The sequence below is a fragment of the Enterobacter sp. FUJ80071 genome, assembly GCF_038739915.1.
GTDB classification, from domain to species: Bacteria; Pseudomonadota; Gammaproteobacteria; order Enterobacterales; family Enterobacteriaceae; genus Enterobacter; species Enterobacter kobei.
In genome coordinates, this window is record NZ_JBBXKH010000001.1 from 1,088,120 (window position 1) to 1,145,546 (window position 57,427).

Here is a 57,427-nt window from a genome sequence, read left to right on the forward strand (position 1 = left end):
CTCCGGCGGTGTTCTTCACCACCTTCGGGCCAAGCACGCTGGATCATGAACTGCGTTTATACGTGCGTGAACTGCGTGACCGTAGCTACACGGTAGATGAGCTTAACCGGTCTATCGATCGCCTGTGCCGTGAAAACGATATTAATATCGCCTTCAACCAGCTTGAAGTTCACCTGCGTAACGAAAAAGGTGATGAGCATACGGAAGTGAAGCGCGACATTAAAGGTGACGATCCCACTCCGGCTTAATCTATTTTCCCTCTCCCTGTGGGAGAGGGTTAGGGTGAGGGCTACTGGCCTTCACCTTTCCTTCGAAATCCCGCTGCACAATCTCCAGCGCTTTCAGCACCGTTTCGGCGGGAATATCATGATTCTCCAGCAGCATAATTAAATCGACGGCCAGCTTGACCTCATCGGGTGCATTTTCCAGTGACATGGGTGTGGCTCCTGTTAGCGGGTCAAACGTTCAATGACGCGTTCAATCTCATCCAGCGCCTGACGGCAGCGCACAATGCGGCCTTCCAGGGCGCTAATCTCGCGCATCAATAATTGTTGTTCTTCCAGCGTTTCGCTGTTATTCAGCCGCACTTCGCGCTCACGTTTCATCTCAAACAGTCGGCGTTCAAACTCCTGATTCTCCAGCCGCTTGCGCTGCCATTTGCCGAGTCCGGGCGAGCCGCTGTCCCAGGCGCGTAGCGGCCAGGCGGCAATTTCGCGATGCAGGGCGGTGATTTGCTCAGTGAGATGCTCTGCAAGCCACGCCACCTGTTCCTGCTGTTCACTTTCAACCGCATGGCAAAGCTCGTCAAGGTGGGTCTGCGCCTCAGCCAGGTAATCCTGAATGACCGTACTGCGGGTACGAAAAAGCTGCCGATCAAAGCGCGGCTTCAGCGTGGCGTGCCCCAGCAGAGGGGTGGCCTCTGCTCGCAGGGTGGTCAACTGTTTTTGCAGCGTCTCCAGAAGCAAGGCTGTTTTCAAAACGCTCTCCAGTGGTAAAGTAGCCGTTCAGTTTGATAACGATTCGCATTATGCAGCGTACTATTTTAATCATCATTGGCTGGCTCGCGGTAGTGCTGGGTACACTGGGTGTGGTTTTACCCTTACTGCCCACCACGCCGTTTATCCTGCTGGCAGCCTGGTGCTTCGCCCGCTCGTCGCCGCGTTTTCACCACTGGCTGCTTTATCGCTCATGGTTTGGTGGCTACCTGCGCCACTGGCAAAAACACCGTGCCATGCCGCCCGGCGCGAAGCCGCGCTCGATTGCGGTGATCCTCATTACCTTTGCTATTTCATTATGGCTGGTGAAAATGATGTGGGTGCGGATCCTGCTGCTGATCATTCTGACCTGCCTGCTTATCTTCATGTGGCGGATCCCCGTGGTTGATGAAAAGCAACAAAAGCACTGAAGCCTCATAATGGCTGTTGCAATTATTGCGTACAGCCAGTAAATTCGACCGTTTTCGAGCACAGGCGCGCCTGGTTAAAGGTTAAACGATTGTTACCTTTACCCACTCCGTTGCGCGTCGTGAGTAACACTGTTTCATTTAGGCACAAACCGATGACCGCAACTGCACAGCAGCTTGAATATCTGAAAAACAGCATCAAAAGCATCCAGGACTATCCAAAACCTGGCATTCTTTTCCGTGATGTCACCAGCTTGCTGGAAGACCCGAAAGCGTACGCGCTCAGCATTGAACTGCTGGTCGAGCGTTATAAAAACGCCGGGATCACCAAAGTAGTAGGTACCGAAGCCCGTGGCTTCCTGTTTGGCGCACCGGTTGCGCTGGCAATGGGCGTGGGTTTTGTGCCGGTGCGTAAACCGCGCAAACTGCCGCGTGAAACCATCGCAGAGAGCTACGAGCTGGAATACGGCACCGATCAGCTGGAAATCCACGTTGATGCGATCAAGCCTGGCGACAAAGTGCTGGTGGTGGACGATCTGCTGGCGACCGGCGGCACCATCGAAGCGACCGTGAAGCTGATCCGTCGTCTGGGTGGCGAAGTGACCGACGCGGCGTTCATCATTAACCTGTTCGATCTCGGCGGCGAACAGCGCCTGGAAAAACAGGGCATTACCAGCTACAGCCTGGTGCCATTCCCGGGTCATTAATCCCGGTTTTCACAACCTCGCTCAATGGGTGAGGTTGTGATAGCATTCCCCTCCATAAATTCACCTTCCAGCGTTGCAGAGCCTGCCCATGAGTTATCAGGTGTTAGCCCGTAAATGGCGACCACAAACCTTTGCTGACGTTGTCGGTCAGGAGCATGTGCTGACGGCCCTGGCGAACGGCTTGTCGCTAGGTCGCATCCATCACGCCTATCTTTTCTCCGGCACCCGCGGCGTCGGTAAGACCTCAATTGCCCGTTTGCTGGCGAAAGGTCTCAACTGCGAAACCGGGATCACCGCCACGCCGTGCGGCGTGTGTGATAACTGCCGGGAGATCGAGCAGGGGCGTTTTGTCGATCTGATCGAGATCGACGCCGCCTCGCGCACGAAAGTCGAAGATACCCGCGATCTGCTGGACAACGTACAGTACGCCCCGGCGCGCGGTCGCTTCAAGGTCTACCTGATCGATGAAGTGCACATGCTGTCGCGCCACAGCTTTAACGCCCTGCTGAAAACGCTGGAAGAGCCGCCCGCGCACGTGAAATTCCTGCTGGCGACGACCGATCCGCAAAAGCTGCCGGTCACCATTCTGTCCCGCTGCCTGCAGTTCCACCTGAAGGCCCTGGACGTAGAACAGATCCGCGCCCAGCTCGAACACATTCTCGATGAAGAGAAGATCGTCCACGAGCCGCGCGCCCTGCAACTGCTGGCACGTGCAGCGGACGGCAGCCTGCGTGATGCGTTAAGCCTGACCGACCAGGCAATTGCCAGCGGTGACGGTAAGCTCTCTACCGAAGCAGTCAGCACCATGCTCGGTACGCTGGATGACGATCAGGCGCTTTCACTCATCGAAGCGATGATTGCCGCCAACGGTGAGCGCGTCATGACGCTGGTCAATGCTGCTGCTGGCCGGGGGATTGAATGGGAAGCGCTGCTGGTTGAGATGCTCAGCCTGCTGCACCGCGTGGCGATGCTGCAGCTTTCTCCGTCGGCAATTGGCGCAGATATGGCCGCCATTGAACAGCGGATGCGTGAACTTGCCCGCACCGTGCCGCCTGCCGATGTACAGCTTTATTACCAAACCCTGCTGATTGGCCGTAAAGAGCTACCGTACGCGCCGGATCCCCGGATGGGCGTAGAAATGACGCTGCTGCGCGCGCTGGCGTTCCACCCGCGCATGCCGCTGCCGGAGCCGGAAGCGCCGCGGCAGTCTTTTGCCCCGGTCGCCCCAACGGCGGTGATGTCACCTCAGCAGGTGCCACCGCAGCCGACACCGCCGCCGCAAAACGTGCCGCTGTCGGATGCCACCAGTTCGGTGCTTGCCGCTCGCAGTCAGTTGCAGCGTGCGCAGGGAGTAACCAAACCAAAAAAGAGTGAACCGGCAGCGCCAGGAAGAGCGCGGCCGGTGAACAACGCCGCGCTTGAACGACTGGCCTCGGTAACGGAGCGCGTACAGTCGCGCCCGGCACCGTCCGCGCTCGAGCAGAAAGCCCCGGCGAAAGAAGAGGCATACCGCTGGAAGGCGACCACCGTTGTCGAAACGGTAAAGGAAGAGGTCGCTACGCCGAAAGCGCTGAAAAAGGCGCTGGAGCATGAGAAAACGCCGGAGCTTTCCGCGAAGCTCGCAGAAGAATCTATTGCCCGCGATGCCTGGGCCGCTGAGGTCAGCAAACTCCAGCTGCCGAAGCTGGTCGAGCAGGTTGCGCTGAACGCCTGGAAAGAGCAGGACGGTAATCAGGTGCGTTTACACCTGCGTCCTGGTCAGCGACACCTGAATTCGCCAGGCGCGCAAAAGGCGCTGGCCGAGGCGCTCGCCACATTACAGGGTGCGCCGGTTGAATTGACTATCATTGAAGATGATAATCCGGCAGTGAAAACGCCGCTTGAGTGGCGCCAGGCCATTTATGAAGAGAAACTCGCGCAGGCGCGCGAGGCGATTATTGCGGATAACAACATTCAGACCCTGCGCCGGTTCTTCGACGCCGATCTGGATGAAGAGAGTATTCGCCCCATTTGATCGTGAGTCTGACTTACGGTTGTAATCCTTAAACGTGAAAGAAGAGAGAAGCCTATGTTTGGTGGAAAAGGCGGTCTGGGTGGCCTGATGAAGCAGGCTCAGCAGATGCAGGAAAAAATGCAGAAGATGCAGGAAGAGATCGCTCAGATGGAAGTCACGGGTGAATCCGGTGCCGGTCTGGTCAAGGTGACCATCAACGGTGCGCATAACTGCCGTCGCGTTGAAATCGACCCAAGCCTGCTCGAAGACGACAAAGAGATGCTGGAAGATCTGGTTGCTGCCGCGTTTAACGATGCTGCGCGCCGTATCGACGAAACCCAGAAAGAGAAAATGGCCTCTGTTTCCAGCGGTATGCAGCTGCCGCCGGGCTTTAAGATGCCATTCTGATGCAAACCAGTCCGCTGCTCACGCAGTTAATGGAAGCTCTGCGCTGCCTGCCGGGCGTTGGCCCGAAGTCGGCGCAGCGCATGGCGTTCACGCTTTTGCAGCGCGATCGCAGCGGCGGGATGCGCCTGGCGCAGGCTCTGACCCGCGCGATGTCAGAAATTGGTCACTGTGCGGATTGCCGCACCTTTACCGAGCAGGATGTGTGTAACATCTGCTCGAATCCGCGTCGTCAGGAGAACGGTCAGATTTGCGTGGTGGAGAGTCCGGCGGACATCTATGCCATCGAACAAACCGGGCAGTTTTCCGGCCGCTATTTCGTGCTGATGGGGCATCTCTCCCCGCTGGACGGTATCGGCCCGGACGATATCGGTCTTGACCGCCTTGAACAGCGTCTTGAGTCCGAAACGATTAAAGAGGTGATCCTCGCCACCAACCCAACGGTGGAAGGGGAAGCAACCGCCAACTACATCGCCGAGCTGTGCTCACAGTACGGCGTTGACGCCAGCCGCATCGCCCACGGCGTGCCGGTGGGTGGTGAGCTGGAGATGGTGGACGGCACCACGCTGTCGCACTCTCTGGCCGGGCGTCACAAGATTATTTTCTGACCAAACGGAGGCTGCGTTCGCGGCCTCCGCTTGAAATTTCTCTCCCTTATCCCCATCTCTCACTCAACGTTTTACAACCCCATTAAATGGCATTGTTGAGGTCGACTTAGATGAAAGGACAAGAAACCCGTGGTTTCCAGTCAGAAGTAAAACAGCTTCTGCACCTGATGATCCATTCCCTGTATTCCAACAAAGAAATCTTCCTGCGTGAGCTGATTTCCAACGCCTCCGATGCGGCGGACAAGCTGCGCTTCCGCGCGCTGTCTAACCCGGATCTGTATGAAGGCGACGGCGAGCTGCGCGTGCGCGTTTCTTTCAATAAAGAGAACCGCACCCTGACCATCGCCGATAACGGCATTGGGATGAATCGCGACGAGGTGATCGACCACCTCGGCACCATCGCCAAATCCGGCACTAAAGCGTTCCTTGAGTCCATGGGCTCTGACCAGGCGAAAGACAGCCAGCTGATCGGTCAGTTCGGCGTGGGCTTCTACTCAGCGTTTATCGTGGCGGACAAAGTCACCGTGCGTACTCGTGCGGCGGGCGACAGCGCGGAGAACGGCGTGCTCTGGGAATCCAAAGGCGAAGGTGAGTACACCGTTGACGACATCACCAAAGCAGACCGCGGGACTGAAATCACCCTGCACCTGCGTGAAGGGGAAGATGATTTCCTGAACGACTGGCGCGTACGCTCCATCATCAGCAAATATTCCGATCACATCGCTCTGCCGGTTGAGATTGAAAAACAGGAAGAGAAAGACGGCGAAACCGTGGTCTCCTGGGAGAAAATCAACAAGGCGCAGGCGCTGTGGACGCGCAACAAGTCTGAAATTAAAGACGACGAATATAACGAGTTCTACAAGCACATCGCCCACGACTTTACCGACCCGCTGACCTGGAGCCACAACCGCGTGGAAGGGAAGCAGGAGTACACCAGCCTGCTGTACATCCCGGCGCAGGCCCCATGGGATATGTGGAACCGCGATCACAAGCACGGCCTGAAGCTGTACGTGCAGCGCGTCTTCATCATGGACGACGCCGAGCAGTTCATGCCGAACTACCTGCGCTTCGTGCGCGGTCTGATCGATTCCAACGATCTGCCGCTCAACGTCTCCCGCGAGATCCTGCAGGACAGCACCGTCACTCGTAACTTGCGCAACGCCCTGACCAAACGTGCGCTACAGATGCTGGAAAAACTGGCGAAAGACGATGCGGAAAAATACCAGACCTTCTGGAAACAGTTTGGCCTGGTGCTGAAGGAAGGCCCGGCAGAAGACACCGCAAACGTTGAAACCATTGCTAAGCTGCTGCGCTTCGCCTCCACGCACACCGACTCCTCCGCGCAGACCGTGTCGCTGGAAGAGTATGTCTCCCGCATGAAAGAAGGGCAGGAGAAGATCTACTACATCACCGCCGACAGCTACGCGGCGGCGAAGAGCAGCCCGCACCTGGAGCTGTTGCGCAAGAAAGGCATCGAAGTGCTGCTGCTGTCTGACCGCATCGACGAGTGGATGATGAACTACCTGACCGAGTTCGACGGTAAAGCGTTCCAGTCGGTTGCAAAAGCCGATGAGTCCATCGACAAGCTGGCGGATGAGGTAGATGAAAGCGCGAAAGAAGCCGAGAAGGCGCTGGAGCCGTTCGTTGAGCGCGTGAAAACCCTGCTGGGTGACCGTGTGAAAGAGGTACGTTTCACTCACCGTCTGATCGATACCCCGGCCATTGTCACGACCGATGCCGACGAAATGAGCACTCAGATGGCGAAGCTGTTCGCTGCGGCGGGCCAGGCGGTGCCGGAAGTGAAATATATCTTTGAGCTTAATCCGGATCATCCGCTGGTGAAACGCGCGGCGGATACCCAGGACGAAGCACGCTTTGCCGAGTGGGTTGAGCTGCTGCTGGATCAGTCCCTGCTGGCCGAGCGCGGCACGCTGGAAGACCCTAACCTGTTCATTAAACGTGTGAATGCGCTGCTTCTGGCGTAACTGACCACGCCTCCCCTGGTCTTCTCCCTCTCCCCGTGGGAGAGGGCCGGGGTGAGGGCCCCAGACTGCACTCACCCAAATTATCTCCCCCCGTTAACCGTTTCAGCCTTCCCGCCTTCCTTGAGCGATGTCCGTTCTGGTGGTATTGTTTAGCGCTTTTGAAAAATTGAAACGACATTTGAGGGGATTTTCGCAATGCGTATTATTCTGCTTGGCGCTCCGGGCGCGGGTAAAGGAACTCAGGCTCAGTTCATCATGGAGAAATACGGTATTCCGCAAATCTCCACCGGTGACATGCTGCGCGCCGCTGTAAAATCTGGCTCCGAGCTGGGTAAACAAGCGAAAGACATCATGGACGCAGGCAAGCTGGTAACCGACGAGCTGGTTATTGCGTTGGTCAAAGAGCGCATTGCTCAGGAAGATTGCCGTAACGGTTTCCTGCTGGACGGCTTCCCACGCACCATTCCTCAGGCTGACGCCATGAAAGAAGCGGGCATCAACGTGGACTACGTTCTCGAGTTCGACGTACCGGACGAGCTGATCGTTGACCGTATCGTTGGCCGTCGCGTACACGCTGCTTCTGGCCGCGTTTACCACATCAAATTCAACCCGCCTAAGGTTGAAGGTAAAGACGACGTGACCGGCGAAGAGCTGACCACCCGTAAAGACGATCAGGAAGAGACCGTGCGTAAACGCCTGGTGGAATACCATCAGATGACCGCGCCGCTGATCGGCTACTACACCAAAGAAGCGCAGGCGGGTAACACCAAATACGCCAAAGTCGACGGCACCAAAGCCGTGGCTGACGTACGTGCAGAGCTGGAAAAAATTCTCGGCTAATCGCGCGCCTCTCACCCGGGTCCCCGGGTGAGAAATATTCTCACCTTACCTATTACAGCAATGGGTTTCGTTTAAACGCATTTCCGCTACAATTGACAACCTATCAAATGGTTAAGAGGCGTGAATGAGTCAGGCGAAAACCGGCATCCTGCTTGCCAATCTGGGCACTCCAGAAGCACCTACATCAGACGCGGTAAAACGCTACCTGCGACAATTTTTAAGCGACACGCGCGTTGTGGATTTCCCGAGACTGCTGTGGTGGCCGCTGCTGCGTGGCGTGATTCTGCCGATTCGTTCTCCGCGCGTCGCCAAACTCTATCAGTCCGTCTGGATGGAGGAGGGCTCGCCGCTGATGGTTTACAGCCGTCGTCAGGAAAAAGCGCTGGCTGCCCGCTTGCCGGATATGCCCGTCGCGCTCGGCATGAGCTACGGAAAACCGTCCCTGGAAAGCGCAGTGGAATCACTGCTGGCGCAGGGTGTAGACCATATCGTGGTGCTGGCGCTCTACCCGCAATACTCCTGCTCGACGGTGGCCGCCGTCTGGGACGAGCTGGCGCGCATTCTGGCGACCCGTCGCCGCATTCCTGGCGTGACCTTTATTCGCGATTACGCCGATAACGATCTCTACATCAAGGCGCTTGCCAACAGCGCGCGCGCGTCGTTTGAAAAGCACGGCGAGCCGGATCTGCTGCTGCTCTCCTATCATGGGATCCCACAGCGTTTCGCCAACGAAGGGGATGATTATCCGCAGCGCTGCCGCGATACCACTCGTGAGCTGGTTTCCGCCCTCGGCCTGCCGCCGGAAAAAGTGATGATGACCTTCCAGTCGCGCTTCGGTCGCGAGCCGTGGCTGACACCGTACACCGATGAAACCCTCAAAATGCTTGGCGAGAAGGGGGTTAAGCACATTCAGGTGATGTCGCCAGGCTTCTCAGCGGACTGCCTGGAAACCTTGGAGGAGATCGCGGTGCAAAACCGGGAATTTTTCCTTGAGGCTGGCGGCGAAAAGTACGAGTACATTCCGGCGCTTAACGACTCGCCTGAACATATTGACATGATGGTCTCGCTGGTGACGAACAGCCGCTGATCGCACTCCAGGCCGGGTTTGTGCTACCATTCCCGGCCCATATTCTTCATACAGTTCAGACCATGAAATTTCCCGGTAAACGTAAATCCAAACACTACTTTCCCGTTGATGCGCGCGATCCGCTCCTGCAGCAAATCCAGCCTGAAAATGAAACCAGCGCCGCCTGGGTCGTTGGTATCGACCAGACGCTGGTGGACATTGAAGCGAAAGTGGATGATGAGTTTGTCGCCCGTTATGGTCTGAGCGCCGGTCACTCCCTGGTGATCGAAGACGACGTTGCCGAAGCGCTGTACCAGGAGCTGGTGCGTGAAAATCTCATTACCCATCAGTTTGCCGGGGGGACCATCGGTAACACTATGCACAACTACTCCGTGCTGGCCGATGACCGCTCGGTACTGCTCGGCGTGATGTGCAGTAACATTGAAATCGGTGGTTATGCCTACCGCTATTTGTGCAACACCTCCAGCCGTACCGATCTGAACTATCTTCAGGGCGTTAACGGGCCCATTGGCCGCTGCTTCACGCTGATCGGCGAGTCCGGGGAGCGTACGTTTGCCATCAGCCCTGGCCATATGAATAAGCTGCGCGCCGAGAGTATTCCTGAAGAGGTGATTGCGGGTGCCTCAGCGCTGGTATTGACCTCCTATCTGGTACGCTGCAAGCCGGGCGAGCCGATGCCGGAAGCGACCATGAAAGCGATCGAGTACGCGAAAAAGTACGACGTGCCGGTGGTTCTCACGCTGGGCACCAAATTCGTGATTGCCGATAACCCCGAGTGGTGGCAGGCGTTCCTGAAAGAGCACGTCTCAATTCTGGCGATGAACGAAGAAGAGGCCGAAGCGCTCACCGGTGAGAGCGATCCGCTGCTGGCCTCTGACAAAGCGCTGGACTGGGTGGATCTGGTGCTCTGCACTGCCGGCCCCGTCGGGCTCTATATGGCGGGCTTTACGGAAGAAGAGAGCAAACGCAAAACCCAGCACCCGTTGCTCCCTGGCGCGATTGCCGAGTTCAACCAGTACGAGTTCAGCCGCGGTATGCGCCATAAAGATTGCCTCAACCCGCTGCGTATCTACTCCCACATTGCGCCTTATATGGGCGGACCGGAGAAGATCATGAACACCAACGGGGCGGGTGACGGCGCGCTGGCAGCACTGCTGCACGACATTACCGCCAATGCCTACCACAAAACCAACGTACCCAACTCCAGCAAACACAAGTTCAACTGGCTGACCTATTCGTCGCTGGCGCAGGTGTGTAAGTACGCGAACCGCGTGAGCTATCAGGTGCTGAACCAGCATTCACCGCGCTTAACGCGTGGCCTGCCGGAACGGGAAGACAGCCTCGAAGAGGCTTATTGGGAAAGGTAAAAGCAAAACGGCAACCCGGTTGCCGTTTTTAGTGTTTGTTCCCTCTCCCTGTGGGAGAGGGTCAGGGTGAGGGCATCAGACCGCAAAAATCTTACCCCGTAACAGCCTCTTCAACCGGCGGTTTCGCCAGCAGCGTCAGCATCGTGTTCGCAATCTCACGTTCGCCCATCACTACCTTATCCGCACCGCGCTCGGTGATGTACTCCACCTCATCGTCATAATGCGCCCGGGCGATAATCTCAATATTGGGGCATTTCTCACGCGCGGTGGCTACAATCTCGCCTGCTTCATAGCCATTCGGAATAGTCAGCAGCAGCCAGCGCGCGCAGTCCAGATGCGCCAGCGCCATAATCTCCTCGTTGGCCGCATTGCCCAGCACCGCACGAATACCACGCTCGCGCAGTTCATCAACGCGGGTGCGTGAGGTTTCAATCACCACCAGAGGAATGCCCTGCGCCATCAGCTTCTCACCGAGCAGGCTGCCCACGCGACCAAAGCCGACCAGCAGCGCATGGTTGCAGATATCCACCGGGATCTGCTTCTCCTCTTCGATGGCTTCTTCCAGCGTCTGCTCTTCCAGCGTTTCGGTTTTATCGAGGTATTTTTCCAGCAGGGCAAACAGGACCGGGTTCAGCATAATCGACAGAATCGCCCCCGCCAGCACCAGATTCTGCCCGGCCTGGGGCAGCAGGTTCAGAGCCATACCCAGACCCGCGAGGATAAAGGCGAACTCACCAATCTGCGCCAGGCTGGCGGCAATCGTCAGCGCCGTACGCGGGGAGTGGCCGAACATCCGCACCAGGAAGAAGGCGGCGAGCGACTTACCGAAGATAATGATCGCCAGCGTGCCCAGCACGGCCAGCGGCTGCTGAACCAGAATCATCGGATCAAACAGCATGCCGACGGAGACAAAGAACAGCACGGCGAAGGCATCACGCAGGGGCAGGGTATCATGCGCGGCGCGGTGGCTCAGCTCAGACTCGTTCAGCACCATTCCGGCGAAGAACGCGCCCAGGGCAAAGGAGACGTCGAACAGTTCAACAGCGCCAAAAGCGATCCCCAGCGCCAGCGCCAGCACGGAAAGCGTAAACAGCTCGCGGGAGCCGGTCGCCGCGCTGCGGGACAGGATCCACGGCACCAGACGACGGCCCACCAGCATCATGATGGCGATAAACGCCACCACTTTACCGATGGTGATACTCATATCCAGCGCCAGCGAGGCGAAGCCGATGTTGTCTTTTTCCATCATTCCGGCGACGGCAGGCAACAGCACCAGCGTCAGCACCATCACCAGATCTTCCACAATCAGCCAGCCTATCGCGATTTGCCCGCGCTGGCTGTCTATCAGCTGTCTCTCTTCAAGCGCGCGCAGCAGCACCACGGTACTGGCGGTTGAGAGACACAGCCCAAATACGATACCGGTCATCAACGACCAGCCCAGCACGGCCGAAAGCGCCATCCCCAGCAGCGTCGCCACCCCTATCTGGGCGATCGCGCCAGGTATGGCGATCGACTTTACCGCCATCAGGTCCTTCAGGGAAAAGTGCAGGCCAACACCAAACATCAGCAGAATCACGCCTAATTCCGCCAGCTCAGGCGCCAGCTTGGTATCCGCGACAAAACCTGGCGTAAACGGTCCCGCCAGAACCCCCGCTAATAAATAGCCGACAAGAGGAGAAATACGCAGTTTATTGGCAATCATGCCAAGGATAAAAGCGAGCACAAGTCCACCAACAATGGTGGTGATAAGCGGTGTGGCGTGGTGCATTCCGTCTCCTTTCGCGGTGAGTGTTCCATTTTTGGCGTGAATACCAAAAGACCAGGTAATAGTTTATGACAATTTTTGCCCTTATGTTTATGAATAATTGTTGAAGTTTGAATAAAACGGCAATATGCGCGTAAAAAAGCGCATATTGATAAATTCAGGTCAGGGATGGAGAGGAAACCCTTATGGCATAAGGGGGGCAGGTAGCCAAAGTTTTACTTTGGCTACCTGTAATTCACGCTTTGTGACGATTCTCAGGCAGGAATATGGTCAACATCCCCAGAAGTGGCAGGAAAGCGCAGATTTTATAAACCAGGAAGATGCTGGTGTGATCCGCGACCATCCCCAACACCGCTGCACCAAGCCCGCCCATACCGAAGGCGAAACCGAAAAAGAGTCCGGAAACCATACCGATACGGCCCGGTAACAGCTCCTGGGCATAGACCAGAATGGCGGAAAATGCCGAGGCGAGGATAAAACCAATGATCACGGTTAAAATGCCCGTCCACTCGAGGCTGGCATACGGCAAAATAAGGGTAAACGGCGCGACACCGAGGATAGAGCCCCAAATAACATATTTCCGGCCAATCTTATCACCCACTGGCCCGCCAATAACCGTTCCGGCAGCAACCGCGAACAGGAAGGCAAACAGGTGGATTTGCGCATTTTGTACCGATAATCCGAATTTTTGCATCAGATAAAAGGTGTAATAGCTGCTGATGCTTGCCATGTAGAAGTATTTCGAGAAAATCAGCACCAGCAGTACGGAAACCGCCAGAATGACCTTATTCCGGGGCAGAGGATTGATAACCTTCGCTTTAGGTTTGCCCTTATTTACGCGATGCTGAGCGGCGTACCAGCGGCTGATCTGCGCCAGCACGATAATCGCCAGCAGTGCGGCCAGCACAAACCACGCTACGTTCCCTTTGCCATACGGGGCGATAATCACCGCCGCCAGCAAGGGGCCGAGGGAACTGCCAAAGTTACCGCCGACCTGGAAAAGTGACTGCGCCAGCCCGTGACGGCCGCCGGAGGCCATACGTGCCACCCGTGAGGACTCAGGGTGGAAGACGGACGACCCGGTACCCACCAGCGCGGCAGCAATCAACACTGCCTCAAAGCTGCCAGCCATCGCCAGCAATACCAGACCGCTCAGGGTAAAGCACATGCCAATCGGCAGCGACCACGGCATCGGGTATTTGTCCGTCCAGTAGCCCACCACCGGTTGCAGCAGCGAGGAAGCCAGCTGGAAGGTGAGGGTGATCATCCCGATCTGCACGAAAGTTAACGAAAACTCGGACTGCAGCAGCGGATAAATTGCCAGAATCAACGACTGGATCATGTCGTTGAGCAGGTGCGAAAGACTGATTGAGCCTAATACCTTAAAAGAGGTGCGCGATTTTGGCGGCGACGCCGGGGTTGATTCGCTGATTGCCATAAATACCACGTTGTTTTGTTATTAGAGATGCAGGGTGTAATTATTATCCGACTAACATACCCGCCCGGGACATTTGAAGAAAGTCGCAATTCTGAAAACTTATTTGTCTATTATTGTGAGTCACTGTAATTTTTGCCTTTGTCTATTGGTCAGGGAGAGAGAAGATGAAGTTAATGAAGCGGGGCGTCGCGCTGGCGCTCATCGCCGCATGGGGTCTGGTAAGCCTGCCCGCGCAGGCGTATGAAAAAGATAAAACCTATAAAATCACCATTCTGCATACCAACGATCATCATGGTCATTTCTGGCGCAGTGAATATGGCGAATATGGTCTGTCGGCGCAAAAAACGCTGGTGGACGGCATTCGCAAAGAGGTGGCAGCCCAGGGCGGCAGCGTGCTGTTGCTCTCAGGCGGTGATATTAATACCGGCGTGCCGGAATCTGATTTACAGGATGCCGAGCCGGATTTCCGTGGCATGAATCTGATTGGCTACGACGCGATGGCCGTCGGTAACCATGAGTTTGATAACCCGCTGACGGTGCTGCGTCAGCAGGAAAAATGGGCCAAATTCCCCTTCCTCTCCGCCAACATTTACCAGAAAAGCACCGGCGAACGGCTGTTCAAACCCTGGGCGCTGTTTAAGCGTCAGGATTTGAAGATCGCAGTCATTGGCTTAACCACCGACGATACGGCAAAAATCGGCAACCCCGAGTTCTTTACGGATATTGAATTCCGCAAACCGGCAGACGAAGCGAAGCTGGTGATTCAGGAACTGCAGCAGAACGAAAAGCCGGACGTGATTATCGCCACCACGCACATGGGGCACTACGACAACGGTGAGCACGGCTCCAATGCACCCGGCGACGTGGAGATGGCGCGCAGCCTGCCTGCAGGGTCACTGGCCATGATTGTGGGGGGGCACTCACAGGACCCGGTGTGCATGGCATCGGAGAATAAAAAACAGGTGGATTACGTGCCGGGCACGCCGTGTGCGCCGGACCGTCAGAACGGTATCTGGATTGTGCAGGCCCACGAATGGGGTAAATACGTGGGACGGGCGGACTTTGAGTTCCGTAACGGCGAGATGAAACTGGTGCACTACCAGCTCATTCCGGTCAACCTGAAGAAGAAAGTGACCTACCCGGACGGGAAAAGTGAGCGCGTACTTTACACGCCAGAGATCGCTGAGAACCCGCAGATGCTCTCCCTGCTGACACCGTTCCAGAACAAAGGCAAAGCGCAGCTGGATGTGAAAATCGGCACGCTGAATGGTCGTCTGGAGGGAGACCGCAGTAAAGTCCGCTTCGTGCAGACCAACATGGGACACCTGGTGCTGGCGGCGCAAATGGCGCGCACCGGTGCTGATTTTGGCGTGATGAGCGGGGGCGGCATTCGTGACTCTATTGAAGGCGGAAATATCACCTACAAGGATGTCCTGAAGGTGCAGCCGTTTGGTAACATGGTGGTCTATGCCGACATGACCGGCAAAGAGGCGATTGACTACCTGACCGCCGTCGCGCAGATGAAGCCGGATTCCGGGGCCTATCCGCAGTTTGCCAACGTCAGCTTTGTGGCAAAAGACGGCAAGCTGAATGATCTGAAGATCAAAGGCGAACCGGTCGACCCGGCAAAAACCTACCGTCTGGCGACGTTGAGCTTTAACGCCACCGGCGGCGACGGTTATCCGCATATTGATAATAAACCGGGCTATGTGAATACCGGCTTTATTGATGCGGAAGTGCTGAAGCAGTACATCGAGCAGAATTCACCGATTGACGTGAACGCGTATGAGCCGAAGGGTGAGGTGAGCTGGCAGTAGTGTTGTGCGGCCTGATGCCCTCACCCCAACCCTCTCCCACCGGGAGAGGGCGCAAACACAAAAAACGGTAACGCATGTTACCGTTTTGCTTTTACCTCGTAGCCGCCACCCGGCTTTTTCTTTCACTCCCGGCGCGCAATATCCGCAAACTTCGCGTCCAGCATTTTCGCCAGATCGCCCGCCGCCAGCTCGATATCCAGCCCGCGTTTGCCGCCTGAAATATAGATCGTGTCAAATTCCTGCGAAGGGGCATCAATCAGCGTCGGCAGGCGTTTTTTCTGCCCCAGCGGGCTAATCCCGCCCACCAGGTAGCCGGTGGTGCGTTGCGCAACCATCGGATCTGCCATATCCACCTTTTTCGCCCCCAGCGCCTTCGCCACTTTCTTGAGATCGAGCTGTCCGGCGACGGGCGTGACCGCCACGGCGAGATGTTTCATATCGCCGTTCACCGCAACCAGCAGCGTTTTATAGACCTGGTCAGCGTTCAGCCCCAGTTTGCGCACCACTTCGTCGCCAAAGTTGGTTTCATTCGGATCGTGATCGTAAGTGTGGATCCGGAAAGAAATGTTGTTTTTTTCGAGTAATTTAACGGCGGGAGTCATAGCTATCCTTCTTACGACAGACAAATCATGCCAACAGCATACGCCTGACGTTTGTCTAAAAAATAGCACCATCTTGCGCAATAGTATTGGCAGTGATGGTCACTTTGAGCGACAATCGGCTCAACCGAAGGTCTCCTTCGGCATAATAAAAACGATGAAATTCCTCTTTGACGGGCCAATAGAGATATTGGCCATTTTTTTATTTCAGCAGCGACGGCAAATTCCCTTCTCCGTACAAATGTAACGCCCCGACCGCAACCACGTATTCCCCGGCAGGTAATGCATGCAGCGTCTCTCGCCAGGCATTGTTGCGCGCATTCATCAGCACATCATACAGCGATTCGCTGAACGTTGACGGCAGCGCCAGCTTTCCGTCTGCTGGCGGCGCATCCAGCCACCAGCCAATCATGGTTTGCAGCAGACGTGCGTTGGTGTGCCAGTGGGTCAGCGTATCATCCAGCAGCATGCGGCCGTCGTCCGGAAGCTGACGCAGGAGCGCAATCTGGCTGTCCGTTCCTTCCAGTTCAATGATGGGCAGATTGCGCGCTCTTGCCAGATTGAGCAGCTGGTAATCAATACCGTAGTCACCGCGCAGACCCAGTCGCTGCGCCTGCGTGGCCTGTAGCACCATCGCAATTTGCCAGAGCGGCAGGGCGTCAATCATAGAGAGCGACACGCCGGTTTCTTCGGCGACGCGCGTCAGTTCCGCCAGTTTGGCTTCGTCCAGACGTTCCGCCAGGGTCAGATCGCTTTCAAGCCCGGCAAACGGTGACTCCTGGCCCGAAATATCCGCCTCGACGACCAGCGCGTCGGCGCGCTTCAGCCGTTTTATCAGACCGGGGGGCAGAGGTGACATATCCTGAGTACCCATATGGATGCTGCCGACCAGATGCAGGTGCTGACCGCCGGGCAGGGAGATATCCAGGCCGGGCCACGCATAACGGCGGGGAAAGAGGGCGCGAAACGAGGTTTTTATACGATTAAACAGGCTCATACGCGCTCCATAAACGGAAAGGTTCATGCTAGCGCGTACGAGAACAAGATTCAATCTTTCGGTTTAAAGCTCAACAGGCGGTTGGCATTGCTCACCACGGTGATGGAGGAGAGCGCCATTGCCGCACCTGCAACCACCGGGTTAAGCAGCGTGCCGGTCAGCGGCCACAAAATGCCGGCGGCAATTGGAATACCGAGCGAGTTATAGATAAATGCCCCCAGCAGGTTTTGCTTCATGTTGCGCAACGTGGCTTTCGAAATGGCCAGCGCATCAGCAACGCCCATCAGGCTGTGGCGCATCAACGTGATGGCGGCGGTTTCAATGGCAACATCGCTCCCGCCCCCCATGGCGATACCGACGTCTGCCTGGGCCAGCGCCGGGGCATCGTTGATGCCGTCGCCCACCATCGCCACCTGACGTCCCTGGCGTTGCAGGTTCTTAATCGCATCCGCTTTGCCATCCGGCAGAACGCCTGCAATGACTTCATCAATACCGGCTTCTTTCGCAATAGCGTTTGCCGTCGTCGGGTTGTCCCCGGTCAGCATCACCAGGCGATAGCCCGCGCGGTGCAGACGCGCCAGGGCATCCACGCTGTCCTGACGAAGTGGATCGCGCACGGCCAGCAGGGCAGCGGCTTTGCCATCCACCGCCAGCAGAACCGGGGTTGCCCCCTGAGATGCCTGCGCTTTCAGTTCGCTTTCCAGCGCCGCGGTATCAATACCATTATCATTGAGTAAGGCCTGGTTACCCAGCAGCAGCGTATGCCCCTCGGCTTCACCGCTGACACCGAGCCCGCGCAGCGTGCGGAAATTACTGACCTGCGGCAGGGCCGCAGCATTCGCTTTCTCGAGAATGGCGCGCGCCAGCGGGTGGCTGGAGCCTTGCTCCAGCGCGGCGGCGAGACGCAGCGCGTCCTCCTGCGCGATGCCTGCGGTGTTCACGGCCACAACCTGCGGTTTCCCCTCGGTCAGCGTGCCGGTTTTATCAAACACCAGCGTATCCAGCGTACTGGCCCGCTGCAGTGCGTCCGCATCCCTGACCAGCACGCCAAATTCGGCGGCACGGCCTACGCCGGAGATAATGGACATCGGCGTGGCCAGGCCAAGCGCGCATGGGCAGGCAATAATCAGCACCGTGGTGGCAATCACCAGGGTGTAGACAATCTGTGGCGCAGGGCCGAAGAAATACCAGATCGCCGCGCTCAGCAGGGCAATACCGACCACCACCGGCACAAAAATGGCCGAGATTCGGTCAGCAAGCTGGCCAATCTCCGGCTTGCTGCTCTGAGCCTGGCGCACCATTCGGATAATACGCGACAGCGTAGTATGGCTACCAACCGCACTGGCGGTGAACAGCACGCTGCCGTCCTGAACGACCGTGCCGGCATGGACGGCATCGCCGTCGGATTTCTGCTGAGGGATGGGTTCCCCGGTCAGCATCGCTTCATCCAGCCAGGCTTCGCCCTGGGTTATCGTGCCGTCAACGGGCACGCGATCGCCGGTGGTCAAACGCAGCGTCATGCCGGGCTGCACTTCCGCCAGCGGGACGCTTTTTTCCCCCTCGTCCGTGACCACGCGGGCCGTCGGTGGGGTTAAATCGAGTAATCGTTCCAGCGCTTTGGAGGAGCGCTGACGGGCGCGGGCTTCCAGCATATGGCCTAAGTTAATCAGGCCGATAATCATCGCGCTCGCTTCATAATAGAGATGGCGCGCTTCCATCGGGAACCACTGCGGCCAGACGTTAACGCTCATTGAATAGAGCCACGCCGCGCCGGTACCGAGTGCGACCAGCGTATCCATCGTCGCGGTGCGGTTTTTCAGGCTCTTCCAGGCGCTGGTATAGAAATGGCCGCCTGCAAACACCATGACCGCAAGGGTAATCAGGCCAATCACCAGCCACAGCGTGCGGTTGTCGGCGGTGACCATCATGTTGTCACCCATCATGCCCCACACCATCACCGGGATCCCCACCAGCAGGGCGACAATCGCCTGCCAGCGGAAGCGCTTCATGGTGGCGATAGCCGTTTCCTGCTGGCGCTCGCGGCGTTCGACATCATCTTCGATGGCCTCTGCGCCGTAGCCCGCTTTCTCCACGGCCTGCACTAACTCTGCGGCGGAGGCACTGCCCATCACCAGCGCAGTACGCTCCGCAAGGTTTACCCGTGCCTGTGCGACGCCCGGTACCGCCTGTAAGGCATTTTGTACCCGGGAGACGCAGCTGGCGCAGCTCATACCGTTGATCAGCAGCTGTTGGCTGTCATCAATATCATCCGCTGCCGGAAGCTCAGGAGTGGCCGCTGTCAGTGCTTCCGACGGGGATGATGACTCTGCCAGCGGTTTAGCCTTTGGGTGGCTCAGCTCCGCCCCATAACCCGCTTGTTTAATGGTATCGATCAGCGCATCCGCGCTGGCGCTGCCGGTCACGGCGGCATGGTCGATAGTCACCTCAGCGCTTTCAACATCAGGACGCTGTTCCAGGCTTTCTTTAACGCGTTTGACACAGTGGCCGCAGGAGAGGCCGTCCAGCGTCAGGTCAATAGTGTGAGACATAACAAAACTCCCGTATAATGAACTGGTCAGTTGTTGACCGGAGTAACGCTTTTCGCTAACTGTTATGAAGGTTAAACCTTCCATCAAGGGGAAGGTCAAGGGGGAAATGTGAATATCAGTGACGTGGCAAAAAAAACCGGCTTAACCAGCAAAGCCATTCGCTTTTATGAAGAGAAAGGGCTGGTAACGCCGCCGTTGCGCAGTGAAAACGGCTACCGCAGCTACACGCAACGGCATCTTGATGAACTGACGTTACTGCGCCAGGCAAGGCAGGTGGGGTTTAACCTGGAAGAGTCCGGCGAACTGGTAAACCTGTTTAACGATCCGAAGCGCCACAGTGCCGACGTGAAAAAACGCACGCTGGAAAAAGTGGCGGAGATCGAACGCCATATCATCGAATTACAGTCGATGCGTGAACAGCTGTTACAGCTGGCGGATTCCTGTCCGGGTGATGACAGCGCCGACTGCCCGATTATCGACAATCTTGCCGGCTGCTGCCACCGCAAAACCCACGCTTAACAGGCTTTTACCCGCAGGGTAATGCCTTCTACCGCAATGACCTCAACCCGTGTTCCGGCGCTGAGGTCGTCGTCGGCCACCACCGGCCACGAGCTGTCACCTACGCGCATATGCCCGCGCCCGTTCACCAGCGGGGTGTCGAGCGTAAAACGCTTGCCGACGATCTGCTGTCCGCGCTGGTTAAGGTGGGCATCCAGCGGTTTCTGTTCGCTTACCTGTCGGTTCAGCCAGCGCCACCACAGCCAGGCGGCCACCAGCGTCAGCACGGCAAACAGCGCCCCCTGCCATGCCCAGTCAAGCGGCAGAAGCCAGACGACCAGGCCGGTAATGACCGCGGCAACACCGCTCCACAGTAGGTAACCGTTGCCGCCCAGCATCTCGGCGGCCAGCAGTAAGCCACCGAGGCTTAGCCAGAACGCATGAGGATGTGCGACGATCAGTTCAATCATTTTTTACGCTCGTTTCCGCTGTCTTTAATCAGTTCGGCAATCCCTGCGATAGAGCCCATCAGGCTGCTGGCATCCAGCGGCATCATCACCACTTTGCTGTTGTTCGCGGAGCCGATCTCTTTCAGTGCATCGGTATATTTTTGCGCGACGAAGTAGTTCACGGCCTGGATATCACCGGCGGCAATCGCCTCGGATACCATCTGGGTCGCGCGGGCTTCCGCCTCTGCAGAACGTTCACGCGCTTCTGCCTGTAAGAATGCGGACTGACGATCGCCTTCCGCTTTCAGGATCTGCGACTGTTTTTCCCCTTCCGCTTTGAGGATTTCGGCCTGACGCACCCCCTCGGCTTCCAGAATATAGGCACGCTTGGTTCGCTCAGCCTTCATCTGGGCGTTCATGGAGGCGATCAGTTCTGCCGGCGGGCGCACGTCGCGGATCTCGATACGGGTGACTTTGATCCCCCACGGGTTCGTGGCCTCATCGACAATGTGCAGCAGGCGGGTATTGATGCTGTCGCGCTGGGAGAGCATCTCGTCCAGCTCCATCGAGCCAAGCACGGTACGGATGTTGGTCATCGTCAGGTTAACGATCGCCAGCTCCAGGTTGCTCACCTCATAGGCCGCTTTCGGCGCATCAATCACCTGAATAAAGCAGACGGCATCAATGGTAACGTTGGCGTTATCCTTGGAGATCACTTCCTGAGAAGGGATATCCAGCACCTGTTCCATCATGTTGATCTTGCGACCGATGCGGTCCATGAACGGGACAATCAGGCTCAAGCCAGGCTGTAGCGTGTTGGTATAGCGGCCGAAGCGTTCGACGGTCCACTGATAACCCTGAGGGACAATTTTGACGCCTGCGCCGACGATAACCAGCGCAACGAAGATAAGGACAGGAACAACGATGAGCATAAAAACCTCCTGTTTTGCATGCTAAGGCAGAAATGAAATCACTTTTTGTTGATCCTAAGTATACGAGGAAAGTCGCTTTATTATCACTCATCGCCGTAAACTACTGCTCATTATTGGGATAAAGGCAGAAGATCACATGAAGGATAACAGCGCGGTATTAACCATTGAGGACGTGGGCTACCGCACAGGCGGTACCACCATTCTGAATAATGTCAGTTTTAGCCTCTTGCCGGGCGAGTTTCGACTGATTACCGGCCCCTCAGGCTGCGGGAAAAGTACGCTGCTTAAAATCATTGCGTCGCTGCTCACGCCAACGTCGGGAAAGATCTTCTTTGAGGGGAAGGATATTTCAACGCTTTCACCCGAGGCTTACCGCCAGCAGGTCTCTTATTCGGTGCAAACCCCGAGCCTGTTCGACAGCACGGTGTACGATAACCTGCTTTTCCCCTGGCAGATCCGACATAAGACGCCCGATCCTGAACGGTTTTCCGCCGACCTGGCACGCTTCAATCTGCCGCCGGACACCCTGACAAAGTCCGTTTCCGAACTGTCGGGCGGCGAAAAGCAGCGCGTCTCGCTGATCCGTAATCTGCAGTTCTTACCGAAGGTGTTACTGCTCGATGAGATCACCAGCGCGCTCGATGATGCCAACAAGCGCAACGTCAATGAAATCATTCATCGTTACGTCCGCGAGCAGAATATTGCCGTGCTGTGGGTGACGCATGACGCTAACGAAATTACCCATGCGGATGACGTACTGACGCTCCAGCCGCATGGCGGAAAAATGCAGGAGGCAAACCGTGGGTGAGCACAATATTACGAACGAATCCCTGGCGTTTTCGATGGTGCTGGTGCTGATCGCGATTGTCGTCAGCTACCGTGAAAAGCTGGGGCTGGAAAAGGACATTGTGTGGAGTATCTGCCGCGCGGTGATTCAGCTCATTATTGTCGGCTATGTGCTGAAGTATATTTTCAACGTCAACCACGCGGTGCTGACGCTGCTGATGGTGTTGTTTATCTGCTTCAATGCGGCGTGGAACGCGCAAAAGCGCAGTAAATACATCGATAAGGCGTTTGTCTCGTCGTTTATTGCCATTACCACCGGAACCGTATTAACGCTGGCGGTACTGGTGCTTTCCGGCTCAATTGAGTTTACGCCGATGCAGGTTATCCCTATCTCAGGAATGATTGCCGGGAACGCCATGGTGGCCGTTGGGCTGTGTTATAACAATCTCGGCCAGCGCTTCAGCAGTGAACAGCAGCAGCTACAGGAGAAATTAAGCCTGGGAGCGACGCCTAAAGTGGCCTCCGCGCGGCTGATTCGTGAGAGCATTCGCTCATCGCTGATCCCCACGGTAGATTCAGCCAAAACGGTCGGGCTGGTGAGCCTGCCGGGCATGATGTCGGGGCTGATTTTTGCCGGTATCGATCCGGTAAAAGCGATTAAGTATCAGATTATGGTGACGTTTATGCTGCTCTCAACGGCAAGCCTGTCCACCATCATTGCCTGTTACCTGACCTATCGGAAGTTTTACAACGCGCGCCATCAGCTGGTGGTGACGCAGTTGAAAAACGTGCGGTGATTATGCCGGGCGGCACTGCGTTTGCCCGGCCTACGATCCGCACTTTTCTAGGCCCGGTAAGCGAAGCGCCACCGGGCATTTTTTTGTTAGTAGAGCAACGCGTACAGCTGACGACGATACTTCGACGCCAGCGCATCGCCGGTGCCCAGCGCGGCCAGGATCTCCTGGAACATTTTGCGCGCCTGACCGTCTGCGGCAGCGAGGTCTTTTTGCAGATGGCTAAACAGCAACTCAAGCGCTTCTTCGTTACGCCCCACCTGATGCAGCTGCAGCGCCAGCTGGCTTGCCAGAGCCGCATCGGCCGGGTTGTCAGCGACCTGCTGCTGCAGTTGCTGAATTTCCGGCGTATCTGCCGCCTGTTTCAGCAGTTCAATCTGCGCGACCAGCCCCTGATAGCGGGTGTCCTGATCCTGCAGGGGAACCGTTTTGAGCACGGCTTCGGCGTCTTCTGAACGGTGCAGAGCAATCTGCGTTTCCGCCAGCAGCAGGCCAATCTGACTGTTCTGATTCGAGAGCTGCCACGCGTCTTTAAGCAGCGGCAGCGCCTCGTCGTATTTGCCTTCCTGCATCAGCGCCATGGCTTCCTGCGCTTTCAGCTCTTCTTCGCGCGGGAGGACTTTATCCAGCAGGGCGCGAATGGCCTCTTCCGGCTGTGGCCCCTGGAAGCCATCAACAGGCTGACCGTTCTGGAACAGGTAGACGGTAGGGATGGCGCGCAAACCAAACTGAGACGCCACCATCGGCTCTGCGTCACAGTCCAGTTTGGCAAGAATGAACTGACCGTTGTACTGCGCGGCAAGGCTTTCCAGCACCGGCGTCAGCTGTAAACAGTGCTGGCTGCGTTCAGACCAGAAGTAGAACAGCACGGGTTTTGCCATCGACTGTTCGAGGATCTGTTGCAGGTTTGCTTCAGTAATATTGACGATATTCTGTACGGACATGCGGCCTTCTCTTTTATCGGTTTGTTATTTACATGGGGGTGAGCGCTGTCGCTTCAACTCAACCGTGTAAAATTTTGTCCATCATCCGGCCCGGTAGCAGACGTTTTAACCAGCCAACGGCATGGGTGACCAGCGTTACCGGGTAGCGCATTTTGGGATGTTCACTCTCAAAAGCATGGCGCACTTTGGCAACCACCGCTTCGGGCCCGAGCGTAAATCGTGCGGCAATGCCGGGGTTTTCGACCGGTTTATCCGCCTGCGTCTGGTTAACGTTTTCGGTAAAGCGGGTGCGGATCGGGCCGGGTTCAATCAGGCTGACCTTAATGCCGCTGTGACGTAACTCCATGCGCAGGGCGTCGGACCAGGCCTCCAGCGCATATTTGCTGGCGGCGTAGGCGCCGCGGCCGGGCGTTGATATCAGACCCATAACTGACGATGTCATCACGATACGCCCCTCGCCGTGCGGCAGCATGGCGGGGAGCAGACGCATGGTGAGCTGGTGGACACCAAAGAAGTTGGTTGAAAACTGCTTTTCCAGCGTTTCGCGCGAGAGCGTATCCAGCGGGCCATACACGCCGTAACCGGCATTATTAAAAAGCCCGTACAGACGATTGTCGGTCAGGGCTATCACCTCATCGGCGGCGCGTTCGACGCTTTCCGGGGAGTCCATATCCAGCAGCACGCCGGTAAAGCCCAGCCCGTTCATGCGTTCGACATCGTCGGGTTTGCGGCAGGCCGCCAGCACCCGAAATCCCTGACGCTTTAATTCGAGCGCGCTTTCAAGACCGATTCCGCTGGAACATCCTGTAATTAAGACCGATTTTTGCATAACTTTACCTGTCAGGATCTCCGCTTAATCAGGAGTCATGTTTAACTAAAGGAGCCAGCCGCGTTGCCATCCAGTCGGCAATAAACGGCTGCGCATCGCGATTGGGGTGGATCCCGTCGTCTTGCATCCACTGGGGTTTGAGATAGACCTCTTCCATGAAAAATGGCAGCAGCGGAATATCAAACTCTTTGGCAAGCTTAGGGTAGATCGCGCTAAAGGCTTCATTATACCGACGACCGTAGTTAGCGGGCAGGCGAATTTGCATCAGCAGCGGCTGGGCGTTTGCCGCCTTGATGTCCTGCAAAATGGTGCGCAGCGTCTGTTCCGTCTGCTGAGGCTGGAAACCGCGCAATCCATCGTTGCCGCCAAGCTCAACCAGCACCCAGCGCGGCTGATGCTGTTTGAGTAGCGCTGGCAGGCGCGACAGGCCCTGCTGCGAGGTATCGCCGCTGATGCTGCCGTTGATAACCGTCGTCTTGCTCTGCCATTTATCGTTGAGCAGAGCGGGCCAGGCTGCGCTGGCCGCCATGCGATAGCCCGCGCTCAGGCTGTCGCCAAGAATCAGTAACGTGTCCGCTGCCGCCGCGCGGAAGGTCATCAGAATCAAGAACAGGAAGGGCAAATGCCAGCGGAAAACAGTGTTGAAGTTCATCGTCTTAAGAAGTCCGTCGGTCAGGGGGAACACGAGCTTTCCATCCTTACTGGAGTTGAACTCGTTGTCAAACGCGCTGAAACCATCGCGCTGATTGGCGAATCCGGTTCCGGCAAGTCCACGCTGCTGGCGATTCTGGCCGGTCTGGACGACGGGAGCAGCGGCGAGGTTCATCTTGTCGGGCAGCCGCTGCACCAGCTTGATGAAGAGGCGCGTGCTGCGCTGCGTGCGCGCCACATCGGGTTTGTCTTTCAGTCTTTTATGCTGATCCCCACGCTGAACGCGCTGGAGAACGTCGAACTTCCGGCGCTGTTGCGCGGTGAAAAGAGTCGCGAAAGCCGCGCCCATGCGAAGGCGCTGCTGGAACAGCTCGGTCTGGGCAAGCGCCTCAGCCATCTTCCCGCACAGCTTTCCGGCGGGGAGCAACAGCGTGTGGCGCTGGCGCGCGCCTTTAATGGCCGCCCGGAAGTGCTGTTTGCTGATGAACCCACCGGCAACCTTGACCGTAAAACCGGCGACAAAATCGCGGATCTGTTGTTCTCGCTTAACCGTGAACACGGTACCACGCTGATCCTCGTGACCCACGATCCGCAGCTGGCCGCCCGCTGCGACCGGCGTCTGCGGCTGGTCAACGGTACGCTTCAGGAGGAAGCATGATTGCCCGCTGGTTCTGGCGCGAGTGGCGCTCGCCCTCGCTGCTGATTGTCTGGCTGGCGTTAAGCCTGGCGGTGGCCTGCGTGCTGGCGCTCGGCAGCGTCAGCGACCGTATGGAAAAAGGGCTCAGCCAGCAGAGCCGGGAATTTATGGCCGGGGACCGGGCGCTGCAAAGCTCGCGTCCTGTTCCGCCGGGCTGGATTGAGGAAGCGCACAAAGCAGGGTTGAAGGTGGGAGAGCAAATCACCTTCCAGACCATGACCTTTGCGGGGGACACGCCGCAGCTCGCCAGCGTGAAAGCCGTGGATGATGTCTACCCGATGTACGGTGACTTACAAACCAGTCCGCCGGGGTTAAAACCAACGCCCGGCACGGTGCTGCTGGCATCGCGTTTAATGGCGCTTCTGAACCTGAAAGCCGGTGACAGTATTGACGTGGGCGATGCCACGCTGAAAATTGCCGGGGAGGTGGTGCAGGAACCCGACTCCGGCTTTAACCCCTTCCAGCTTGCGCCACGCCTGCTGATGAACACGGCGGATGTTCCGGCAACCCATGCTGTCCAGCCGGGCAGCCGCGTCACCTGGCGCTACAAGTTTGGCGGCACGCCAGCCCAGCTTGATGGGTATGAAAAATGGCTGCTCCCGCAGCTTAAACCGGAGCACCGCTGGTACGGGCTGGAGCAGGACGAGGGGGCGCTCGGTAAATCTCTGGAGCGCTCTCAGCAGTTCCTGCTGCTTTCGGCGCTCTTAACCCTGCTGCTGGCGGTAGCGGCAGTGGCGGTGGCGATGGGGCATTACTGCCGCAGCCGCTACGATCGGGTGGCGATCCTTAAAACCCTCGGCGCGGGACGGGCGCAGCTACGCAAGCTGATCGTCGGCCAGTGGCTAATGCTGCTGGTTTTGTCAGTGTTCACTGGCGGAATCATAGGGCTGCTGTTTGAAAAACTGCTGATGGTGATGTTAAAACCGGTGCTTCCGTCCGCATTGCCACCGGCCAGCTTCTGGCCGTGGCTGTGGGCGATTGGCGCGATGGTCGTGATCTCGTTGCTGGTGGGGCTGCGGCCCTACCGGCTGCTGCTCGCGACGCAGCCGCTGCGCGTGCTGCGTAATGATGTGGTGGCGAACGTCTGGCCGCTGAAGTTCTACCTTCCGGGGATTATTGCGGTCGCGGTGGGGCTGCTGGCCTGGCTGATGGGCGGCAGCACGCTGCTGTGGGCGGTGCTGGCCGGTGCGGTTGTGCTGGCGCTGCTGTGCGGCGTACTGGGCTGGATACTGCTCAACGTTCTGAAGAGGCTGACGGTGAAATCGCTGCCCGTGCGCCTGGCCGTTAATCGTCTGCTGCATCAGCCCTGGTCTACGCTCAGCCAGCTGTCGGCGTTTTCACTGTCGTTTATGCTGCTGGCCCTGTTGCTGGTGCTGCGGGGCGATCTGCTGGATCGCTGGCAGCAGCAGCTTCCCCCGGAAAGTCCGAACTATTTTCTGATCAATATCGCGCCTGAGCAGGTTACGCCGCTGAAGGGTTTCCTCTCTGAGCATCATATTGTCCCGGAGTCGTTTTATCCGATTGTTCGCGCCCGTCTGACGCAAATCAATGGGCAGTCGACGGAGGGGAACAAGGACGAGTCGCTGAACCGCGAGCTTAACCTGACCTGGCAGGAGAAACGGCCCGACCATAACCCGATCACGGCAGGCACCTGGCCGCCGAAAGTGGGGGAGGTATCAATGGAGGAAGGGCTGGCGGTGCGCCTGAACGTGAAGCTCGGGGACAGCGTGACCTTCACCGGCGATACCCAGGACTTTACCGCCAAAGTCACCAGCCTGCGAAAGGTGGACTGGGAAAGCCTGCGGCCCAACTTCTTCTTTATCTTCCCGCCGGGGGCGCTGGATGGACAGCCGCAAAGCTGGCTGACCAGCTTCCGCTGGGAAAATGGCAACGGCATGCTGACGCAGCTTAACCGGGAATTCCCGACGGTCAGCCTGCTGGATATTGGGGCGATCCTGAAGCAGGTGGGACAGGTACTGGAGCAGGTGAGCCGCGCGCTGGAGGTCATGGTGGTGCTGGTGACCATCTGCGGCGTGCTGTTGCTACTGGCCCAGGTGCAGGTGGGCATGCGTCAGCGCCATCAGGAGCTGGTGGTCTACCGCACGCTGGGGGCCGGGAAGCGGTTGCTTCGGATGACGCTCTGGAGCGAGTTTGCGCTGCTGGGGCTGGTTGCCGGTCTGGTGGCCGCGATTGGCGCCGAGACGGCGCTGGCGGTGTTGCAGACACGTGTCTTCGACTTCCCGTGGGAGCCTGACTGGCGTCTCTGGCTGATTCTGCCTCTCTGCGGCGCGGTGCTGCTCTCCCTCTGCGGGGGCTGGCTCGGAACGCGCCTGTTAAGGGGCAAAGCGCTGTTCCGGCAGTTTATGGGGTAATCCAGCTCCGTGATAATTGCACGCCGGTTTTTATGCCGGTGTGCAATATTTTAAAAGCACAAAGTGATAATACCCACGTATTTAGTAGCACAAAACATTAAAAACCCGTCCACACAGCCCGATTATTTCCAGTTAATATTCACCCGCTAAATATTTAGCAGCGTGTCTATTAAGGAAAAATAATGACTATAAAAAAATCAGCGCTGGCGGTAACGATTGGCGCGGCAGTGGCATTAACGACCTTCGCTTCTCAGGCGGAAATCACCGTTCTTAAACAGGATCCGCAGGCGGGTAACCCGCTGAGCCGCCTGAACTTTACCGTTGGCGGCAGTATTCGTCCTCAGTTCCAGAACATGACCGGCGACGACGGTAAAAACAGCTACAAACGTAACGGCTTTGACGGTGGTACCCGTTTCCGTTTCGCGGCTGATTACTACCTGTTTGATGATATTAGCTGGATAAGCTACTACGAACTGGGTGTGAACATCCCTGCCCAGTTTAACTGGGATCATCACTACGCAGACGGCGCACACGATACCACTCGCCGTATGCTCTACACCGGCCTGAAGAGCGATACCTGGGGTACGCTGACCTTCGGTCAACAGAACAGCGTTTACTATGATGTGGTGGGCGCGAAAACCGATATCTGGGACTACGACATGATTGCTCAGGCGCCAGGTAACGGGATCAACGGCGACTACGACGGTTCTTACCGTTCACGCCAGATGCTGAAATACAAGAAAACCGTGGGTGATGCCGACATCTATGCATCTTACCTGTTTGAAGACAGCGAATACCTGCCGGGTAACGGCCTGCGCTATAAGCGTAAAGGCGGCGGTTCACTGGGCCTGGATTACCACCTGACCACCGACCTGACCTGGGGCGCAGCGTGGAACTACACCCGTGCGGACATGCGTAACCCGGACAACGGCGACAGCAAAACCTACGACCAGAACATCCTCGGTACCGCGCTGAGCTGGACGCCGGACAACTGGACCTTCTCCGCAGGCGGCGGCTGGTACCAGAACTTCCTGACCACCAAAAAAGTGTCTGTTAACGACTACTTTGCGGGCGACGCGTGGGGTATTGAATACTTCGCAGGGTATAAATTCCCGATCGGCCAGTATGCGGTGAAATCCATCCAGCCTTACTTCATGGGCGACCGCATTGAGTATGTGAATGGCCGTAACTACCAGCGCATCGACAATGGCGTGGGTATCAGCTTCCAGCTGGATTACGGTTTCCGCGTGGATTACGAACACGTGTTCACCTCCAGCACCGACAACCTGGGTGACATGAACCTGGTGCGTCTGCGTTACGACTTCTAAGTCGTCTGTTCCCCGGTGGCGCTGCGCTTACCGGGGCTACAAAAGCACGCGTAGGCCGGGTAAGGCGTAGCCGCCACCCGGCTTTTTTCAGCGATTAAGCCAGTCAGCGACCTCGTTATACGTCCCTCGGAAAACAATCTTCTCCGCTTTTTTCTCAAGCTGATAGCCGTACATCGGGTCGTAATAGTCGTTAAGCAGGGGCGCAAGCCAGCTAAAGTGAACCTCGGTGCAGCCTGTCCGTTGCTGTTCAAGCAACGCGGAATCGAGTAGGACAGTCAGTTCCGCAAAACGCTGTAGCCCCAGGCGGCGGCGAATGGCGAAAAGTCCGTGGTGCAGATACGCGCTGTACTCTTTCCAGCCGGCCTCTTCACCATAAGCGGCAGAAAAATCCGCCCACATATGGTCGAAGTACTCTTCGCGCAGACGCTCAAGACGAATATCAAACGGATCCTCGACAACCGCGATGGGAGCTTCATTCATGCGGTCGCGCAGGCACTCCGGCAGGTGGTTGGAGCCAATCATTCGACCTTCATCTTCCAGCACCCAGCGTGCGGCATCTTTTTTTAACAGCTCGACGGCAAGATGATTTTCAAAGCTGGCCTGGGACAGTTGCGGAGTGAGCGTGCGGCCAAAGGACGAACCGCGGTGGTGCGCCAGCCCTTCCAGATCGATACCCTGCGCATGCTGCTTCACCAACAGGGTTTTCCCGTTTCCGGTACAGCCGCCGATAAGCACCATCGGCTTTTGCGACTGCTCAATCGTCACCTGAATCGCCGTCTGGCGCAGGGCTTTATAGCCGCCGCGGATCAGCGGGTAATCGACACCGGCCTCTTTCAGCCAGGCCTGTGAGATATGTGAACGCTGGCCCCCGCGCGCGCAGCAGAGATAACCTTCAGGGTGAGCAAGGCTGGCTTCACGCCAGGCGTTAATGCGCGCCTCACGCGTCTCGCCGTTGACCAGACTGTGGCCGAGCGCCAGTGCGGCCTCGGGGCCCTGACGTTTATAGCAGGTGCCCACGGCGGCGCGTTCGTCGTCGTTCATCAGCGGCAGGTTAAGGGCGGCGGGCATCGCGCCCTGGGCAAATTCTATCGGCGCGCGAACGTCGATTAAAGGGGTATCAGACGCGAGGATCGCGCGATAGTCCGTTCCATCGTTCATGGGTATTCCAGAAATAAAACCAGCAATGGCGGGGATTTTACGCGCGAGAGGAGAGGCCGGGGAAGGGGAAGATCAACTCCCCGGCACTTATCGCTTATTTAAGCTTTGACTGAGCCCAGACAATGCCGCTCGCGTATTCCGGCGGCAGGAGAGGGATCATGGCTTCCAGGGTGGCGCTCAGGCGGCCCGTGTCGCTATCGTTCAGGTTCAGGTGACCCACTTTACGACCCTGTCGGACCTCTTTGTCATACCAGTGCAGATGCACCAGCGGCAGCTTGAGCCAGTCGTAGTTCAGATCGGTCCCGATCAGGTTGATCATTACCGACGGGCTGTTCACGACCGGCTGCGGGAGTGGCAGATCGGTGATGGCACGCAGGTGGAGCTCGAACTGGCTGATGGAGGCACCGTTTTGCGTCCAGTGGCCGCTGTTATGCACGCGCGGCGCCAGCTCGTTGATCAGCAGGCCGGATGGGGTAACAAAACACTCCATCGCCATCACGCCCACGTAACCCAGCTCGTGCATTATGGCTGAAAGCATGTCTTCCGCCTGCGCCTGCTGGTCGGCGTTTGCCTGAGGGAAGGCGACGCTGGTGCGCAGAATGCCGTCCTGATGCAGGTTATGCGTCAGCGGATAAAAGACGGTGTGTCCGTCATGCCCGCGTGCGCCAACCAGGGACACTTCGCCGCTAAAGTTGATGCCCTGCTCAACGATACACTCGCCGTAGCAGTCGTCCGGCAGCTCCGCGGTTTCGTGCGCACGCAGACGCCACTGGCCGCGGCCGTCGTAGCCGCCGACGCGGCGCTTCACGATCGCCAGCTCGCCCAGCATCGCGAACACGTCATTCCACTCGCCTTTATCGGACAACAGCTGCCACGGCGCGGTCGCCAGACCGAGCTTGTCGAACAGCTGCTTTTGCGTCAGACGGTCGGCAATGATCGGAAACACGTCGCGGTTAACGAAGGCGTTATGGCGGGCCAGCTCGCGGGTCAGCGCGGTTTCTGGCCAGCGTTCGATCTCGGCGGTGATCACGCTCTGGTGGAACGGTACCGCTTCCGGTTCTGCATCCAGCCCGACAGGCCAGACGGCAATACCCAGCGGTTCACCGGCCTGGCGCAGCATGCGGCCTAACTGGCCGTTACCGAGGACGCAAACCTGCTTCATGCCGCACCCCGCGGGTCTGGATTATCCAGCACCTCATCGGTCTGGGCTTTACGCCACTCCGCCAGACGCTGGTGTAATGCTTTATCGTGCGTCGCAAGAATTTGCGCCGCCAGCAGGGCTGCATTAGCCGCACCCGCTTTACCAATCGCCAGCGTGCCGACAGGGATTCCGCGCGGCATCTGGACGATGGAGTAGAGGCTATCCACACCGCTTAACGCGGCGCTTTGGACCGGGACACCGAGAACCGGTACCAGGGTTTTAGCGGCAATCATGCCGGGCAGATGTGCTGCGCCGCCCGCACCGGCAATGATCACCTCATAGCCATTCTCTTCGGCGCTTTCGGCGAAGCTGAACAGTTTGTCCGGTGTACGGTGCGCGGAGACCACTTCAACGTGGTGCGGAACATTCAGGATTTCAAAGATTTCGGCGGCGAACTGCATGGTAGCCCAGTCGCTTTTGGACCCCATCACGATGGCGACACGCGCCGGATTATTGCGGGAAGACATGCGTCTTAAAACTCCTGTGGTGCGAAACACACTGCTTTCGAGGGCACAGAGAATAGCATGTTATACGGGCAAGGAAAACGGTTGCGCGGTCGTAAACCAGTCGAAAAAACGTTAAAACGGAAACGCAATCAGCTCAACACCCTCAGGCGTCACTTTGACCATGGAACCTTCGCTGTGCCAGGCACCCAGTACAACGCGATGGGCCGGTTCGCCGTTGGCAAGAAGGGAATGAACGTCAGGGCGGTGGGTATGACCGTGGATTAACCACTGAACCCCATGTTTTTCCATTACGCTCACTACGGCCTGCGGATTGACGTCCATGATGGTCATGGATTTACTGCTGTTAGCGGCTTTACTGCCCGCACGCATTCTGGCTGCGATGCGTTTACGGATAAAGAGCGGCAGGGCAAGAAACAGCGTCTGGATCCAGGGGGTGTGAACTTTGGCGCGAAACGCCTGATAGCCGGTATCGTCCGTGCAGAGCGTATCGCCGTGCATAATCAGCAGCCTGCGGCCATAGAGGTCGAGCACCTGTTCTTCCGGCAGCAGCGTCATGCCGCTTTCGCGGGCGTAGCGCTTGCCGAGCAGAAAATCACGGTTGCCGTGAATGAAATAGCAGGGGACACCGGAATCAACCAGCGCCTTAATGGCGGAGGCGATTTCACGATGCAGCGGGTCAGGATCATCGTCGCCAATCCAGGCTTCAAACAGGTCGCCCAGGATGTACAGCGCATCGGCGCTTTTCGCTTCACCGCGTAAAAAACGCAGAAAACCGGCGGTGATCGCCGGTTCTTCTGTTTGCAGATGCAGATCCGCAATAAAGAGTGTCGCCACGAATTACTCGCTGACGGTCACGCTTGTAATCACAACGTCTTCTTTAGGTACGTCCTGGTGCATGCCGCTGCGGCCAGTAGAGACGGCTTTGATCTTATCGACCACGTCCATACCTTCAACCACTTCTGCGAACACGCAGTAGCCCCAACCCTGCAGGCTTTCACCGGAGAAGTTCAGGAAGTCGTTATCAGCCACGTTGATGAAGAACTGCGCGGTCGCGGAGTGAGGCGCCTGGGTACGGGCCATTGCCAGCGTGCCACGGGTGTTTTTCAGGCCGTTGTTGGCTTCGTTTTTGATCGCTTCTTTCGTCGCTTTCTGCTTCATACCCGGTTCAAAACCGCCACCCTGGATCATAAAGCCGTTGATCACGCGGTGGAAAATGGTGTTGTCGTAGAAACCTTCGCGGCAGTAGTCCAGGAAGTTTTTAACTGTTTCAGGCGCTTTGTCATCAAAGGTTTTGATTACGATATCGCCATGATTAGTGTGGAAAGTAACCATTTTTGCATCCTGTTCCGTTATTGTGGTACGTCGACCCGCGTTCGGGTCACATATAGGGGCTTGTTATAGCATAACCACAGGACGCGATCACCTTGCATTGTGTGCTGATCCTATTCCGAATTATAGGTATTATAGGGAACAAACAACCCACACACGTGTTTACATGGAATCTTCGATGTTAAAAATCTTTAATACAATGACGCGCCAAAAAGAGGAATTTAAACCTATTCATGCCGGGGAAGTCGGCATGTACGTGTGTGGTATTACCGTTTACGATCTCTGTCACATCGGCCATGGGCGCACCTTCGTTGCCTTCGACGTGGTGTCACGTTACCTGCGTTTTTTAGGCTACAACCTGAAGTACGTCCGCAATATCACCGACATCGACGACAAAATCATCAAACGCGCGAATGAAAACGGCGAGAGTTTTGTTGCGCTGGTGGATCGCATGATTGTCGAGATGCACAAAGATTTCGACGCTTTAAACATTCATCGTCCGGACAGCGAGCCGCGTGCAACTCACCATATTCACGAAATCATTGAGATCACCGAGAAGCTGATCGCACGCGGTCACGCCTATGTGGCGGATAACGGCGACGTGATGTTCTCCGTGCCAACGGACCCGACCTACGGTGCGCTTTCCCGTCAGGATCTGGATCAGCTGCAGGCTGGGGCCCGCGTGGACGTGGTCGACGTGAAGCGTAATCCGATGGACTTCGTGCTGTGGAAGATGTCCAAAGAGGGTGAGCCAAGCTGGCCATCTCCGTGGGGTGAAGGGCGTCCGGGCTGGCACATTGAATGTTCCGCGATGAACTGCAAACAGCTGGGCAAACACTTCGACATTCACGGCGGCGGTTCGGATCTGATGTTCCCGCACCACGAAAACGAAATTGCGCAGTCCACCTGTGCCCACGGCGGCGAGTACGTGAACTACTGGATGCACTCCGGAATGGTGATGGTTGACCGCGAGAAGATGTCAAAATCGCTGGGCAACTTCTTTACCGTGCGCGACGTGCTCAAGTATTACGATGCGGAAACCGTGCGTTACTTCCTGATGTCCGGCCACTATCGCAGCCAGCTGAACTACAGCGAAGAGAACCTGAAGCAGGCGCGTTCGGCGCTGGAACGTCTGTATACCGCGCTGCGCGGTACCGACAAGTCTGTTCCTGCCGCAGGCGGCGACGCCTTCGAAGCTCGCTTTATTGAGGTGATGAACGACGACTTTAATACTCCGGAAGCCTACTCCGTGCTGTTCGATATGGCGCGCGAAGTGAACCGTCTGAAGTCAGAAGATATGGCGGCGGCGAATGCGCTGGCCTCTCATCTGCGTAAGCTCTCTTCCGTGCTCGGCCTGCTGGAGCAGGAGCCAGACGCCTTCCTGCAGAGCGGTGCGCAGGCGGACGACGGCGAAGTGGCGGAAATTGAAGCCTTGATCAAGGCACGTCTGGAAGCGCGTCAGGCGAAAGACTGGGCGGCGGCAGATGCGGCACGTAATCGTCTGACCGAGATGGGGATTATTCTGGAAGACGGCCCGCAGGGCACCACCTGGCGTCGTAAGTAATTTTCCCCTCACCCTAACCCTCTCCCACAGGGAGAGGGAATTGTTAGGTTTTCTCCCTCTCCCTGTGGGAGAGGGCCGGGGTGAGGGCATCAGCGCGCACGTTTTCTCCACCACAGCAACCCCATCAGCACCACTCCCGGCAGCCAGACCCACAGCAACTCTGAAATGATCACCTGATGTCCGTACGGCGTGGTATAGCGCGACAGGGCAAACGGCGCGACTTTTATCACCTGCCACGGGGCAAAGAAGCGTTCATCTGACCACGGCCACAGCCAGCCGACCCCTTTTCCGCCGGTCGTCACGGAATCCAGCAGGCTGTGAGACAGCAGTGACACGGTCAAAAAAAGCCAGCAGCGCGTCAGAGGAGTTTTGAACCATCGTCGGCCAATCAGCACGCAAAGTATCGGCACCACAAAGGCAAACAGCAGGGAATGGGTAAAGCCGCGATGGCCGAAAACATTGCCGTAAGCGACGCCGAACTTAAACGCCAGCACGTCGGCGTCCGGCAGCATGGCGAGGACAATTCCGGCAAATAACAGGCGGGGAGGGATGACTTTACTTCCCAGGCCTAAGCCCAGGCAAAGGGGAACAGCTGCGTGAGTGATAACGGTAGGCATTGCATTTTTCCATGGCAAATCATGGAAATATAGCAGGGTAATGGCGGAAAATACGCTGTGCTATATTCTGATTTTACGCCGACTCGCGTGCGATAAGCTGCCCGGAGAGGGTGATGCGTTGCGTTTGCAGATCTGGCTCTTTCAGCTTACGGATAATCAGCCCTGCCGCCTGACGCCCGGTTTCATCGCTCGCTGAGGAGACATAGGTCAACGATGGTGAGGTAAGGTTAACGTGAAGCATATCTTCAAAACCGACCAGCGCGACCTGCTGCGTTAGAAACACATCTTTACCCACCGTACGCCCCACCTGGTGAATGCCTGAGATGGAGCCGAGCATGGCATCCGGGGAGTGGCAGAGCAGGGCGGTGATGGTGTTGTTCTTCTCAAGCAACTGGCGCGTTGCCATCGCCGCCGCCTGGGTATCATCGGGGCAGGCGGGAGAATATTCGTCACGCCAGACCAGCCCGCTTTGCGTCATGGCACTGCGAAAACCGAGCAGACGTTGCTCGCGGAGAAGACAGCCGTCGCGCCCGCCAATGTAGGCAATGTTGCGATGTCCGCGCTCGATAAGATAGCGCGCGGCCAGGTTCGCGGCCTGGCGGTTATCGCGCATGACCAGGTTACATTTTTCATCCAGCAACGACTGGGAAACGACCACCAACGGCAGCGGGCAGTGGCGAATGTGTTCCGGCAGCGTTGCGGTGCGGGTGTCGGACGCCAGATAGATGACACCCGCCACGCCCTGCTGCTTAAACGAGAGCAGGGTGCGTTCAAGATGCTCACGGTCATTCAGTGGCTGACCGAGAAACACCATATAGCCTTGCTTCTCCAGCTCCTGAACAATGCTCGCCATCACCTTGATGGAAAAGCTGTCGCTGAAGTCCCGCAGGATCAGGCCAATTAAATTAGAGGTGTTGGCGCGAAGGTTGGCAGCGGCGACGTTATGAACATAGCCCAGCGTCGTGATGGCGGCGTTGACCTTCCCGATCGTTGCCTCTGAGATTTTCCCTTTCTGGCGCAGCACCAGTGAAACGGTCGAGACCGAGACGCCCGCGTGCTTTGCGACATCAATAATGCTGACTTTCTTCAAAACCGCTCCCTGAAATTAACCGATTATCAGCCAGATAAAGTAATGCGTCCCCCAGCGTACAGGAGACGCATCACGCCGGCATCTTATTATTTGCCAATCATGGTGGACATGGTCTGGGCGATAAACTGTGCTCTGGCACCGAAAATCACCTGAATACCGTTGTCACCAACGAAGACCACGCCGCGGGCGCCGAGTCCGTTCAGGCCGTCTTTATCCACTGCCTCGCTTTTCGCCACTTCCAGACGCAGGCGGGTAATGCAGGAGCCAACGGAATCAATATTCTGCGCGCCGCCCAGCAGGCTGATAATCTCTGTGGCAAGTTCGGAATCGGACTTGTCATTTGCATTGGCAGTGACATCGGTACGACCCGGAGTTTTGACGTCGAAGCGACGGATCACGAAGCGGAACGTAAAGTAGTAAATCAGCCCCATTGGAATGCCGATGATAATGGCATTCAGGAAGTTGGTCTTGTAACCGTTAAAGGACGGCAGGATCCCGAACGACAGGTAGTCGATAAAGCCCGCCGAGAACGATTTGGCGATATGCGCATGCAACAGGTACATGGTCATGTAGGCCAGGCCCGCCATGATGGCATTAAAGACGTAGAGAATCGGCGCCACGAAGATAAAGGTAAACTCTACCGGTTCGGTGATCCCCGTCAGAAAGCAGGTGAGCGCTGCCGAGAACAGAATACCGGCCGCAATCTTTTTGTTTTTCGTGTGGGCTTCGTGATACATCGCCAGGCACGCCGCAGGCAGCGCGAACAGCATCAGCGGGAATTCACCCTGCATGAATTTACCGGCGTTCTGGTAGGTGTCGCTGCTGAAGGATTTCACCCCTTCTTCCAGCATCTTGAACCAGATGGTCTGGTCGCCATGAATCACCTGGCCTGCCTGAGTTGTGTAATCCCCAAACGAATACCAGAACGACGGATACCAGATATGGTGCAGGCCGAGGGGGATTAGCGCACGCTCCACCAGGCCGAAGATAAAGGTCGAGGCCGCCTGGTTATCGCCGTTAACAATCACCGAGAGTGCGTCGATACCGGCCTGAATATGCTGCCAGACGTACGGCAGCAACAGCCCCATCAGGAACGAGAGGAACGCGGTGGCAATCGCCACGAAGCGCTTACCGGAGAAGAAGCCAAGGAACTCCGGCAGCTGCATGGTGTGGAAGCGGTTAAAACACCAGGCCGCAAGGATACCGCAGATCAGGCCGCCGAAGACGCCCATCTGCAGCGTGGGTATGCCGACCACCATGGCGTATTTCCCGCCCTGCGAGGCCATTTCCGGCGTGATACTCAGCACGGTGCTGATGGTGATGTTGGTGACAAACACCGAGACCGCCGCAGAGAGCGCCGCAATACCGGACTCTGACGCCAGGCCCACGGCGGAGCCAATGGCGAACAGCATCGGCAGGTTGTCAAAGATCACCCCGCCCGCGTTCATCATCAGCGGCAGATGGAACTTGTCGCCGAAGGCCAGCAGCAGGCCCGCAGCGGGAAGCAGTGAAATTGGCAGCATTAAGGCGCGACCAATCATAGATAACTTAGACAGCGATTTAACAAACCCTGATATCAGACCCATGCTGATTTCCCCCGAGTAGCGCTTTTTTTGGCGCTGTTATTGTAAGTAGAACGTTTTAGTAGAACGTTCTACTTATCGTGGAGAAAGCATGAAAAACGCGCAACTGAATTCTCACCTTTCAACAGATGAAATAGTGATTATTTGAAGTTGATCGATAATTAACCGTGATGATTGTGGGGGGATGGTGAGAGAAATTGCCGGGTGCGGCTTCGCCTTACCCGGCCTACAAATGGAGACAGTACGTAGGCCCGGTAAGCGCAGCGCCACCGGGCATCAGACGGCTCAGGCCGTAACCGTCACGCTCTGTCCTTCAAAACTCACGGTCTGGCCCGCGACAATTTTGCAGCGCTTACGGGTTTCCACCGCGCCGTCGACTTTTACCAGTCCATCGGCAATGGCGATTTTGGCCTGCGCGCCGCTTTCGCTCCAGCCTTCCAGCTTCAGCAGATCGCACAGCTCTACGTGCGGGTGTTTACCTAATGAAAATGTCGCCATCTTACGCGTCCTCTACGTCGTGATACTCTTCGCATGCCTGCAACGTATTCTGAATCAGTGTTGCTACGGTCATTGGGCCTACGCCGCCCGGTACTGGCGTGATGTAAGAGGCGCGTGCCGCCGCATCTTCATATACTACGTCACCGACCACTTTGCCGCTTTCCAGACGGTTAATACCGACGTCCACGACAATTGCGCCTTCTTTGATCCACTCTCCAGGAATAAAGCCCGGCTTGCCAACCGCCACGATCAGCAGATCGGCGTTCTCGACGTGGTGACGCAAGTTTTTGGTGAAGCGGTGGGTCACGGTGGTCGTGCAGCCAGCCAGCAGCAGCTCCATGCTCATCGGGCGGCCCACGATGTTGGACGCACCGATGACAACGGCGTTAAGACCGTAAGTGTCGATGTTATAGCGCTCCAGCAGCGTCACGATACCGCGCGGGGTACATGGGCGCAGACGCGGCGCGCGCTGGCACAGACGACCCACGTTGTACGGATGGAAACCGTCAACGTCTTTATCCGGGGCGATACGCTCCAGCACCTTCACGTTGTCGATGCCTGCTGGCAGCGGCAATTGAACCAGAATACCGTCGATCTCTTTATCGGCGTTCAGGGTGTCAATCAGTTCCAGCAGTTCCGCTTCGCTGGTGGTTTCAGGCAAATCGTAAGAGCGGGAGACGAACCCCACCTCTTCACACGCTTTGCGCTTGCTACCGACATAAATCTGCGATGCCGGGTTGCTACCAACCAGCACAACGGCGAGCCCGGGAGCGCGTTTTCCGGCAACTTTACGTGCCTTCACTTTTTCCGCGACCTCAGAGCGCACCTGCTGCGCAATCGTTTTACCGTCAATTATCTTTGCTGCCATCAGAGAGATGATTCCGTCTGTAACGTTTGAAAGGGGGGATTGCCTGTATTTTGTCAGAAGCGAGCGCCGCTGTCAGTCACCCTTTACGCGTTTTTATCAGCGAGACGCAAAAACCCTTCTTAGTGGGTGGTCAATTTCTTAGGCAGTATTAGGATGTGACCTGGCGAAATGGCAGCGTTTTGACATATTTAAAAACCTATTCCTGCGCTACTTTGTCTCCTCCGAAATAAGCTTTCAATTAATCAATTGAACGTATTTCTTATTCCCGATTTTCGCGGGAAGGGTTATTTACATTTTAAAGGAATAGACATGAAACTCAGCAACATTGCTTCTACTGTTATTGCTACACTGGCCCTGGTCGCGGGTGCCGCTCATGCTGAAGATCCAGCCACGCCGGTAACCGTAAATGGTGGTACCGTGCATTTTAAAGGTGAACTGGTTAATGCTGCTTGTTCAGTAAATACTGATTCTTCCGAGCAGACCGTTAATCTCGGTCAGTATCGTACCGCGAAATTCACCAAAGTGGGCGACACCACCTCTAATATTCCATTCAACATTGAGCTGAATGACTGCGATCCGCTGGTCGCTAAAACCGCTGCGGTTGCCTTCACCGGTCAGATCGACCCAACCGACAAAACCCTGCTGGCCGTGACGTCCGGTAACAACGACAACACCGCAAAAGGCGTGGGTATCGAGATCCTCGACAGCAAATCCAGCGTGCTGACTCCAGACGGTGCGACCTTCTCTGCCGCTCAGACGCTGATTGAAGGGACTAACACCCTGAAATTCACCGCGCGTTATAAATCAACGGCTGCGACCACCGAGCCAGGCCAGGCGAACGCTGACGCCACCTTCGTAATGAAATACGAATAATTCCCTCGCACAAGGATGTTCAGGCCTCAGGGATGAGGCCGTCATACGCAAATGCCAGGAATGAAGGATGACAAGGACTGGAACACTACTGCTGTTAACCCTTGCGATGGCTGGCCCGGCATCGGCACATACCGTGGTGATCGACGGTGGCAAAGTGCATCTTCGCGGGGAGCTGGTAAACGGCGGCTGCGCCGTGGCGCCCGACAGCCAGAATATGCGCATCGACATGGGGCAGTACCGAACCAATTCATTTTCCGGTGTGGGCAGTTTCTCAACGGTTAACGTGCCCTTCACCGTGCGACTGCTGGATTGCAGCGTGGATGTCTCGCGCACCGTAGGGATCCAGTTTCAGGGTGTTACACCAGAGGAAGATCCGCAGGTTTTTCTGGCGACATCGCGGCCAGGCGAAACACCTGTCAGCAGCGGCGTGGGGTTGGCGCTTTTTGATGAACAGCAGCGTCAGATTATCCCAAATGCAACGGCCGTCAGCTGGTTGCCGGTGAATACCAGCGAGCTCGCATTTCATTTTAGCGCCCGCTATCGCGCTATTTCCGAACACCTCGTGCCAGGCAATATTCAGTCGGATGTCTGGTTTACGTTGATTTATCCATAACACCTGCGAACACATTATTAAAGGTACGGTTTTGATGAATATGCTAATTAAACCAGGACTGATGTTATCGTTTATTTTAATGATGGTTTCTACTTGCGCGAATGCTTCCGGCGGTATTGCGCTGGGGGCCACACGCGTTATTTACCCGGCGGATGCGAAGCAAACGTCGCTGGCGATCACCAACAGCAATAAACAAGAACGCTATTTAATTAACGCGTGGATCGAAAATGCAAACGGGCAGAAGGAGAAAACCTTTGCCGTCACGCCGCCGCTGTTTGTTAGCGAGCCGGACAGTGAAAACACGCTGCGTATTATTTACGCCGGGCCAGCGCTGCCCGCCGATCGCGAGTCGCTCTTTTACATGAACGTGAAGGCGATCCCGTCAGTGAACAAAGCAAAAACAGAAAACAATAACGTGCTGCAGCTGGCGATCCTTTCACGTATCAAACTGTTTGTACGCCCGAATAATCTGGCGATGCAGCCAGAAGAGGCACTCTCTCAACTGCGTTTTGAGCGCGTTGGTAACCATCTCAAGGTCAGCAATGCGTCTCCTTACTACATCACCCTGGTCAACCTGAAGCTGGGCGGTCAGACGCTGGAGAACCTGATGGTGGCACCGAAAAACTCGGCTCAGCATGTGCTGCCAGCCGGTGCCAGCGGTACGCTCTCATGGCAGAGCGTGAACGACTACGGTGCCATTACACCGGCGCGTAGCGTCAACCTGTGAGCAGAGACAGGGCGATGAAAAACCATCAGGGACGTTACTGCCCGGTTGCGCTGGCGCTGATGGCCGCGCTCTGGCCCCAGGCTGGCTGGAGCGAAAGCTACTTCAACCCGGCCTTCTTGTCTGACGATACTGCCAGCGTGGCGGATTTGTCGCGTTTTGAACAAGGACACCAGCAGGCACCCGGCGTTTATCGCGTGGATATCTGGCGTAACGATGAGTTTATCGGCACTCAGGACGTGCGTTTTGAGCAGGCTGAGAATACGCCACCGGTGGCGGGCGGTCTGACCCCGTGCATTACGCGCGCGATGCTCGATCGCTTTGGCGTCAACGTTGCGGCGTTTCCCGAACTGGCTAACGTGCAGGGCGAAACCTGCGTTCCGTTGACCACGGCCATTCCCGGCAGCGAAACGGTATTTAACTTTGCCTCACAGCGTCTGAACGTCAGCCTGCCGCAGGTGGCGATGCAAAACAGTGCGCGCGGCTACATCCCGCCCGAACAGTGGGATGAAGGTATTCCCGCCGCCCTGGTGAACTACAGCTTCACGGGCAACCGGGGAAGCGAAGACGACAGCTACTATCTCAACCTGCAGAGCGGGCTGAACTATGGTGCCTGGCGTTTACGTAACAACGGCGCATGGCGTTACACCCAGAATAACGGGCAGCGGCACAGTGAGTGGGAGAATATTGGCACCTGGGCGCAGCGCACCGTTATCCCGCTCAAAAGCGAACTGGTGCTGGGCGACAGCAATACCGGGAATGATGTTTTCGACAGCGTCGGTTTTCGCGGCGGACGACTCTATTCGTCCGACAGCATGTACCCGGACAGCCTGCAGGGCTACGCCCCGACCGTGCGCGGTATTGCCAGGACGCCAGCCAAAGTTGTGGTGCGTCAAAACGGCTACGTTATCTATCAAAGCTACGTTCAGCCTGGTGCCTTTGCCATCACCGATCTTAACCCGACCTCCTCAAGCGGTGACCTGGAGGTGACGGTGGAAGAGAAAGACGGCAGCCAGCAGCGCTACACCGTGCCGTATTCCACCGTCCCGCTGCTGCAGCGAGAAGGGCGCTGGAAATACGATCTCGTGGCGGGGGACTATCGCAGCGGTAACAGCGACCAGGATACGCCGTTCTTCACCCAGGGCACCCTGGTGACCGGTCTTGCCAACGGCTTTACCCTGTATGGCGGTACGCAGCTGGCGTCACGCTATACCGCGCTGGCCGTCGGGGCCGGGAAAAACCTCGGTGACTGGGGCGCGGTATCGGTCGATATCACTCATGCCCGCAGCCAGCTCGCGGACGACAGCAAGCACGAAGGGCAGTCGCTGCGTTTTCTTTATGCCAAATCGCTCAACGGCTTCGGCACCAACTTCCAGCTGCTGGGCTACCGCTACTCCACCAAAGGGTTTTACACCCTGGATGATGTCGCCTGGCGCTCAATGGAAGGCTATCAGTATGCCGATAATCAGGACGGTAACGATGTGCCTGACGTACAGAGTTATCACAACCTGACGTGGAACAAAAAAGGCCGCTTTCAGCTCAACGTCTCTCAGTCACTGGGGGATTACGGCTCGGTCTATATTTCCGGGAGTGAGCAAACCTACTGGGGGACGGACGAAACGAACCTCTGGTATCAGCTGGGTTACGCGGGGGGCGTGAAGGGGATCAACTATTCCGTCTCGTGGTCGTGGAACAAATCCGTCGGTATCGACGGGACTGACCGGATCGCGTCGTTCAACGTCTCCGTGCCGTTTAGCTTGTTTACCCGTCAGGGCTATCGCCGGGACAGCGCGATTGACCGCGCCTACGCCACGGCATCCGCCAGCCGAAACAGTGAGGGTGATACCAGCTGGCAAACCGGCGTCAGCGGCACGCTGCTGGAGGACCGCAACCTGAACTACAGCGTGACCCAGGGACACGCCAGCACCAACGGCTCAAGCGGAAGCGCCAGCGCCAACTGGCAGGCAACCTACGGCACGCTGGGGGTGGGCTACAACTATTCCCGCGATCAGCACGATTTCAACTGGCAGCTCTCCGGCGGGGTGGTCGGCCATGCTGATGGCGTGACCTTTAGCCAGCCGCTGGGCGACACCAACGTGCTGATCAAAGCCCCGGGGGCATCAGGCGTCAGCGTGGAAAACCAGACCGGCGTGAAGACCGACTGGCGCGGCTATGCGGTGATGCCGTATGCCACCGTCTATCGCTATAACCGCGTGGCGCTGGATACCAATACCATGAGCAACAACACCGATATCGAAAATAACGTGAGCAGCGTGGTGCCGACCAAAGGCGCACTGGTGCGCGCCAGCTTTGACACCCGTATTGGCGTGCGTGCCCTGCTGACCGTCACACGTGGTAACCAGCCCGTGCCGTTCGGCGCCGTGGTGCGTGAAACCCAGAGTGGCGTGACCAGCATGGTGGGGGATGACGGGCAAATTTACCTGAGTGGGCTGCCGCTCGAAGGCGAACTGCTGATCCAGTGGGGGAACGGGGCACAGTCCCAGTGCCGTGCGCCTTACAGCTTGCCTGAAAAGAGCCTGCAACAGGCAATCACACTTAAGGGGATCCGCTGTGATTAAAATCCACATTTTTGCTTTATCACTTCTGGCTTTACTGCCCGCGTCACACGCACTGGCGACCGTGTGCGTCAACGAAAATGGCGTGCCGACAGAGGTGTACTACGACCTGACGGATAAATTCAACAGCTCGAATAACCAGGTGGGTCAGATTGTGACCCTCAGCGAAAAATCGCAATGGGTGGGGGTGAATGCCGTCTGCCCGAAGGGCACAACCGGCAATACCACCAGACGCAGCTACGTCACCGATTACCCGATCACCGGGACCAGCGATCGCTACCAGTATCTGAAGCTTAACGACTATCTGGATGGGGCCATGAAAATCACGGACAGCTATGCTGGCGAGTTTTACCCCCCGCAAAACTATATCCAGATGGGGAGCCATCCGAACGTCTCAAAAAACAAACCGTTTGGCGTTAAGGATTCCAACCTGGTGTTCCGTCTTAAGGTGACCCGGCGTTTTATCAACATGGTGGTGATCCCGCGTGCCACGATGTTCCGTGTTTACGTGACTACGACCGCCTCTGACCCGTTAACCACACCGGTCTATACCATCAGCTACAGCGGAACCATTCAGGTACCGCAAAGCTGCGCAATCAATGCCGGTAATGTGGTTGAGTTTGATTTCGGGGACATTGGCGCCTCCTTGTTCAGCAAAGCGGGCGCGGGTAACAAGCCGGAAGGGGTTTCATCGCAGAGTAAAACCATCGCGATTAAATGCACCAACGTCGAGGCGAATGCCATGCTGACGATGCGCGTTGAGGCTGAAAAGGTCTCCAGTAACGCACTGGTATCGGATAACCCGGATGTGGGGTTCATCATTGCCAACGAGAGTGGTACGCCGTTAACGCCTAACAACCTGACGAGCAAAATTCCGTTCCGTCTGGACGACAGCGCGCAGGCGCAGGTGGGGATCCGGGTCTGGCCAGTGAGCGTGACGGGCAATAAGCCCGCGGAAGGGCGCTTTACCTCGCGCGGGTATTTGCGTGTGGATTACGACTAAGGAGCCGATATGCGAAACGGGATCCGTTTTATCACCGTAGCGATCTTTGCGCTTTGCACACAGGCTCAGGCGGAAACCGCGTTGGGCGAAATTAACATTCAGCTCTACGGCAATATCGTCGATTTTACCTGCGTGGCCGAGGGGAACGACAGTGACAAAACCGTCACGCTGGGCACCTGGCCCACGAAGCAGCTCAGCACTACCGGGAGCCGCACGCAGCCCATGCCTTTTACGCTGAAACTGACCGGCTGTCCGCCAGGGGCCGCGTCCATTACGTTTTCCGGTAAAGCTGACGGGAGCAACAACGGGTTGCTGGCACTGAACGACGCCAGCACGGCAAGCCGCGTCGCCGTCGAGATCAGGGATGCGGATAAATCGCGTCTGGATCTCCAGCAGGCCAGCCAGCCGGTCACGGTCGATGCGCAGGGGAATGCGACACTGTCATTTTATGCCAATTATATTGCTACTGCCGATAACCCTCAGCCCGGAAAGGCTGATGCTGATGCGACCTTCATGATTAATTATAATTAGCACTGACCGCACTCCCTGCAGCTCAGATAAACTGCAGGGAGTGAATTCAGGTTATAGCAGTTCGTGTGCTTTAGCGTAATCAATTAATTCCACGATGCTTTGCACCCCCAGCTTGGAATAAATATTGGATTTGTGCGCACTAATGGTCTTGTTGCTTAATAGCAATTGCTCCGCAATTTCCTTATTGGACAGTCCATTCGCCAGATAACGTAATACCGTAACCTCGCGATTCGATAACGGCATATCTGCCAACTCTCCCTTTCCCGACCCCATATGGTTTATAAAATTCAGCGTCTCCGACGGGAAAAAAGAATAGCCCATCAGGATCATCTCTACGGCGTTGTAGATCTCACCCAAATCTTTTCGTTTACTGACAAAGCCGTTGGCCCCGGCGCGAATGGCACGTCCGGCGTAAAACAGTTCTGATTTAGATGATAAGAAAAGAACCTTAATCTCTTTATTTAAGTTTTTGATTCTCTTAAGTAAAGCAAAGGCATCTGTGCCCGTAAGTTCAATGTCAAGGATCACCAAATCGATAGGGTGATTGCGGATGCAGTCAAGAACTTCATGGCTATCGCCAGACTTAAGCTTGACGATGATATTCTTATTTTTCTGTAGCAGGACTTCTATCGACATTCTGACGATAGGATGTTCGTCCATAATGATAACGGATGCCGGTTTCATTTTTAATGCCTCAGATTGTTAAAAGCGTTATGTAGAGTTTTGTAAAACTCTCGAAATGCCGGAAGGATATAATGAGCAGATCCCTATACCGTAGTATTTCCCTGGAAAGAGCGAAAGCATCCCTGTTTACGTAATGAAAAGAACTCTGCCTCAGCGCGGTCGTCTCATTTGGCTGGTGTTGGCAAAAAGGTTTTTCTTATTCAATTTTGATACGCATCTTATTATACAGGGTAAGTTTTTTCCGAAAACCCTGTAAATTACGTTCCGCTTATTGGTTTGTATTATCTTCTGGATCTGAATGGCCTCCTTTTTAAATTTAGCGGAATTATCCTGGTATCCCATTTACCGCATCTTTTCATCTTTATGTAATAACAAAAAATAACAGATGTCTCTTTATGTTGCGAAAATGTTAATGAAATGGCGTCTCGATTTAAGGCAGGATCTTGAGAAGATGAGGCGAAAAAATGCCCTCTCAGGGCCTCAGACCTTCATCTGAAAGTCCTTAAGCGATATCAACGTCGCTCCATCATCGTACAGGAGAACGTGCTGCCAGCTTCGCTTCCCGCTCCTGGTGCGTAAAGGGAAGCTGCTTGTTTTTACATCATTATCATCTCGTTAACGCCTTCTGCATTCACTTAACGGATGGAGGAAAGTGCTGCAGTTGATTCAATCTGTGACATTTCACATGGTTCAAGGCCATAAATTAGGAATAGTTATAAAATCGACTTTATTGTTAATGTTTAACATTAAATTAACATAATGGGTAAGTAAATTCTTAAAGCGCTTTAGGAAATAAGGGGTTAGGACGTAAGTTAAAACGAGCAGTCTGAGAGGTTATTAAGAAGGTGTAACAATTCCTGGCGATGGCTCAGCCCGAGCTTCATCAGGATGCAGCTGAGGCGATAGATAATGCGGCTATAGGGACGATTCTGCAGAAGGGCAATCTGTCGTAACGTCTTGCCACGGGCAAGCTCCTGCAAAATGGGCCATTCGTTGCGCGAGAACCAGTCTCTATCGGAGCCCTGAAGGGGGCGGGGTTCCATCAGGCTGTGCTGAAGCCCTGCTGCGTTCATCTGACGTTCGAGCACATGAAAAGGACCTGCCGCTTTGCAGAAGAGACGCGCGTCATAATTATCAGCCCGGATCAGCAGCCACGGCGTCAGGAAGGGGGGATACAGGCTATGTCTTCTTAACTGATCCAGTTGATCAATCAGCCCCGTGGAACGGCTTTCAATATCCACTACCAGACGGGCCGAGGGCCATTGGCTCTGCGCACCCAGCGCATCGTCCAGCGACGTGAAGTCGCAACAGCTGCTTAGCGGAAACTGCCCATTGAGAAAACCGGAGCGCAAAAAATTGTCCTCCGTTACCAGGATGATAAACGGGGCATCGGTTTTTCGGGGCTGGTTGATGGACTGGCTCAAAAACTCGAGTCGGTCGAAAAAGGGGGGGCAAAAGGTGAGTGCGTAAATCCCAGTGCATCACTTCCTGTACGCCGCCGCCGGTAACGGCGCACTGTCATTCGCATGGCCTCCCTCCTGGAAATGGCGTGTTAATCCTCCGGCCATGTCCAGGACGGCCAGTAATATCCCTGGCCGAGATCGGCACCCGCCTGCAGTGCCCAGATACGATCGCGTTCAGTCTCAATACCTTCGATGAGTACGCTTCCGGCCAGCTGAAAGCAAAGTGAAACCAGTTTCCTCAGTGCAGGTGTGGCGCGTAAACGCCAGAATGCGTTCTTATCGATTTTGATGCCGTTCAACGGTAATCGACAAAATAAAAACGGCTGAATGATAGTTTCGTCGATATCATCCAGCCAGATAGTGTGTCCCCGTTCCTGAAGTTGCCGCAGGTTGTTAACGACGCTCTGCTTCTGTGCGGCGGAGAGCGCCAGAAAGAGAGGGAGGTCGACAATCTCAATATTCAGCGGCGCGGTTTTCATATTGATGAGCCGCACAAAAGGCGCAGGTGCTGTCAACACGGTTATCGGCAGATTAATAAAAAGATTATTGCCGTGCGGGGTATTTTTTAATGCGGCCAGCTGCGCTTCAAGCAGCGTCAAAGAGGCGTCTGCCGACTGATGGCGGAAGAAGTCCTCGCTATGCTCGGTGTCGGACAAGACGCTCAGGACCTCCACGCCGACCCGGCGCCGGGCGTTGAGGGCGACGATAGGCTCCAGTTTGATGCCGACGATGTCCTGAGAAATAGACTGTAATCGGGGGGGCGTATCGAACGGGTTTTGCGCTGTCACTCCATTGTCCTGTTGTCTGTCAGCCTCCAGGCGGCCGGGATACCTCGCTCTAGTGTGACGAGCTGACGTTCAGGAAAACAGCAGGCGTTACTTAAATGCAACTAAGCCTTTTCGTAGCGCTAAATTTTAAGGTGAAACAGCGAGAAATGTTGAGAAAATAGCCGTATTTACAATCGGCTAGCGGTAATTGCCTCTGAAAGCGGAAAAGGCATTGACTCACCTGCCATTGACCGTATAATTCTTCGCGTTTCACCGCCGCGAAGTTCACTCTTCTCAGTGCGCCCTTAGCTCAGTTGGATAGAGCAACGGCCTTCTAAGCCGTAGGTCGTAGGTTCGAATCCTACAGGGCGTGCCATTTAGTTTCAGATGTTAACGCCTCTTTCTCTTCTCACTATTCCCCTTAGATCTGCAACGAGCTCTATTATTTTCCCTTTTCAGATAAATAACCGCTTAATAAATAGAAGCCTAATTAAAATCCATTAGGGCTGGTCTTAATGTTTTCTTAATCTTTAATTAATCCGTTTTTTAAATCTGGATTTTTATCACTTCACTCCCCGCAAAAAAGAAATTTTACACTTTTACGCTTAAACTGGATTGATACTAATTATCATTAGCGTTTTTGTATGCTTTAATCCTGTCCCACAACGCTATGCGTCATTATTCCCGTTGCTCTATTAAGGATATGTTCATGAATTCTCGCCTGCTGTCCTGCTTCTCGCTTGCCTTGTTGTCATCATCGCTTTTCCTTTCCACACAATCCGTTGCCGCTGATAACAGCGAAGGCATTGTGGTATACAACGCGCAGCATGAAAACCTGGTGAAGTCGTGGGTTGACGGTTTTACCAAAGAGACCGGCATTAAGGTCACGCTGCGTAACGGCGATGACAGCGAGCTGGGTAACCAGCTGGTTCAGGAAGGCAGCGCATCACCTGCAGACGTATTTCTGACGGAAAACTCACCGTCCATGGTTCTGGTGGATAACGCTAACCTGTTTGCCCCGCTGGATGCAGACACCCTGAAGCAGGTACCGGCAGAGTACCGCCCGGCGCATGGCCGCTGGATCGGCATTGCCGCCCGCAGCACCGTATTCGTTTATAACCCGGCAAAACTGAGCGAACAGCAGCTGCCTAAGTCGCTGATGGATCTGGCCAAACCCGAGTGGAAAGGCCGCTGGGCGGCATCACCGTCAGGCGCGGATTTCCAGGCCATCGTGAGCGCAATGCTGGCGCTTAAAGGCGAAAAAGCCACGCTGGAATGGCTGAAGACGATGAAAGCGAATTTCGTTGCCTATAAAGGCAACAGCACCGTGATGAAAGCCGTCAACGCCGGCCAGATTGATGGCGGGGTGATTTATCACTACTACCGTTTTGTCGATCAGTCCAAAACGGGTGAGAACAGCAAAAACACCAAACTCTACTACTTCAAACACCAGGATCCGGGCGCGTTCGTCAGCCTTTCCGGTGGTGGCGTGCTGGCGTCCAGCAAACACAAAGCGCAGGCCCAGGCATTCATCAAATACATTACCGGTAAAGAGGGCCAGGAAAGCCTGCGCACCAACAATGCCTTTGAATATGCGGTGGGCGTGAACGCGGCCTCTAACCCGAAACTGGTCCCGCTGAACGATCTGGATGCACCGAAAGTTGAACCTTCAACGCTCAACAGTAAAAAAGTTATCGAGCTGATGACGCAAGCCGGTCTGCTGTGATCCTGAGAGTGAAGTGAAGGTCTTATGTCTGGTCTGAGTCTCGACCTCGGCAAAAACAGCGTGCGGGAGCCTGGCCGCAGGCGTCCCGCACTGCCGATGGTAGCGTTAGCTGTCCTTTTTTCTTTACTGGCACTTCTGCCCCTGGGTTTTATCATTGCCATAGGCGTTGAGACGGGCTGGGAAACGATTAGGGCGCTGGTATTTCGCCCACGTGTTGCTGAACTGCTCAGCAACACGCTGTGGCTGACGGCGCTGGCGGTACCGCTGTGTATCGTGACAGGCGTGGCGATCGCCTGGCTCACGGAGCGCACGCAGCTTGCCGGGCGAGGGATCTGGTCCGCGCTGGCGGTCGCCCCACTGGCGATCCCCGCGTTTGTGCAAAGCTATGCCTGGGTGAGCGTGGTTCCCTCGATGCATGGCCTTTCCGCGGGCGTGTTCCTCTCCGTTTTAGCTTACTATCCGTTTATTTATATGCCGGTTGCGGCGGTGCTGCGTCGTCTTGACCCGACGCTGGAAGATGTGGCCGCCTCGCTCGGCACCCCGCCGTGGCGGGTCTTTTTCCGCGTGGTGCTGCCGCAGCTAAAACTGGCTATCTGCGGCGGCGCGCTGCTGGTGGCGCTGCACCTGCTGGCGGAATACGGTCTGTACGTGATGATCCGTTTTGATACCTTCACAACGGCCATCTATGACCAGTTTCAGTCCACCTTCAGCGGCCCGGCAGCGAACATGCTGGCGGGCGTATTGGCCTTATGCTGCCTGGCGATCTTAGTGCTGGAAGGCGTGACGCGCGGGAAAGCGCGCTATGCACGCATTGGCGCTGGCGCGGCACGTGAACAGAAACGCTGGCCGCTGAAGCCTGCGGCGGCTGCGCTGGGACAGCTGTTTTTCCTCGCGCTGGTCATGCTGGCGCTGGGCGTGCCGCTTATTGTCCTGTGCCGCTGGATTTGGCTCGGCGGCGTGCAAAACTGGATGAACGCCGATCTCTGGCACTCCCTGCGCCAGACGCTGATACTCGGCGTGGGCGGAGCGCTCCTGACGACGGCGTGCGTCATCCCCATCGCGTGGCTTGGGATCCGCTACCCGCACCGTATTTTCCGGATGCTGGAAGGGTGCATCTACATCACCAGTTCGCTGCCGGGCATTGTCACCGCGCTGGCGCTGGTCACGGTCACTATTCATTACGCTCGCCCCATTTATCAGACGGAAATCACCCTGTTCCTGGCCTATCTGCTGATGTTTATGCCCCGCGCGCTCATTAACCTGCGGGCAGGGATTGCCCAGGCGCCGGTTGAGCTGGAAAACGTGGCGCGCAGCCTGGGCAGCACGCCTGCGAAAGCGCTCTGGAGCGTTACCCTGCGGCTGGCCGCACCGGGCGCTGCGGCAGGCGCCGCGCTGGTATTCCTTGGCGTCAGCAACGAATTGACCGCCACGCTGCTGCTCTCGCCGCTGGGAACCCGCACGCTCTCCACCGGATTCTGGGCGCTGACCAGTGAAATTGATTATGTGGCCGCCGCGCCCTACGCGATGCTGATGATTCTGATCTCACTCCCGCTGACCGCCATTCTCTATATGCAGTCGAAAAAAATTGCAGGGCTATGACATGCTTGAATTAACCGCCATTTCAAAATCGTTTTCGGACGTGCAGGTGCTCGACAGCTTAAACCTGAGCGTTGCGCCGGGGAGCCGCACGGCGATTGTCGGCCCCTCCGGGTCGGGGAAAACCACGCTGCTGCGTATTCTCGCCGGGTTTGAGACGCCGGATACCGGCCGCATTGTCATGCAGGGAAAAACGCTGTTTGATGAAAATCATATTGTTCCTGCTCACCTGCGCGGGATCGGTTTTGTGCCCCAGGAGGGCGCGCTGTTCCCCCATCTCAACGTGGCAGATAACATTGCCTGGGGGCTGAACGGTACCCGCCATGAGAAGCGCCAGCGCGTTGAGGTGCTGATGGAGATGGTCTCTCTCGACAGGCAGCTCGCGACGCACTGGCCCCATGAGATTTCCGGCGGACAGCAGCAGCGCGTGGCGCTTGCCCGTGCGCTGGCCCAGCGTCCTTCGCTGATGCTGCTGGATGAACCGTTCTCGGCGCTGGATACCGGCTTGCGCGCCATGACGCGTAAAGCAACGGCCGATCTGCTGGCGGAAGCGGGCGTGGCCTCAATTCTGGTCACCCACGATCAGAACGAAGCGTTGTCTTTTGCCACGCAGGTTGCCGTGATGCGTTCTGGCCGCTTCACGCAGGTGGGAACGCCTTATGACGTCTATACCCGTCCCGTTGACGAAGAGACGGCGCTGTTTCTTGGCGATGCCGTGATCCTGCCTGCTCAGCTCGCTGGGGGTTACGCCGTGTGTGCACTGGGCGAGGTGCCGACGGACAATCCGCATGCAACAGGAGAGGGCCGGGTAATGATGCGTCCTGAACAATTGCGCGTGACGGCATGTGCGCCTCATGAAAGCCCGGTCTCCATTCTTGATGTCGACTTCACCGGTCAGCTGTCTACGCTGACGCTGGTATTAGCCGGGCATGAACAGCCCATTATCCTCAGGACCGTCAGTCAGCCGGGCTGGCACCCGGGCGCGGCGGTACGCATTGATGTGACGGGCACTGCGCGCGTTTTATAATCATAACCACCCCAAAACGGGGTGGTTGTTCCCCATCGTCCTCATTACCTCCCTTCATGAACGCGTGACGCTTGCCAATGCATAGATAATGCGTATAGTTCTCATTTGCATTGCAGTTAATACATTCTAAGGCCCGACAACGGGTCATTTTTTCGCGCACTTTCAAATGAGTTAACGATGGACAACACCAAAATACACAAAACGCTGCTGGCGCTTGCCATTGGGGCGGTGACACATTCCGTCCAGGCGGCGGATGATAAAAAAGAAGATACGCTTGTTGTGCAGGCTGCACCTGCCAGCGACTTTAAACCCGGCGGCGACCAGCTGGTACCGGCCTTTCTTGACGGGCAGGTGGCGAACGGCGGGCGCATGGGGATGCTGGGCCAGCAGAACGCCATGGACGTGCCGTTCAACATCATCAGCTACACCTCGAAGCTGGTGGAAGATCAGCAGGCGAAAACCATCGCTGACGTGGTCGCCAACGATGCGGGCGTGCAGTACGTTCAGGGATACGGTAACAGCGCGGAGACCTACCGCATTCGTGGCCTGAAGTTTGACGGCGACGACATGACGTTTGGCGGGCTGTCCGGCGTACTGCCGCGTCAGGTGGTGGATGCGCAGATGGTTGACCGCATTGAGATCTTCAAAGGCGCCAACGCGCTGATGAACGGCGCGGCAAGCTCTGGCGTGGGCGGGATGATCAATCTTGAGCCGAAACATGCGGGCGATACCCCGCAGGCAAAAGTGGGCGTGGATTACACCTCAGATTCGCAGTTTGGCACCACGCTGGATGCAGGCCGTCGCTTTGGTGACAGCGACCAGTTCGGCGCGCGCGTGAACCTGGTCCACCGTGAAGGGGAAACCGGCGTACCAAACGACCGTCGCCGCACCACGCTGCTCTCCACCGGTCTTGATTACAACGGCGACAACGTCCGCACCTCCCTGGATCTGGGCTATCAAAAGAAAACCTTCCACGGCAGCCCGACCAGCGTCAACATCTCGGCGGTGGATTTCGTGCCTGAACCGCCGAAAAACGATCGTAACTTCTCCCAGAAGTGGGCCTACAGCAACATCGAAAACGAATTTGGGATGTGGCGCAGCGAATACGACATCACCGATAACTGGACCGCCTATACCGGCCTGGGCGCGCAGCACGCGCACGAAGAAGGGATCTACAGCGCGCCGAAGCTGTTGGACAAAAGCGGCAAAGCCACGGTCAGCCGTCTGGATACTAACCGCATTAGCGATTCCGTTAGCGGCATGGCGGGCATTCGCGGGAATTTCACTACCGGCTTTGTGTCGCACAAGGTGAACGTGGGGTATTCGGCGACGACCAAAAACGAAAAAATCGCGTGGAAAATGTCGGCGACGAAGGATAACCCGACCACCAACATCTACCACAACACCGGCGTTGATATGCCGGACAGCTCCAACTTCAATGGATCAGGTGGCAAATACAGCGATCCGCTAACCAGCGGGCGCACCCGTACTCAGGGCTGGCTGCTGAGCGATACGCTGGGCGTCCTGGACGACAAGCTGCTGTTCACCGCGGGGGCGCGTCATCAGAAAGTGGTCATCCGCGGGTATAACAAAATTACCGGTGCAGAAAACGACGCGGACGGCTTCGACGGTAGCCGCTGGATGCCAACCTACGGCGTGGTTTATAAACCGTGGGAGCAGATTTCCCTTTACGCCAACCACACCGAAGCGCTGCAGCCGGGAAAAACCGCGCCGGACACCGCTACCAACTACGGTCAAAGCACCGGTATTGTTCACTCTAAACAGAATGAAATCGGCTTGAAGGCAGACTTTGGTCGCGTGGGCGGCTCTCTGGCGCTGTTTGAGATCAAAATGCCATCGGCGATCCTCGACGATGACAATCACTACGGCCTGGACGCTGAACAGCGTAACCGTGGCGTAGAGCTCAATGTTTTTGGCGAGCCCATGCTCGGGATGCGCCTGAACGCCAGCGCCACCTGGCTGCAGGCCGAGCTGGCCAAAACCAAAAACGGCGTGAATCAAGGCAACGATGCGATTGGCGTGCCGAACTTCTATGCCGTGCTGGGGGCAGAGTACGACATCAAGCCAGTTGACGGCCTGACCGCCACCGCACGCGTGAACCACTCGGGCACGCAGTATGCCGATCTCGCGAACAGCAAAAAGCTGGACAGCTATACCACGCTGGATCTGGGCATGCGCTACCGCTTCGCGTTAAACCACAATGCAAACCAGATGACCGTGCGCGCAGGCATCGACAACGTGACCAATGAAAACTACTGGGCCAGCGTGGACGATTCCGGTACCTACATCACTCAGGGCGAACCGCGAACCTTTAAGGTCTCGGTGGGCTACGAGTTCTAAGCGTTCCACCTCGTTATCCGGGGCAGGGACGCCCCAATCCCGCCGTTATCCTGTTATAAAATTGTAACAAAAGCTTCTTACACTGTTCGCCAACTCCTTACCTCTTGGCCAATGACAGGAAGCCGCTATGGGCAGACCCCTCAAATCCGTTTTTAAAAAAGAACATCGCGACGACATCACTAACCGCAGCGCTAACCCGGTTTTCTCCGAGGTTGCAGAGGTTTTCCTCTCCCGCCGTCGTTTTCTCCAGATGGGCGCCGTGGCGGGTGCTGCCGTTTCCTTTCCCTTTTTGATCAAACCTGATAGCGCCATTGCCGCGGTATCGAAGCCGTCCGCGCTGGCAAAAGCGGTGTCGCTTGGGTTTACCAGTATTCCCGTTTCCACGGACGATACGGTGAGGGTGCCGGAAGGTTATATTGCCCGCCCGTTTTATCGCTGGGGTGACCCGACGGGCATCAAAGACCACATGCCGGCATTTAAGCCGGATGCCAGCAACACGACCGACGAACAGGCCGTGCAGGCGGGGATGCACCACGACGGTATGGCGTGGTTTAGCCTGCCGCAGGGGGAGCAAAACCCGGAACATGGTCTGCTGGCGCTGAACCATGAATACATCGATAACGGGATGCTGTTTACGGACGGTATGGCGAACTGGAACCTCGACAAAGCCCGTAAGGGGCAGAACGCGATGGGCGTGTCGGTGGTGGAAGTGAAAAAAACGGGCAGTGACTGGCAGGTGGTTCGCCCGTCTTCTTATGCCCGCCGTATCACCGTCAATACGCCGATGCAGCTTACCGGCCCGGCGCGGCATCAGGACTTAATGAAAACCGCCGCCGACCCGCAGGGGGAGCGCGTGCTGGGCACCATGCAAAACTGCGCCAACGGCCACACGCCGTGGGGCACCTACCTCACCTGCGAGGAGAACTGGTCGGATATTTTTGTCAAAAAAGCCGATCTCAATCCGCTGGAAAAACGCTACGGCATCAGCGACAGCGATGAGTCCTACCGCTGGAACGAGGTGGATGAGCGGTTTAGCGTCGATAAAACGCCAAACGAGCCTAACCGGTTCGGCTGGGTGGTAGAGATTGACCCCTACGACCCGACCTCCACACCGCGCAAGCACACCGCACTCGGCCGCTTCAAGCACGAGGGGGCCGCCGTCACGCTCGCCGCCGATAATCGCGTGGTGGTCTATATGGGGGACGATCAGAAGTTTGAGTACATTTATAAATTCGTCTCTGACAAAAAATACGATCCTGCGAACCGTGA

Annotated in this window: 53 protein-coding genes, 1 tRNA gene, 1 pseudogene and 1 other annotated feature (2 of these 56 cut by a window edge); of the genes and pseudogenes, 30 read left to right on the forward strand and 25 right to left on the reverse strand. The window is 56.4% G+C overall.

Going from position 1 to position 57,427, the window contains the following annotated elements; translation table 11 throughout:
• On the forward strand, positions 1-248 hold the 3' end of the coding sequence (mscK, locus tag AAER43_RS05175; protein WP_032637303.1) for a mechanosensitive channel MscK. It extends 3,100 nt beyond the left edge of the window; 248 of the gene's 3,348 nt are visible here — the last part of the coding sequence; its start codon lies beyond the left edge, outside the window; it ends in the stop codon at positions 246-248.
• A gap of 1 nt (position 249) precedes the next feature.
• Here mscK and rsmS read toward each other — a convergent pair whose 3' ends face one another.
• Both rsmS and priC read right to left on the reverse strand, forming a co-directional pair.
• Positions 250-435, reverse strand: a complete 186-nt coding sequence (gene rsmS / locus AAER43_RS05180; protein WP_023336826.1) for a pleiotropic regulatory protein RsmS — start codon at positions 433-435, stop codon at positions 250-252.
• Between the two features lie 14 nt (positions 436-449).
• Entirely contained in the window at positions 450-977 is a 528-nt protein-coding gene (gene priC / locus AAER43_RS05185) for a primosomal replication protein N'' (protein WP_014882808.1), read from the reverse strand.
• A gap of 50 nt (positions 978-1,027) precedes the next feature.
• Here priC and AAER43_RS05190 point away from each other — a divergent pair, with 50 nt between their 5' ends.
• The 9 genes from AAER43_RS05190 (at position 1,028) to AAER43_RS05230 (ending at position 10,394) form a co-directional block, all read left to right on the forward strand.
• Positions 1,028-1,405, forward strand: coding sequence for a DUF454 family protein (locus AAER43_RS05190; protein WP_050862440.1), 378 nt, complete (start codon positions 1,028-1,030; stop codon positions 1,403-1,405).
• Between the two features lie 152 nt (positions 1,406-1,557).
• Positions 1,558-2,109: an adenine phosphoribosyltransferase gene (apt, locus tag AAER43_RS05195; protein WP_000127359.1), complete on the forward strand. Its 552-nt coding sequence runs from the start codon at positions 1,558-1,560 to the stop codon at positions 2,107-2,109.
• Positions 2,110-2,197: 88 nt separating this feature from the next.
• Entirely contained in the window at positions 2,198-4,123 is a 1,926-nt protein-coding gene (dnaX, locus tag AAER43_RS05200; RefSeq protein ID WP_014882810.1) for a DNA polymerase III subunit gamma/tau, read from the forward strand.
• Positions 3,453-3,517: a sequence feature (DnaX frameshifting element), on the forward strand. Its footprint overlaps the gene before it by 65 nt.
• A 54-nt stretch (positions 4,124-4,177) precedes the next feature.
• A complete protein-coding gene (locus AAER43_RS05205; protein ID WP_014882811.1) occupies positions 4,178-4,510 on the forward strand; it encodes a YbaB/EbfC family nucleoid-associated protein in 333 nt (110 codons plus the stop codon).
• On the forward strand, positions 4,510-5,115 hold the full coding sequence (gene recR / locus AAER43_RS05210) for a recombination mediator RecR (protein WP_014882812.1): 606 nt from the start codon (positions 4,510-4,512) through the stop codon (positions 5,113-5,115). The genes AAER43_RS05205 and recR overlap by 1 nt, the downstream gene beginning before the upstream one ends.
• 110 nt (positions 5,116-5,225) lie before the next feature.
• Positions 5,226-7,100: a molecular chaperone HtpG gene (gene htpG, locus AAER43_RS05215; RefSeq protein ID WP_050862439.1), complete on the forward strand. Its 1,875-nt coding sequence runs from the start codon at positions 5,226-5,228 to the stop codon at positions 7,098-7,100.
• Positions 7,101-7,295: 195 nt separating this feature from the next.
• Entirely contained in the window at positions 7,296-7,940 is a 645-nt protein-coding gene (gene adk / locus AAER43_RS05220) for an adenylate kinase (RefSeq protein ID WP_006809841.1), read from the forward strand.
• Between the two features lie 124 nt (positions 7,941-8,064).
• Positions 8,065-9,027, forward strand: coding sequence for a ferrochelatase (gene hemH / locus AAER43_RS05225; RefSeq protein WP_014882814.1), 963 nt, complete (start codon positions 8,065-8,067; stop codon positions 9,025-9,027).
• Between the two features lie 62 nt (positions 9,028-9,089).
• Positions 9,090-10,394: an inosine/guanosine kinase gene (locus AAER43_RS05230; RefSeq protein WP_023332255.1), complete on the forward strand. Its 1,305-nt coding sequence runs from the start codon at positions 9,090-9,092 to the stop codon at positions 10,392-10,394.
• Between the two features lie 91 nt (positions 10,395-10,485).
• Here AAER43_RS05230 and ybaL read toward each other — a convergent pair whose 3' ends face one another.
• Entirely contained in the window at positions 10,486-12,162 is a 1,677-nt protein-coding gene (gene ybaL, locus AAER43_RS05235; RefSeq protein WP_014882816.1) for a YbaL family putative K(+) efflux transporter, read from the reverse strand.
• A gap of 232 nt (positions 12,163-12,394) precedes the next feature.
• Positions 12,395-13,597, reverse strand: coding sequence for an MFS transporter (locus AAER43_RS05240; RefSeq protein ID WP_050862438.1), 1,203 nt, complete (start codon positions 13,595-13,597; stop codon positions 12,395-12,397).
• 164 nt (positions 13,598-13,761) lie between these two features.
• Here AAER43_RS05240 and ushA point away from each other — a divergent pair, with 164 nt between their 5' ends.
• Positions 13,762-15,414: a bifunctional UDP-sugar hydrolase/5'-nucleotidase UshA gene (ushA, locus tag AAER43_RS05245; protein WP_050862437.1), complete on the forward strand. Its 1,653-nt coding sequence runs from the start codon at positions 13,762-13,764 to the stop codon at positions 15,412-15,414.
• Positions 15,415-15,536: 122 nt separating this feature from the next.
• On the opposite strand, the gene ybaK is transcribed toward ushA, so the two are convergent.
• From ybaK to copA, 3 genes are all read right to left on the reverse strand, one after another.
• Positions 15,537-16,016, reverse strand: coding sequence for a Cys-tRNA(Pro)/Cys-tRNA(Cys) deacylase YbaK (ybaK, locus tag AAER43_RS05250; protein WP_023332257.1), 480 nt, complete (start codon positions 16,014-16,016; stop codon positions 15,537-15,539).
• Positions 16,017-16,215: 199 nt separating this feature from the next.
• Entirely contained in the window at positions 16,216-17,010 is a 795-nt protein-coding gene (locus AAER43_RS05255; protein ID WP_050862436.1) for a TraB/GumN family protein, read from the reverse strand.
• 50 nt (positions 17,011-17,060) lie between these two features.
• The gene (gene copA, locus AAER43_RS05260; protein WP_050862435.1) at positions 17,061-19,559 is read right to left on the reverse strand and encodes a copper-exporting P-type ATPase CopA; all 2,499 of its coding nucleotides are present in this window, start codon (positions 19,557-19,559) and stop codon (positions 17,061-17,063) included.
• Positions 19,560-19,667: 108 nt separating this feature from the next.
• On the opposite strand from copA, the gene cueR reads away from it, so the two are divergent.
• Positions 19,668-20,078 (forward strand): Cu(I)-responsive transcriptional regulator, encoded by a 411-nt coding sequence (gene cueR, locus AAER43_RS05265; RefSeq protein ID WP_050862434.1) that lies wholly within the window; start codon positions 19,668-19,670, stop codon positions 20,076-20,078.
• Here the strand turns inward: cueR and AAER43_RS05270 are convergent.
• On the reverse strand, positions 20,075-20,527 hold the full coding sequence (locus AAER43_RS05270; RefSeq protein WP_023332259.1) for an NfeD family protein: 453 nt from the start codon (positions 20,525-20,527) through the stop codon (positions 20,075-20,077). The two genes, cueR and AAER43_RS05270, sit on opposite strands and share 4 nt — an antisense overlap.
• Positions 20,524-21,438, reverse strand: a complete 915-nt coding sequence (locus AAER43_RS05275; RefSeq protein WP_008499312.1) for an SPFH domain-containing protein — start codon at positions 21,436-21,438, stop codon at positions 20,524-20,526. Before AAER43_RS05275 ends, AAER43_RS05270 begins: the two co-directional genes overlap by 4 nt.
• A 136-nt stretch (positions 21,439-21,574) precedes the next feature.
• On the opposite strand from AAER43_RS05275, the gene fetA reads away from it, so the two are divergent.
• A complete protein-coding gene (fetA, locus tag AAER43_RS05280; protein WP_014882824.1) occupies positions 21,575-22,246 on the forward strand; it encodes an iron ABC transporter ATP-binding protein FetA in 672 nt (223 codons plus the stop codon).
• A complete protein-coding gene (gene fetB / locus AAER43_RS05285; protein ID WP_050862433.1) occupies positions 22,239-23,021 on the forward strand; it encodes an iron export ABC transporter permease subunit FetB in 783 nt (260 codons plus the stop codon). Before fetA ends, fetB begins: the two co-directional genes overlap by 8 nt.
• A gap of 86 nt (positions 23,022-23,107) precedes the next feature.
• Here the strand turns inward: fetB and AAER43_RS05290 are convergent, their stop codons facing one another.
• From AAER43_RS05290 to tesA, 3 genes are read right to left on the reverse strand one after another with little or no spacing between them, the layout of a single operon-like run.
• A complete protein-coding gene (locus tag AAER43_RS05290; RefSeq protein ID WP_014882826.1) occupies positions 23,108-23,962 on the reverse strand; it encodes a co-chaperone YbbN in 855 nt (284 codons plus the stop codon).
• Positions 23,963-24,020: 58 nt separating this feature from the next.
• Positions 24,021-24,791 (reverse strand): SDR family oxidoreductase, encoded by a 771-nt coding sequence (locus AAER43_RS05295; RefSeq protein WP_014882827.1) that lies wholly within the window; start codon positions 24,789-24,791, stop codon positions 24,021-24,023.
• 28 nt (positions 24,792-24,819) lie between these two features.
• Positions 24,820-25,443, reverse strand: a complete 624-nt coding sequence (tesA, locus tag AAER43_RS05300; RefSeq protein ID WP_014882828.1) for a multifunctional acyl-CoA thioesterase I/protease I/lysophospholipase L1 — start codon at positions 25,441-25,443, stop codon at positions 24,820-24,822.
• Here tesA and ybbA point away from each other — a divergent pair.
• The 3 genes from ybbA to AAER43_RS05315 all read left to right on the forward strand — a co-directional run bounded on the left by ybbA (position 25,414) and on the right by AAER43_RS05315 (position 29,839).
• Positions 25,414-26,100, forward strand: a complete 687-nt coding sequence (ybbA, locus tag AAER43_RS05305) for a putative ABC transporter ATP-binding protein YbbA (RefSeq protein WP_014882829.1) — start codon at positions 25,414-25,416, stop codon at positions 26,098-26,100. The genes tesA and ybbA overlap by 30 nt on opposite strands.
• The gene (gene ybbP, locus AAER43_RS05310; protein WP_050862432.1) at positions 26,097-28,511 is read left to right on the forward strand and encodes a putative ABC transporter permease subunit YbbP; all 2,415 of its coding nucleotides are present in this window, start codon (positions 26,097-26,099) and stop codon (positions 28,509-28,511) included. Before ybbA ends, ybbP begins: the two co-directional genes overlap by 4 nt.
• A 182-nt stretch (positions 28,512-28,693) precedes the next feature.
• Complete coding sequence (locus AAER43_RS05315) at positions 28,694-29,839, forward strand: porin (protein ID WP_014882831.1); 1,146 nt, start codon at positions 28,694-28,696, stop codon at positions 29,837-29,839.
• Positions 29,840-29,926: 87 nt separating this feature from the next.
• On the opposite strand, the gene mnmH is transcribed toward AAER43_RS05315, so the two are convergent.
• From mnmH to ppiB, 5 genes are all read right to left on the reverse strand, one after another.
• Entirely contained in the window at positions 29,927-30,997 is a 1,071-nt protein-coding gene (mnmH, locus tag AAER43_RS05320) for a tRNA 2-selenouridine(34) synthase MnmH (protein ID WP_050862431.1), read from the reverse strand.
• A gap of 94 nt (positions 30,998-31,091) precedes the next feature.
• On the reverse strand, positions 31,092-32,159 hold the full coding sequence (gene purK / locus AAER43_RS05325) for a 5-(carboxyamino)imidazole ribonucleotide synthase (RefSeq protein ID WP_014882833.1): 1,068 nt from the start codon (positions 32,157-32,159) through the stop codon (positions 31,092-31,094).
• Positions 32,156-32,665: a 5-(carboxyamino)imidazole ribonucleotide mutase gene (gene purE / locus AAER43_RS05330; RefSeq protein ID WP_014882834.1), complete on the reverse strand. Its 510-nt coding sequence runs from the start codon at positions 32,663-32,665 to the stop codon at positions 32,156-32,158. Before purE ends, purK begins: the two co-directional genes overlap by 4 nt.
• Positions 32,666-32,776: 111 nt before the next feature.
• Positions 32,777-33,499, reverse strand: coding sequence for a UDP-2,3-diacylglucosamine diphosphatase (gene lpxH / locus AAER43_RS05335; protein WP_045134737.1), 723 nt, complete (start codon positions 33,497-33,499; stop codon positions 32,777-32,779).
• A gap of 3 nt (positions 33,500-33,502) precedes the next feature.
• On the reverse strand, positions 33,503-33,997 hold the full coding sequence (gene ppiB, locus AAER43_RS05340; RefSeq protein ID WP_014882836.1) for a peptidylprolyl isomerase B: 495 nt from the start codon (positions 33,995-33,997) through the stop codon (positions 33,503-33,505).
• Positions 33,998-34,172: 175 nt separating this feature from the next.
• Between ppiB and cysS the strand changes: the two genes are divergently transcribed.
• On the forward strand, positions 34,173-35,558 hold the full coding sequence (cysS, locus tag AAER43_RS05345; protein ID WP_050862429.1) for a cysteine--tRNA ligase: 1,386 nt from the start codon (positions 34,173-34,175) through the stop codon (positions 35,556-35,558).
• 89 nt (positions 35,559-35,647) lie between these two features.
• On the opposite strand, the gene AAER43_RS05350 is transcribed toward cysS, so the two are convergent.
• From AAER43_RS05350 to folD, 5 genes are all read right to left on the reverse strand, one after another.
• Positions 35,648-36,175 carry a metal-dependent hydrolase gene (locus tag AAER43_RS05350; RefSeq protein ID WP_045134738.1) on the reverse strand — a complete coding sequence of 176 codons (528 nt, stop codon included), beginning with the start codon at positions 36,173-36,175 and terminating at the stop codon, positions 35,648-35,650.
• A gap of 73 nt (positions 36,176-36,248) precedes the next feature.
• Positions 36,249-37,265, reverse strand: coding sequence for a Mal regulon transcriptional regulator MalI (gene malI, locus AAER43_RS05355; protein WP_014882839.1), 1,017 nt, complete (start codon positions 37,263-37,265; stop codon positions 36,249-36,251).
• 86 nt (positions 37,266-37,351) lie between these two features.
• Complete coding sequence (locus AAER43_RS05360; RefSeq protein WP_014882840.1) at positions 37,352-38,851, reverse strand: PTS transporter subunit EIIC; 1,500 nt, start codon at positions 38,849-38,851, stop codon at positions 37,352-37,354.
• A gap of 282 nt (positions 38,852-39,133) precedes the next feature.
• Positions 39,134-39,346: a ribosome-associated protein YbcJ gene (gene ybcJ, locus AAER43_RS05365; RefSeq protein WP_004143016.1), complete on the reverse strand. Its 213-nt coding sequence runs from the start codon at positions 39,344-39,346 to the stop codon at positions 39,134-39,136.
• A 1-nt stretch (position 39,347) separates the two neighbouring features.
• Positions 39,348-40,214, reverse strand: coding sequence for a bifunctional methylenetetrahydrofolate dehydrogenase/methenyltetrahydrofolate cyclohydrolase FolD (folD, locus tag AAER43_RS05370; RefSeq protein ID WP_023338131.1), 867 nt, complete (start codon positions 40,212-40,214; stop codon positions 39,348-39,350).
• A gap of 309 nt (positions 40,215-40,523) precedes the next feature.
• Here folD and fimA point away from each other — a divergent pair, with 309 nt between their 5' ends.
• The 6 genes from fimA to sfmF all read left to right on the forward strand — a co-directional run bounded on the left by fimA (position 40,524) and on the right by sfmF (position 46,534).
• Positions 40,524-41,087, forward strand: a complete 564-nt coding sequence (fimA, locus tag AAER43_RS05375; protein ID WP_014882842.1) for a type 1 fimbrial major subunit FimA — start codon at positions 40,524-40,526, stop codon at positions 41,085-41,087.
• Positions 41,088-41,154: 67 nt separating this feature from the next.
• A complete protein-coding gene (gene fimI / locus AAER43_RS05380; protein WP_014882843.1) occupies positions 41,155-41,700 on the forward strand; it encodes a type 1 fimbrial protein subunit FimI in 546 nt (181 codons plus the stop codon).
• A gap of 34 nt (positions 41,701-41,734) precedes the next feature.
• Positions 41,735-42,427, forward strand: coding sequence for a type 1 fimbria chaperone FimC (fimC, locus tag AAER43_RS05385; RefSeq protein ID WP_050862676.1), 693 nt, complete (start codon positions 41,735-41,737; stop codon positions 42,425-42,427).
• Positions 42,428-42,441: 14 nt separating this feature from the next.
• Entirely contained in the window at positions 42,442-45,003 is a 2,562-nt protein-coding gene (locus AAER43_RS05390) for a fimbrial biogenesis usher protein (protein WP_014882845.1), read from the forward strand.
• The gene (gene fimH / locus AAER43_RS05395; RefSeq protein WP_023332274.1) at positions 44,996-46,003 is read left to right on the forward strand and encodes a type 1 fimbria D-mannose specific adhesin FimH; all 1,008 of its coding nucleotides are present in this window, start codon (positions 44,996-44,998) and stop codon (positions 46,001-46,003) included. Before AAER43_RS05390 ends, fimH begins: the two co-directional genes overlap by 8 nt.
• A gap of 9 nt (positions 46,004-46,012) precedes the next feature.
• A complete protein-coding gene (gene sfmF / locus AAER43_RS05400; protein WP_023332275.1) occupies positions 46,013-46,534 on the forward strand; it encodes a fimbria assembly protein in 522 nt (173 codons plus the stop codon).
• 51 nt (positions 46,535-46,585) lie between these two features.
• Here sfmF and fimZ read toward each other — a convergent pair whose 3' ends face one another.
• The 3 genes and pseudogenes from fimZ to AAER43_RS05415 all read right to left on the reverse strand — a co-directional run bounded on the left by fimZ (position 46,586) and on the right by AAER43_RS05415 (position 49,469).
• On the reverse strand, positions 46,586-47,218 hold the full coding sequence (gene fimZ / locus AAER43_RS05405) for a fimbria biosynthesis transcriptional regulator FimZ (protein WP_023332276.1): 633 nt from the start codon (positions 47,216-47,218) through the stop codon (positions 46,586-46,588).
• An 812-nt stretch (positions 47,219-48,030) separates the two neighbouring features.
• Positions 48,031-48,746, reverse strand: a pseudogene (locus AAER43_RS05410) (DNA-binding response regulator).
• A 24-nt stretch (positions 48,747-48,770) separates the two neighbouring features.
• Entirely contained in the window at positions 48,771-49,469 is a 699-nt protein-coding gene (locus tag AAER43_RS05415) for an EAL domain-containing protein (protein ID WP_045281672.1), read from the reverse strand.
• Between the two features lie 278 nt (positions 49,470-49,747).
• On the opposite strand from AAER43_RS05415, the gene AAER43_RS05420 reads away from it, so the two are divergent.
• The 6 genes from AAER43_RS05420 to AAER43_RS05445 all read left to right on the forward strand — a co-directional run.
• Positions 49,748-49,824, forward strand: a tRNA-Arg gene (locus tag AAER43_RS05420).
• Positions 49,825-50,157: 333 nt separating this feature from the next.
• Positions 50,158-51,174 carry an iron ABC transporter substrate-binding protein gene (locus AAER43_RS05425; RefSeq protein WP_050862674.1) on the forward strand — a complete coding sequence of 339 codons (1,017 nt, stop codon included), beginning with the start codon at positions 50,158-50,160 and terminating at the stop codon, positions 51,172-51,174.
• Between the two features lie 24 nt (positions 51,175-51,198).
• Positions 51,199-52,773 carry an iron ABC transporter permease gene (locus AAER43_RS05430; protein WP_050862673.1) on the forward strand — a complete coding sequence of 525 codons (1,575 nt, stop codon included), beginning with the start codon at positions 51,199-51,201 and terminating at the stop codon, positions 52,771-52,773.
• A gap of 1 nt (position 52,774) precedes the next feature.
• A complete protein-coding gene (locus AAER43_RS05435; RefSeq protein ID WP_023332290.1) occupies positions 52,775-53,797 on the forward strand; it encodes an ABC transporter ATP-binding protein in 1,023 nt (340 codons plus the stop codon).
• 177 nt (positions 53,798-53,974) lie between these two features.
• Positions 53,975-56,158 (forward strand): TonB-dependent siderophore receptor, encoded by a 2,184-nt coding sequence (locus AAER43_RS05440; RefSeq protein ID WP_023336849.1) that lies wholly within the window; start codon positions 53,975-53,977, stop codon positions 56,156-56,158.
• Between the two features lie 127 nt (positions 56,159-56,285).
• Positions 56,286-57,427: the 5' portion of a PhoX family phosphatase gene (locus tag AAER43_RS05445; protein ID WP_050862672.1), read on the forward strand. Its footprint extends 832 nt past the window's final position; the window shows 1,142 of its 1,974 coding nt (coding positions 1-1,142); the start codon lies at positions 56,286-56,288; its stop codon lies beyond the right edge, outside the window.

Bases quoted from the DNA above. Each gene is read 5' to 3' on its own strand.
- rsmS (WP_023336826.1), bottom strand. From the start codon at position 435: ATGTCACTGGAAAATGCACCCGATGAGGTCAAGCTGGCCGTCGATTTA.
- AAER43_RS05190 (WP_050862440.1), top strand. From the start codon at position 1,028: ATGCAGCGTACTATTTTAATCATCATTGGCTGGCTCGCGGTAGTGCTG.
- apt (WP_000127359.1), top strand. From the start codon at position 1,558: ATGACCGCAACTGCACAGCAGCTTGAATATCTGAAAAACAGCATCAAA.
- dnaX (WP_014882810.1), top strand. From the start codon at position 2,198: ATGAGTTATCAGGTGTTAGCCCGTAAATGGCGACCACAAACCTTTGCT.
- AAER43_RS05205 (WP_014882811.1), top strand. From the start codon at position 4,178: ATGTTTGGTGGAAAAGGCGGTCTGGGTGGCCTGATGAAGCAGGCTCAG.
- recR (WP_014882812.1), top strand. From the start codon at position 4,510: ATGCAAACCAGTCCGCTGCTCACGCAGTTAATGGAAGCTCTGCGCTGC.
- htpG (WP_050862439.1), top strand. From the start codon at position 5,226: ATGAAAGGACAAGAAACCCGTGGTTTCCAGTCAGAAGTAAAACAGCTT.
- adk (WP_006809841.1), top strand. From the start codon at position 7,296: ATGCGTATTATTCTGCTTGGCGCTCCGGGCGCGGGTAAAGGAACTCAG.
- hemH (WP_014882814.1), top strand. From the start codon at position 8,065: ATGAGTCAGGCGAAAACCGGCATCCTGCTTGCCAATCTGGGCACTCCA.
- AAER43_RS05230 (WP_023332255.1), top strand. From the start codon at position 9,090: ATGAAATTTCCCGGTAAACGTAAATCCAAACACTACTTTCCCGTTGAT.
- ybaL (WP_014882816.1), bottom strand. From the start codon at position 12,162: ATGCACCACGCCACACCGCTTATCACCACCATTGTTGGTGGACTTGTG.
- AAER43_RS05240 (WP_050862438.1), bottom strand. From the start codon at position 13,597: ATGGCAATCAGCGAATCAACCCCGGCGTCGCCGCCAAAATCGCGCACC.
- ushA (WP_050862437.1), top strand. From the start codon at position 13,762: ATGAAGTTAATGAAGCGGGGCGTCGCGCTGGCGCTCATCGCCGCATGG.
- ybaK (WP_023332257.1), bottom strand. From the start codon at position 16,016: ATGACTCCCGCCGTTAAATTACTCGAAAAAAACAACATTTCTTTCCGG.
- AAER43_RS05255 (WP_050862436.1), bottom strand. From the start codon at position 17,010: ATGAGCCTGTTTAATCGTATAAAAACCTCGTTTCGCGCCCTCTTTCCC.
- copA (WP_050862435.1), bottom strand. From the start codon at position 19,559: ATGTCTCACACTATTGACCTGACGCTGGACGGCCTCTCCTGCGGCCAC.
- AAER43_RS05270 (WP_023332259.1), bottom strand. From the start codon at position 20,527: ATGATTGAACTGATCGTCGCACATCCTCATGCGTTCTGGCTAAGCCTC.
- AAER43_RS05275 (WP_008499312.1), bottom strand. From the start codon at position 21,438: ATGCTCATCGTTGTTCCTGTCCTTATCTTCGTTGCGCTGGTTATCGTC.
- fetA (WP_014882824.1), top strand. From the start codon at position 21,575: ATGAAGGATAACAGCGCGGTATTAACCATTGAGGACGTGGGCTACCGC.
- AAER43_RS05290 (WP_014882826.1), bottom strand. From the start codon at position 23,962: ATGTCCGTACAGAATATCGTCAATATTACTGAAGCAAACCTGCAACAG.
- AAER43_RS05295 (WP_014882827.1), bottom strand. From the start codon at position 24,791: ATGCAAAAATCGGTCTTAATTACAGGATGTTCCAGCGGAATCGGTCTT.
- ybbA (WP_014882829.1), top strand. From the start codon at position 25,414: ATGCCAGCGGAAAACAGTGTTGAAGTTCATCGTCTTAAGAAGTCCGTC.
- tesA (WP_014882828.1), bottom strand. From the start codon at position 25,443: ATGAACTTCAACACTGTTTTCCGCTGGCATTTGCCCTTCCTGTTCTTG.
- ybbP (WP_050862432.1), top strand. From the start codon at position 26,097: ATGATTGCCCGCTGGTTCTGGCGCGAGTGGCGCTCGCCCTCGCTGCTG.
- AAER43_RS05315 (WP_014882831.1), top strand. From the start codon at position 28,694: ATGACTATAAAAAAATCAGCGCTGGCGGTAACGATTGGCGCGGCAGTG.
- mnmH (WP_050862431.1), bottom strand. From the start codon at position 30,997: ATGAACGATGGAACGGACTATCGCGCGATCCTCGCGTCTGATACCCCT.
- purK (WP_014882833.1), bottom strand. From the start codon at position 32,159: ATGAAGCAGGTTTGCGTCCTCGGTAACGGCCAGTTAGGCCGCATGCTG.
- purE (WP_014882834.1), bottom strand. From the start codon at position 32,665: ATGTCTTCCCGCAATAATCCGGCGCGTGTCGCCATCGTGATGGGGTCC.
- ppiB (WP_014882836.1), bottom strand. From the start codon at position 33,997: ATGGTTACTTTCCACACTAATCATGGCGATATCGTAATCAAAACCTTT.
- cysS (WP_050862429.1), top strand. From the start codon at position 34,173: ATGTTAAAAATCTTTAATACAATGACGCGCCAAAAAGAGGAATTTAAA.
- AAER43_RS05350 (WP_045134738.1), bottom strand. From the start codon at position 36,175: ATGCCTACCGTTATCACTCACGCAGCTGTTCCCCTTTGCCTGGGCTTA.
- AAER43_RS05360 (WP_014882840.1), bottom strand. From the start codon at position 38,851: ATGGGTCTGATATCAGGGTTTGTTAAATCGCTGTCTAAGTTATCTATG.
- ybcJ (WP_004143016.1), bottom strand. From the start codon at position 39,346: ATGGCGACATTTTCATTAGGTAAACACCCGCACGTAGAGCTGTGCGAT.
- folD (WP_023338131.1), bottom strand. From the start codon at position 40,214: ATGGCAGCAAAGATAATTGACGGTAAAACGATTGCGCAGCAGGTGCGC.
- fimA (WP_014882842.1), top strand. From the start codon at position 40,524: ATGAAACTCAGCAACATTGCTTCTACTGTTATTGCTACACTGGCCCTG.
- fimI (WP_014882843.1), top strand. From the start codon at position 41,155: ATGACAAGGACTGGAACACTACTGCTGTTAACCCTTGCGATGGCTGGC.
- fimC (WP_050862676.1), top strand. From the start codon at position 41,735: ATGAATATGCTAATTAAACCAGGACTGATGTTATCGTTTATTTTAATG.
- AAER43_RS05390 (WP_014882845.1), top strand. From the start codon at position 42,442: ATGAAAAACCATCAGGGACGTTACTGCCCGGTTGCGCTGGCGCTGATG.
- sfmF (WP_023332275.1), top strand. From the start codon at position 46,013: ATGCGAAACGGGATCCGTTTTATCACCGTAGCGATCTTTGCGCTTTGC.
- fimZ (WP_023332276.1), bottom strand. From the start codon at position 47,218: ATGAAACCGGCATCCGTTATCATTATGGACGAACATCCTATCGTCAGA.
- AAER43_RS05425 (WP_050862674.1), top strand. From the start codon at position 50,158: ATGAATTCTCGCCTGCTGTCCTGCTTCTCGCTTGCCTTGTTGTCATCA.
- AAER43_RS05430 (WP_050862673.1), top strand. From the start codon at position 51,199: ATGTCTGGTCTGAGTCTCGACCTCGGCAAAAACAGCGTGCGGGAGCCT.
- AAER43_RS05435 (WP_023332290.1), top strand. From the start codon at position 52,775: ATGCTTGAATTAACCGCCATTTCAAAATCGTTTTCGGACGTGCAGGTG.
- AAER43_RS05440 (WP_023336849.1), top strand. From the start codon at position 53,975: ATGGACAACACCAAAATACACAAAACGCTGCTGGCGCTTGCCATTGGG.